48 protein-coding genes and 1 riboswitch (1 of these 49 only partly in view) are annotated in these 57,671 nt (G+C 71.4%); of the genes, 31 read left to right on the top strand and 17 right to left on the bottom strand.

The genetic code is table 11. The annotated features are described in order from the left end of the window. Nucleotides 1-703, bottom strand: the 5' portion of a protein-coding gene (gene thiO, locus E6R60_RS22025) for a glycine oxidase ThiO (protein ID WP_136328345.1). It extends 476 nt beyond the left edge of the window; 703 of the gene's 1,179 nt are visible here — the first part of the coding sequence; the start codon lies at nucleotides 701-703; the stop codon falls past the left edge of the window. Continuing rightward, a riboswitch (TPP riboswitch) is annotated at nucleotides 701-813 on the bottom strand. It overlaps the preceding gene by 3 nt. A gap of 213 nt (nucleotides 814-1,026) precedes the next feature. On the opposite strand from thiO, the gene E6R60_RS22020 reads away from it, so the two are divergent. The 5 genes from E6R60_RS22020 to E6R60_RS22000 all read left to right on the top strand — a co-directional run bounded on the left by E6R60_RS22020 (nucleotide 1,027) and on the right by E6R60_RS22000 (nucleotide 5,497). Beyond that, nucleotides 1,027-2,199, top strand: a complete 1,173-nt coding sequence (locus tag E6R60_RS22020) for an FAD-dependent oxidoreductase (RefSeq protein WP_136328413.1) — start codon at nucleotides 1,027-1,029, stop codon at nucleotides 2,197-2,199. A 69-nt stretch (nucleotides 2,200-2,268) separates the two neighbouring features. Then, nucleotides 2,269-2,634, top strand: a complete 366-nt coding sequence (locus E6R60_RS22015; protein ID WP_136328344.1) for an Rv2175c family DNA-binding protein — start codon at nucleotides 2,269-2,271, stop codon at nucleotides 2,632-2,634. Between the two features lie 121 nt (nucleotides 2,635-2,755). Continuing rightward, the gene (thiE, locus tag E6R60_RS22010; protein ID WP_136328343.1) at nucleotides 2,756-3,409 is read left to right on the top strand and encodes a thiamine phosphate synthase; all 654 of its coding nucleotides are present in this window, start codon (nucleotides 2,756-2,758) and stop codon (nucleotides 3,407-3,409) included. Nucleotides 3,410-3,594: 185 nt separating this feature from the next. Then, complete coding sequence (gene metF, locus E6R60_RS22005) at nucleotides 3,595-4,512, top strand: methylenetetrahydrofolate reductase [NAD(P)H] (protein WP_136328342.1); 918 nt, start codon at nucleotides 3,595-3,597, stop codon at nucleotides 4,510-4,512. Between the two features lie 49 nt (nucleotides 4,513-4,561). After that, nucleotides 4,562-5,497 carry a hypothetical protein gene (locus E6R60_RS22000; protein ID WP_136328341.1) on the top strand — a complete coding sequence of 312 codons (936 nt, stop codon included), beginning with the start codon at nucleotides 4,562-4,564 and terminating at the stop codon, nucleotides 5,495-5,497. A 58-nt stretch (nucleotides 5,498-5,555) separates the two neighbouring features. On the opposite strand, the gene E6R60_RS21995 is transcribed toward E6R60_RS22000, so the two are convergent. The 5 genes from E6R60_RS21995 to E6R60_RS21975 all read right to left on the bottom strand — a co-directional run bounded on the left by E6R60_RS21995 (nucleotide 5,556) and on the right by E6R60_RS21975 (nucleotide 11,681). Then, nucleotides 5,556-7,073 (bottom strand): NAD(P)/FAD-dependent oxidoreductase, encoded by a 1,518-nt coding sequence (locus E6R60_RS21995; RefSeq protein ID WP_168713660.1) that lies wholly within the window; start codon nucleotides 7,071-7,073, stop codon nucleotides 5,556-5,558. A gap of 31 nt (nucleotides 7,074-7,104) precedes the next feature. Then, nucleotides 7,105-7,722, bottom strand: coding sequence for a DUF4126 domain-containing protein (locus E6R60_RS21990; RefSeq protein WP_136328340.1), 618 nt, complete (start codon nucleotides 7,720-7,722; stop codon nucleotides 7,105-7,107). 359 nt (nucleotides 7,723-8,081) lie between these two features. Further along, complete coding sequence (locus tag E6R60_RS21985; protein ID WP_136328339.1) at nucleotides 8,082-8,693, bottom strand: TetR/AcrR family transcriptional regulator; 612 nt, start codon at nucleotides 8,691-8,693, stop codon at nucleotides 8,082-8,084. 29 nt (nucleotides 8,694-8,722) lie between these two features. Continuing rightward, on the bottom strand, nucleotides 8,723-10,810 hold the full coding sequence (locus tag E6R60_RS21980) for a YhgE/Pip domain-containing protein (RefSeq protein ID WP_136328338.1): 2,088 nt from the start codon (nucleotides 10,808-10,810) through the stop codon (nucleotides 8,723-8,725). Continuing rightward, on the bottom strand, nucleotides 10,782-11,681 hold the full coding sequence (locus E6R60_RS21975; RefSeq protein WP_136328411.1) for an ATP-binding cassette domain-containing protein: 900 nt from the start codon (nucleotides 11,679-11,681) through the stop codon (nucleotides 10,782-10,784). The genes E6R60_RS21980 and E6R60_RS21975 overlap by 29 nt, the downstream gene beginning before the upstream one ends. A gap of 194 nt (nucleotides 11,682-11,875) precedes the next feature. Here E6R60_RS21975 and E6R60_RS21970 point away from each other — a divergent pair, with 194 nt between their 5' ends. The 3 genes from E6R60_RS21970 (at nucleotide 11,876) to E6R60_RS21960 (ending at nucleotide 13,945) form a co-directional block, all read left to right on the top strand. After that, entirely contained in the window at nucleotides 11,876-12,403 is a 528-nt protein-coding gene (locus E6R60_RS21970) for an SAV_6107 family HEPN domain-containing protein (protein ID WP_136328337.1), read from the top strand. Nucleotides 12,404-12,503: 100 nt separating this feature from the next. After that, nucleotides 12,504-13,262: a methyltransferase gene (locus E6R60_RS21965; RefSeq protein ID WP_136328336.1), complete on the top strand. Its 759-nt coding sequence runs from the start codon at nucleotides 12,504-12,506 to the stop codon at nucleotides 13,260-13,262. A gap of 284 nt (nucleotides 13,263-13,546) precedes the next feature. Further along, nucleotides 13,547-13,945, top strand: a complete 399-nt coding sequence (locus E6R60_RS21960; protein WP_136328335.1) for a DUF3040 domain-containing protein — start codon at nucleotides 13,547-13,549, stop codon at nucleotides 13,943-13,945. A gap of 447 nt (nucleotides 13,946-14,392) precedes the next feature. Here the strand turns inward: E6R60_RS21960 and E6R60_RS21955 are convergent, their stop codons facing one another. The 4 genes from E6R60_RS21955 to E6R60_RS21940 form a co-directional block, all read right to left on the bottom strand. Next, a complete protein-coding gene (locus E6R60_RS21955; protein ID WP_136328334.1) occupies nucleotides 14,393-16,804 on the bottom strand; it encodes a DUF3488 and transglutaminase-like domain-containing protein in 2,412 nt (803 codons plus the stop codon). 10 nt (nucleotides 16,805-16,814) lie between these two features. Beyond that, nucleotides 16,815-18,194, bottom strand: a complete 1,380-nt coding sequence (locus E6R60_RS21950) for a DUF58 domain-containing protein (protein WP_136328333.1) — start codon at nucleotides 18,192-18,194, stop codon at nucleotides 16,815-16,817. Next, nucleotides 18,194-19,243 carry a MoxR family ATPase gene (locus tag E6R60_RS21945; RefSeq protein ID WP_136328332.1) on the bottom strand — a complete coding sequence of 350 codons (1,050 nt, stop codon included), beginning with the start codon at nucleotides 19,241-19,243 and terminating at the stop codon, nucleotides 18,194-18,196. The genes E6R60_RS21950 and E6R60_RS21945 overlap by 1 nt, the downstream gene beginning before the upstream one ends. Before the next feature lie 258 nt (nucleotides 19,244-19,501). Then, nucleotides 19,502-20,065, bottom strand: coding sequence for a carbonic anhydrase (locus tag E6R60_RS21940; RefSeq protein ID WP_136328331.1), 564 nt, complete (start codon nucleotides 20,063-20,065; stop codon nucleotides 19,502-19,504). Between the two features lie 380 nt (nucleotides 20,066-20,445). On the opposite strand from E6R60_RS21940, the gene rsmH reads away from it, so the two are divergent. The 16 genes from rsmH to E6R60_RS21860 all read left to right on the top strand — a co-directional run bounded on the left by rsmH (nucleotide 20,446) and on the right by E6R60_RS21860 (nucleotide 38,408). Further along, the gene (rsmH, locus tag E6R60_RS21935) at nucleotides 20,446-21,411 is read left to right on the top strand and encodes a 16S rRNA (cytosine(1402)-N(4))-methyltransferase RsmH (RefSeq protein ID WP_136328330.1); all 966 of its coding nucleotides are present in this window, start codon (nucleotides 20,446-20,448) and stop codon (nucleotides 21,409-21,411) included. Nucleotides 21,412-21,463: 52 nt separating this feature from the next. After that, nucleotides 21,464-22,021 (top strand): hypothetical protein, encoded by a 558-nt coding sequence (locus E6R60_RS36780; protein ID WP_168713659.1) that lies wholly within the window; start codon nucleotides 21,464-21,466, stop codon nucleotides 22,019-22,021. Nucleotides 22,022-22,025: 4 nt separating this feature from the next. After that, nucleotides 22,026-24,026: a penicillin-binding protein 2 gene (locus E6R60_RS21930; RefSeq protein ID WP_136328329.1), complete on the top strand. Its 2,001-nt coding sequence runs from the start codon at nucleotides 22,026-22,028 to the stop codon at nucleotides 24,024-24,026. Nucleotides 24,027-24,043: 17 nt separating this feature from the next. After that, a complete protein-coding gene (locus tag E6R60_RS21925) occupies nucleotides 24,044-25,762 on the top strand; it encodes a UDP-N-acetylmuramoyl-L-alanyl-D-glutamate--2,6-diaminopimelate ligase (RefSeq protein ID WP_136328328.1) in 1,719 nt (572 codons plus the stop codon). A 4-nt stretch (nucleotides 25,763-25,766) separates the two neighbouring features. Beyond that, nucleotides 25,767-27,170, top strand: coding sequence for a UDP-N-acetylmuramoyl-tripeptide--D-alanyl-D-alanine ligase (murF, locus tag E6R60_RS21920; protein WP_136328327.1), 1,404 nt, complete (start codon nucleotides 25,767-25,769; stop codon nucleotides 27,168-27,170). Beyond that, complete coding sequence (gene mraY / locus E6R60_RS21915; RefSeq protein ID WP_136328326.1) at nucleotides 27,167-28,237, top strand: phospho-N-acetylmuramoyl-pentapeptide-transferase; 1,071 nt, start codon at nucleotides 27,167-27,169, stop codon at nucleotides 28,235-28,237. The genes murF and mraY overlap by 4 nt, the downstream gene beginning before the upstream one ends. Continuing rightward, nucleotides 28,219-29,652 (top strand): UDP-N-acetylmuramoyl-L-alanine--D-glutamate ligase, encoded by a 1,434-nt coding sequence (murD, locus tag E6R60_RS21910; protein ID WP_206309482.1) that lies wholly within the window; start codon nucleotides 28,219-28,221, stop codon nucleotides 29,650-29,652. Before mraY ends, murD begins: the two co-directional genes overlap by 19 nt. A 112-nt stretch (nucleotides 29,653-29,764) precedes the next feature. Then, nucleotides 29,765-31,207, top strand: a complete 1,443-nt coding sequence (gene ftsW, locus E6R60_RS21905; protein ID WP_240802649.1) for a putative lipid II flippase FtsW — start codon at nucleotides 29,765-29,767, stop codon at nucleotides 31,205-31,207. Between the two features lie 6 nt (nucleotides 31,208-31,213). Then, nucleotides 31,214-32,308: an undecaprenyldiphospho-muramoylpentapeptide beta-N-acetylglucosaminyltransferase gene (gene murG / locus E6R60_RS21900; protein WP_136328325.1), complete on the top strand. Its 1,095-nt coding sequence runs from the start codon at nucleotides 31,214-31,216 to the stop codon at nucleotides 32,306-32,308. A 50-nt stretch (nucleotides 32,309-32,358) separates the two neighbouring features. After that, on the top strand, nucleotides 32,359-33,153 hold the full coding sequence (locus E6R60_RS21895; protein WP_136328324.1) for an FtsQ-type POTRA domain-containing protein: 795 nt from the start codon (nucleotides 32,359-32,361) through the stop codon (nucleotides 33,151-33,153). 276 nt (nucleotides 33,154-33,429) lie between these two features. After that, nucleotides 33,430-34,644 carry a cell division protein FtsZ gene (ftsZ, locus tag E6R60_RS21885; RefSeq protein WP_136328322.1) on the top strand — a complete coding sequence of 405 codons (1,215 nt, stop codon included), beginning with the start codon at nucleotides 33,430-33,432 and terminating at the stop codon, nucleotides 34,642-34,644. Next, a complete protein-coding gene (pgeF, locus tag E6R60_RS21880; protein WP_136328321.1) occupies nucleotides 34,641-35,402 on the top strand; it encodes a peptidoglycan editing factor PgeF in 762 nt (253 codons plus the stop codon). The genes ftsZ and pgeF overlap by 4 nt, the downstream gene beginning before the upstream one ends. Before the next feature lie 3 nt (nucleotides 35,403-35,405). Next, the gene (locus tag E6R60_RS21875; protein WP_136328320.1) at nucleotides 35,406-36,125 is read left to right on the top strand and encodes a YggS family pyridoxal phosphate-dependent enzyme; all 720 of its coding nucleotides are present in this window, start codon (nucleotides 35,406-35,408) and stop codon (nucleotides 36,123-36,125) included. 125 nt (nucleotides 36,126-36,250) lie between these two features. Continuing rightward, complete coding sequence (gene sepF, locus E6R60_RS21870) at nucleotides 36,251-36,862, top strand: cell division protein SepF (protein WP_136328319.1); 612 nt, start codon at nucleotides 36,251-36,253, stop codon at nucleotides 36,860-36,862. Between the two features lie 72 nt (nucleotides 36,863-36,934). After that, complete coding sequence (locus E6R60_RS21865; protein WP_136328318.1) at nucleotides 36,935-37,219, top strand: YggT family protein; 285 nt, start codon at nucleotides 36,935-36,937, stop codon at nucleotides 37,217-37,219. 49 nt (nucleotides 37,220-37,268) lie between these two features. Continuing rightward, entirely contained in the window at nucleotides 37,269-38,408 is a 1,140-nt protein-coding gene (locus E6R60_RS21860; protein WP_136328317.1) for a DivIVA domain-containing protein, read from the top strand. A gap of 449 nt (nucleotides 38,409-38,857) precedes the next feature. Here E6R60_RS21860 and ileS read toward each other — a convergent pair whose 3' ends face one another. Next, nucleotides 38,858-42,007 carry an isoleucine--tRNA ligase gene (ileS, locus tag E6R60_RS21850; RefSeq protein ID WP_136328316.1) on the bottom strand — a complete coding sequence of 1,050 codons (3,150 nt, stop codon included), beginning with the start codon at nucleotides 42,005-42,007 and terminating at the stop codon, nucleotides 38,858-38,860. Nucleotides 42,008-42,580: 573 nt separating this feature from the next. On the opposite strand from ileS, the gene E6R60_RS21840 reads away from it, so the two are divergent. From E6R60_RS21840 to E6R60_RS21820, 5 genes are all read left to right on the top strand, one after another. Further along, nucleotides 42,581-43,408 carry a TraR/DksA C4-type zinc finger protein gene (locus E6R60_RS21840; RefSeq protein ID WP_240802648.1) on the top strand — a complete coding sequence of 276 codons (828 nt, stop codon included), beginning with the start codon at nucleotides 42,581-42,583 and terminating at the stop codon, nucleotides 43,406-43,408. Between the two features lie 57 nt (nucleotides 43,409-43,465). Next, nucleotides 43,466-44,119, top strand: a complete 654-nt coding sequence (gene lspA, locus E6R60_RS21835) for a signal peptidase II (protein ID WP_136328314.1) — start codon at nucleotides 43,466-43,468, stop codon at nucleotides 44,117-44,119. A gap of 41 nt (nucleotides 44,120-44,160) precedes the next feature. Continuing rightward, nucleotides 44,161-45,102, top strand: a complete 942-nt coding sequence (locus E6R60_RS21830) for an RluA family pseudouridine synthase (RefSeq protein ID WP_136328313.1) — start codon at nucleotides 44,161-44,163, stop codon at nucleotides 45,100-45,102. Further along, on the top strand, nucleotides 45,099-45,569 hold the full coding sequence (locus tag E6R60_RS21825; RefSeq protein WP_136328312.1) for a GNAT family N-acetyltransferase: 471 nt from the start codon (nucleotides 45,099-45,101) through the stop codon (nucleotides 45,567-45,569). The genes E6R60_RS21830 and E6R60_RS21825 overlap by 4 nt, the downstream gene beginning before the upstream one ends. Nucleotides 45,570-45,801: 232 nt before the next feature. Continuing rightward, the gene (locus E6R60_RS21820) at nucleotides 45,802-47,388 is read left to right on the top strand and encodes a Na+/H+ antiporter (protein ID WP_136328311.1); all 1,587 of its coding nucleotides are present in this window, start codon (nucleotides 45,802-45,804) and stop codon (nucleotides 47,386-47,388) included. Between the two features lie 72 nt (nucleotides 47,389-47,460). Here E6R60_RS21820 and E6R60_RS21815 read toward each other — a convergent pair whose 3' ends face one another. Beyond that, nucleotides 47,461-48,582: a mechanosensitive ion channel domain-containing protein gene (locus E6R60_RS21815; RefSeq protein ID WP_136328407.1), complete on the bottom strand. Its 1,122-nt coding sequence runs from the start codon at nucleotides 48,580-48,582 to the stop codon at nucleotides 47,461-47,463. A 37-nt stretch (nucleotides 48,583-48,619) separates the two neighbouring features. Here E6R60_RS21815 and E6R60_RS21810 point away from each other — a divergent pair, with 37 nt between their 5' ends. Beyond that, a complete protein-coding gene (locus tag E6R60_RS21810) occupies nucleotides 48,620-49,198 on the top strand; it encodes a dienelactone hydrolase family protein (RefSeq protein WP_136328408.1) in 579 nt (192 codons plus the stop codon). 61 nt (nucleotides 49,199-49,259) lie between these two features. Here the strand turns inward: E6R60_RS21810 and E6R60_RS21805 are convergent, their stop codons facing one another. The 4 genes from E6R60_RS21805 to E6R60_RS21790 form a co-directional block, all read right to left on the bottom strand. Next, entirely contained in the window at nucleotides 49,260-50,216 is a 957-nt protein-coding gene (locus E6R60_RS21805; RefSeq protein WP_136328310.1) for a zinc metalloprotease, read from the bottom strand. A gap of 401 nt (nucleotides 50,217-50,617) precedes the next feature. Next, the gene (locus E6R60_RS21800) at nucleotides 50,618-51,433 is read right to left on the bottom strand and encodes a DsbA family protein (RefSeq protein WP_136328309.1); all 816 of its coding nucleotides are present in this window, start codon (nucleotides 51,431-51,433) and stop codon (nucleotides 50,618-50,620) included. Between the two features lie 49 nt (nucleotides 51,434-51,482). After that, nucleotides 51,483-52,214 (bottom strand): hypothetical protein, encoded by a 732-nt coding sequence (locus E6R60_RS21795; protein WP_136328308.1) that lies wholly within the window; start codon nucleotides 52,212-52,214, stop codon nucleotides 51,483-51,485. A 92-nt stretch (nucleotides 52,215-52,306) separates the two neighbouring features. Continuing rightward, on the bottom strand, nucleotides 52,307-53,632 hold the full coding sequence (locus tag E6R60_RS21790) for a DUF2252 domain-containing protein (RefSeq protein ID WP_136328307.1): 1,326 nt from the start codon (nucleotides 53,630-53,632) through the stop codon (nucleotides 52,307-52,309). A 181-nt stretch (nucleotides 53,633-53,813) separates the two neighbouring features. Between E6R60_RS21790 and dnaE the strand changes: the two genes are divergently transcribed. Continuing rightward, nucleotides 53,814-57,350 (top strand): DNA polymerase III subunit alpha, encoded by a 3,537-nt coding sequence (dnaE, locus tag E6R60_RS21785; RefSeq protein ID WP_136328306.1) that lies wholly within the window; start codon nucleotides 53,814-53,816, stop codon nucleotides 57,348-57,350. A gap of 96 nt (nucleotides 57,351-57,446) precedes the next feature. Here the strand turns inward: dnaE and E6R60_RS21780 are convergent, their stop codons facing one another. Then, nucleotides 57,447-57,626: a hypothetical protein gene (locus tag E6R60_RS21780; protein WP_136328305.1), complete on the bottom strand. Its 180-nt coding sequence runs from the start codon at nucleotides 57,624-57,626 to the stop codon at nucleotides 57,447-57,449. Between the last annotated feature and the right edge of the window lie 45 nt (nucleotides 57,627-57,671).

The raw sequence follows: 57,671 nt of genomic DNA, 5'->3' as shown, positions 1-57,671 counted from the left end.
CCTTCACCGGGCGGACCGGGGGCATGACGTGCTCGGGCACCCCGGCGAGCCGGCCGCTGAGGCTGCCCGCGGCGAGCACCACCTGATCGGCGGCCGGCTGCGTACCGTCGGCCAGTACGGCTCCGGTGGCGCGGCCGCCCGTGACCGAGAGCCGGTCGGCCCGTTGGCGGTGGAAGACGACCCCGGCCCGTTCGCACGCCGTCAGCAGCGCGGCGGCCAGCCGCCGCGGGTCGACCTGGTGGTCGCCGTCGACCCGCAGCCCGCCCCGGACGCCCGGTGCGAGCATCGGCTCCAGGCGGCGGCACTCCCGGCCGGTGAGCCACTCGGACTCAAGACCCGAGCGGCGGTGCAGGGCGTGGAGTTCGCGCAGATGGGCGCGGTCGTCGGCGTCGAGCGCGACGGCCAGGGTGCCGCAGGCGCGGAAGCCGACGTCCTGTCCGCTCGCCGCCTCCAGTTCGGCCGCGAACGCCGGATAGCGGGCGGCGGAGGCGAGGTTGAGGCCGAGCAGCGTCTCCTCGCCGTAGTGGAGCTCGGTGACGGCGGCCAGCATCCCGGCCGCGACCCGGGCGGCGCCGCCGCCCGGTGCGGGATCGGCGACCTCGGTGGCCAGACCGCGCTGAGCGGCCCGCCAGGCGGTGACCAGGCCGATGATCCCGCCCCCGATGACGAGGACGTCGGACCCGTTCGTACGGTGCGTGCGCATGGGCGTCCAGCCCCTCCCTTCGCCGGCATGACCCGGATCAGGTTCGTACGGTCGGAGGCCGTCCAGCCTCCCTCTCAGCCCGGTGCGTCCGGGCTCCCGCGAGTGATGTGCACGGCCACCCTAGACCGTTGCCCCGCGCCCCGGGCAAGGGAGCCGCAGGTGCGGGGGAGGCGTGCGGAGGCGAGGCGATCCGGGGGCGGGGATGCGGGAGCCCCTTACCTGACGAAGCGTCAGGTGCTTAAGGTGGAGGAGTGGACGAGCAGACCGGACAGCAGGAGACAGAGCCGCGGCACCGCCGCCGCGTCGTGATCGCCGGAGCGGGCATGGCGGGCGTGCAGACCGCCGTCGCCCTGCGGGAACAGGGCTTCACCGGCCCCGTCACGCTGATCGGGGCCGAACCGCATCAGCCGTACGACCGGCCGCCGCTGTCGAAGGCGGTCCTCCTGGGGAACGCCGAGCATTCGGCCTTCGACGTCGACTTCGAGGCCCTGGACATCACCCTGCGGCTCGGCCTCGACGTGACCGGGCTGCGCGCGGCCGACCATGAACTGGACACCCCGGACGGGCCCGTGCCCTACGACGTCCTGGTCGTCGCCACGGGAGCCGAACCCCTGGCGCTGCCCGGCTCCGAGGGCGTCCCGGGAGTCCATCTCCTGCGGACCCTGGACGACGCCGCCCGGCTGCGTCCGGTCCTCGAACAGCGGCACGACGTCGTGGTCGTCGGCGCGGGCTGGATCGGCGCGGAGTTCGCCACCGCCGCCCGCGCGGCCGGCTGCGCGGTCACGGTCGTGGAGGCCGCCGGCCGCCCGCTCGCCGGCGTCCTGCCCGCCGAGGTCGCCGCCCCCATGGCCGGCTGGTACGCCGAGGGCGGCGCCGGCCTCCTCACCGGCGCTCGGGTGGCCCGCGTCGAACCCGGCCGCGTGGTCCTGGCCGACGGCCGCGCGCTCCCGGCGGACGCGGTCGTCGTCGGCATCGGCGCACGGCCCGCCACCCGCTGGCTCGCCGGATCGGGGATCGAGCTCGGCCCGGACGGGTCGGTGACCGCCGACGCCTCGCTGCGCTCCTCGCTCCCCGACGTCTACGCGGTCGGCGACTGCGCGTCCTTCCCCTCGGCCCGGTACGGCGAACGGCTGCTCGTCCACCACTGGGACAACGCGCTCCAGGGGCCCCGCACCGTCGCCGCCGCCCTCACCGCCCGGGAGGGCGACGGGCTGCCGGTCTACGACCCCGTGCCCTACTTCTGGTCGGAGCAGTTCGGCCGCTTCGTCCAGTACGCGGGCCACCACGCGGGGGCCGACGCCCTGGTGTGGCGCGGTGATCCGGCCGAGCCGTCGTGGACGGTGTGCTGGCTGCGTGCCGGCGCGCTCGTCGCCGTACTGGCGGTCGGCCGTCCGCGCGATCTCGCGCAGGGGCGCAAACTCATCGAATCAGGGGTGGAACTCGCCCCCGAGCGGGTCGCCGACCCGTCCGTGCCCCTGAAATCGGCCGCCCTCTGACGGCCTGTCCGGCCCCCGTACGGTCGGCCCGGGTACCGACTGTCGGTCCGGGATGGCAGGCTTGTCCCCGTGACCGAGATTGACGCAAAGATCGATGCTCTCGTCCCCGCCTGGCTCCACCTCCCCGACATCGCCGAAATGCTCGATGTCGAGGTGACGCGCGTGCGCCAGCTGGTCAAGGAGGGCCAGCTCATCGCCGTACGACGTGGGGAGAACCGGGCGCTCCAGGTGCCTGCCGCCTTCATCGACGGCGACAAGGTGGTCAAGGGCCTTTCGGGGACCCTGACGCTCCTGAGGGACGACGGCTACTCCGACGCGGAGATGCTGGAATGGCTCTTCACGCCCGACCCGAGCCTGCCGGGCACGCCCGCGCAGGCGCTGAGTGAGAACCGCGGCACGGAGGTGAAGCGCCGCGCCCAGGCGCTCGCCGTCTGAGAGGCCGCCCGCCGGCCTCAGAACCGAAGCCGCACCGGGATGCGGGCCGCACGCCGCGGCCCGCGTCCCGCGCGGCGCCACCGCACCGACGCCGCCGTCTTCCCCGGGGGGAAACCGCACCATGTACACGCCTCGCGCGCTGCTGTCCGATGCCCGGCTCTACCTCTGCACGGACGCCCGCCGGCGCCAGGGCGACCTCCCCGCCTTCCTCGACGCGGTCCTCTCCGGCGGTGTGGACGTCATCCAGCTGCGCGACAAGGGCATGGAGGCGGCCGAGGAACTCGAACACCTCGCGCTTTTCGCCGACGCCTGCAAGCGCCACGGCAAGCTCCTCGCGGTCAACGACCGGGCCGACGTCGCCCACGCCATCGGCTCCGACGTGCTGCATCTGGGCCAGGGCGACCTGCCGGTCCCGGCCGCCCGCGCGATCATCGGCCCGGACGTGGTCATCGGCCGCTCCACGCACGCCGAGGCAGAGGTCGACGCGGCCCTCGCCGAGCCCGGCGTGGACTACTTCTGCACGGGCCCCTGCTGGCCCACCCCGACGAAGCCCGGCCGCCACGCCCCCGGCCTGGACCTCGTCCGCTATACCGCCTCGCTCGCCCCCACCCGCCCGTGGTTCGCCATCGGCGGGATCGACGCGGGCAACCTCGACGAGGTCCTGGACGCGGGAGCGCGCCGGATCGTCGTCGTCCGGGCCGTCACCGAGGCCTCCGATCCGGGCGCTGCCGCCGCTGCGCTCGCGGGAAGGATCCGGGACCGCGCCGACGGATGAGCGGGACGGACGGCGGCACGGTGCGCCACCGGCGTGTCCGAGGGGCGGCCCCGCTCGTGCGCGACCGGTGCGACCGGGCCGTCTTCGGGACGGAAGTGTCCGAAGCGTGGACAAAGAATCGCGTATTCGAGACAAATCCCCCCGCTTCGGTGGGGGCCCGCCCCCTCCCTGGTTAACCTGCGGGTATGGCTCTCGGTACACCCTCCACCCGGACAGATCACGCGCGCACCGTGCGTGAGATGCTCGCGACCGGCAAGACCTCGTACTCCTTCGAGTTCTGGGCGCCCAAGACCGAGAAGGGCGAGCGGAACCTCTGGAACGCGCTGCGCCGGGTCGAGGCGGTGGGGCCCAGCTTCGTCTCCGTGACGTACGGAGCCGGCGGATCCACCCGGGCCGGGACGGTGAAGGCCACCCAGGACATCGCGGCCGAGTCCACGCTCACCCCGGTCGCGCACCTCACGGCGGTCAACCACTCCATCGCCGAACTGCGCAACATGGTCGGCCAGTACGCGGACGCCGGCATCAGGAACATCCTCGCCGTGCGCGGCGACCCGCCGGGCGACCCGATGGCGGAGTGGGTCGAGCATCCGGAGGGTGTGCGGTACGCGGCGGACCTCGTCCGGCTGATCAAGGAAGCAGGCGACTTCTGTGTCGGCGTCGCGGCCTTCCCGGAACGGCATCCGCGCTCGCCCGACTGGGACACCGACATCAGGCATTTCGTGGACAAGTGCCGTGCCGGGGCGGACTACGCGATCACGCAGATGTTCTTCGATCCGGAGAGTTATCTCCGGATGCGTGACCGGGTGGTCGCTGCCGGTTGCGAAACCCCCATCATCCCCGAGGTGATGCCCCTGACGAGCGTCCGGCAATTGGAACGATTCGCGCAGCTCAGCAACGCGACCCTGCCCGAGGACCTGAAAGACAGCATCCTCGCCGCCAAGGACGATGCCGCCGCTGTACGCTCCATTGGCATCGACTTCGCAACGCGGTTCTGCGCGAAGCTGCTTTCCGAGGGTGTCCCCGGGCTGCACTTCATCACGTTGAACAACTCGACGGCGACGCTCGAAATCTACGAGAATCTCGGACTGCACAAGCAGTCGTGACCGGCCGTACCCGCCGCTACCCCGGGCGGTGGCCGTAGAAGGGGCGGGCATGGGCTGGACGGTCCTCTACATCGCGTTCGGCATCGTTGCGCTGTGGCTGCTCGGTGAGGTGCTGCTGCAGTACAAGGCACGCCTGCGCTGGCGCCTGCTCGCCTTCACCGGTTTCGTCGGTGTCGTCATCGGCGTCCTGCTGCCGTCGGTGTTCGTCATCGCCGTCGGCGCGATCGCCTTCGCGACCGGCCAGACGTACGTCACCCTCTCCTTCCGTCGCGGTTTCTCGACGGGCTGGGCCATAGGGGGCAGCCCCGGAGCGAGCAGGCGCCGCCGCGGCGGCGCCGTTGACCGCGAGCCCACGCTCCAGGTCTCGGACCTGGAGGTGGAGCACGACGCCCGGACACCGGCACGGCCGGAGGCAGGCCCGCACTCCGAGCCGGCCGCTGTCTACGCTCCCGAACCCCTGCCGGACGACACCGGGCAGTACGGCGTCTACACCGACTCCGGCCGGCAGGAGCAGCACCAGGAGTCCCGGCAGCCTGAAGGCCAGCCGCAGTACGCCGCGTACGACCCGTACACCGACTACCCCGCCTACCCGGCGCAGGGTCAGGACACCTACGGCGGTCAGGACGCGTACGACGGCCAGGATGCCTACGCGGGCGCCGGACCGTACGACTACGGCACGGACCAGCAGCAGTACGCCGCGTACTCCGACCCGTACGTCGGCACCACCGGGAGCACCCCGCAGTACGGCACGTACGGAAACGACGGAACCGGCGACGGCTACGACGCCTACGGCAGCGGCGGGCAGTTCGCCGACCCGTACGCCCAGCCCCAGGCGTACTTCTCCGAGACCCCGCCGGGCGGCGTCTGGGTGCCGCAGCAGCGCGAGGGCGAGCAGTACCCGCCGGTTCCTCAGGAGGAGCCCGTCCAGCCGGCCCCGTACCCGAACGGCTACGACGCGGGCTACAACGAGCAGTACCGCTACTGAGTCCGGGGCGGTCGAGCCCGGCGCGGGGACACCGGTGACCCGGCCCCGCCGGCGGACCTCACTGCGACCCGCGGAACCCGTCCCCCTCGACGATCAGCCCCGCGACCAGCGCTCCGGACATTCCCGCGTGGGCCGGACCGCCGCCCGGATGCGACCAGCCGCCGGCCAGATACAGCCCCGGCAGCCGGGTGCGGTTGCCCGTATGGAGCCAGCCGCCTCCGCCGCCCGCCAGCGCGGGCGCGGGAACCGCACCGCCCGGTGCACCGGTCTCGGCGGCGGACTCCGCGGGCGTCCGGACCTCCGCGTGCAGCATCCGGTCCCGCAGGCCCGGCACGGCCGCGCTCGCGATGTCGATGAGGGTGTCCGCGTACCGCGCCCGCACCACCTCGTCCGTCCAGTCCACCGGGCCGTGCGGGGCGACGGTCGCCGTCAGCGTCACCGCCTCGTGTGCCTCGTCGGGACGGGTCGACGGGTCGTCGGGGCGCAGCACCGTCACTGTGGGGTGCCCGGCGAGCCGGCCGCCGAACACCGCCGCCCGCTCGGCCGCGCCGTCCGCCGGATGCACCAGCGTCCGGTGCACGGCGTCCGCGGGCCGGGCCCCGCGCAGCGACAGCAGGACCAGGAACCGTCCCGTCGGGGCGGAACCCTCCGGCCGGGGCTGAACCGTCACATCGCCGTCCCGCCAGAGCTCCTGAGCGGGCATCAGCCCCGGATGCGGGCGGGCCCCCAGCACCACGTGGGCCGCCTCCGCGACCGTGCCGTCCGTCAGTTCCACGCCTGCCGCCCGGCCGTCCTTCTCCAGGACCCGGGCCACCTCGGCGCCGAAGACGAACTCCACCTTCCGGGCCAGACACCGCTCGTACACCGCCCGGGCGAGCGCCCGCATGCCCCCGGAGACGTACCAGCTGCCGAAGGTCTCCTCCATGTACGGCAGCAGAGCCGTGCTCGCCGGGGCGCGCAGCGGATCGAGGCCGTACGCCAGCGCGTACCCGTCCAGCAGGGCGGCCAGCCGGGGGTCCGCCAGCTCCCAGGCGCCGACCTCGCTCACCGTGCCGGCCCGGCGAGCGGGGCGCAGCAGCCGTCGCCGGACGGGCGCCGGATACGGATCGCGTGACAGGACCTGCCAGTCGGGGCGCAGGGGCTCCTCCAGCAGCGGCCGCCGGGACCGGTCCCACGCCTCCCGGGCCCGGTCGAGGAACGCCCCCCAGCTCCCGCCCGCGCCGTCGCCGAGCGCGGCGTCCAGGGCCGCGACGACACCGGCCCGCGAGGCGTTCGGCAGGGACACGTCGGTGCCGTCCGCGAAGAGGTGACGGCTCGCCGGGTCGACCTGGGTCAGGGTGACGCACCGCTCCAGCGGTTCCTTGCCGGTCTTCACGAACAGATCGCGGTAGACGGCGGGCAGGTGGAGGAGACCGGGGCCGGTGTCGAAGGCGAAGCCGTCCCGGGCATGGCGGCCGAGCGAGCCGCCGAACGTCTCCGACCGCTCGTACACCGTCACCCGGTGGCCTGCCACAGCCAGCCGGGCCGCCGCCGACATCGCGCCCAACCCGGCGCCGATCACCGCAATACGTGCCATGCCAGCGACTTTAACGGCCGCCTCCGACCGCTCAGCCGTCAGGCCATGAGGAGCCGGCGCCGGCCAGGCGCTTCTCCTCGCGCCGCTGTGCCCTGCGGCGCAGGAACCGGCGGATCCGCGAGGCCAGGAAGACCAGTATCACCAGGCCGAGCAGCAGCAGGGTCGCGGCGATGCCCGCCGCGATCCACGGATGGAACAGGGCGAAGGTGACGACTCCGGCGACGCCCAGGTCCTCGGCGATGCTCACCGCGATATTGCTGAAGGGCTCGGGGGAGGTGTTGACCGCCATCCTGGTGCCGGCCTTCACCAGATGGCTCATCAGCGCGGTGGATCCGCCGATGGCTCCCGCGGCGAGTTCCGGCAGGGACCCGCTCTCGCCGGCCAGCAGCGCCGCGAGGACCGCCCCGGCGACCGGCCTGATGACGGTGTGTGCCGTGTCCCAGACGGAGTCCACGTACGGGATCTTGTCCGCCACCACCTCGCACAGGAAGAGCACACCGGCCACGAGGAGGACATCGGTGCGCTGCAGCGAGGCGGGCACCTCGTCGGTGACACCGGTCGCGCCGAAGACGCCGAGGAGGAGGACCACCGCGTAGGCGTTGATCCCGCTCGCCCAGCCACTTGTGAACACCAGGGGGAGTACGGACACGGGGGTGATCGTAACCAGGCCGTCTACCGGTGCGGGAGGGGGCGGCTACACAGGTCTGAGTACCCGTACCCAGGCCCTGAGATGAGTACGGGGGCGGATGGGGTGCGACCTGCGGGGACGGCAGAGTGGGGACCACGGAAGGGGCGCCGCGCCGGTACCGCCGGCACGGGGCGGCGGAACGGGCGCGGCTCTCCTGACCGAACGGGGGTGCGCGGCGGAGGACTCGGGACCACGGGGGACCACGGGGTCACGGGGGAAGGTCCTCCGGCAGCACGGAAGGCGCCGGTCGGGCGAGGCTCGGGGGGATCGAGCCCCGTCGGACCGGCGCCTTCGTGTGCCCGGTGGGTCCCGGGCCGGGGTCAGCGGCCGCTGACCCGCCCGTGCAGCAGCAGGGACAGCGCGGAGTGCACGTCGTCGATCGACCGCTCCGGCTGGAACGCCTGCCAGTCCAGCGCCGCCACCAGCACCATGCCGACCAGGGCGGCCGCCGTCAGCGGGATGTCGATCTCCTCGCTGAGCTCGCCTCCCGCGACGCCCTCCTTGAGGACGCCCTCGACCACGGCCACGGCCTCCTGGCGCACCACCAGCAACGTGCCCTGCCAGGTGCGGTTGGTGCGCCACAGCTCGGCCACGTACAGCTGGGTGAAGGCCGGGTAGCGGTCGATGAAGACCAGGCCCGCCCTGATCATGGCGTCCAGCGCCTCGACCCGGCTGCCGCCGCGCGCGTCGGTCTCCTCCGCCGCCGAGCGGAGCGAGGAGGTGAGCAGCCCGACCCCGTGGCGCAACAGCTCCTCGAACAGCTCGCTCTTGCTCTTGAAGTTGTAGTACACCGTGCCCTTGGCCACCCCGGCGCGCTCGGCGATCTCGTCCACCGTGGTCGCCGAGAACCCCTTCTCGGCGATGAGGGTCACGGCCGCTTCGTAGAGCTTCTGCCGGGTGGCCTGGCGGCGTGTGGCGCTACTGCTTTCCATGCTCCTGATTCTCACAGGTCCGGGAGCGCTCACAGACTCAGCTCCGGATGCAGCCGGTCCAGCGTCCACACCTGCTTGCGGCGCGCGGACAGGGCCGTCAGCGCGAGCGCCCCCGCGGTGAACGCCAGGAGCACCGCACTGCCCTGCCAGACCGGGCCCAGTCCACCGCCCGTGATCAGCCGGCGAAGGCCCTCGACGATGTAGCTCATCGGCAGGTACGGATGGATCGCGTTGAAGAAGCCGGGACTCGTCTGTACGGGGTACGTGCCGCCCGCCGAGGTCAGCTGGAGCATCAGCGCCGCGAGGACGAGAATGCGGCCCGCCGCCCCGAAGCGGGCGTTCAGCCACTGCACGATCGCACCGAAACAGCAGCTGACCAGGGCCAGGAAGCCGATGGTCCCGGCGGCGTGTGCCATCTGCAGGCCGAGCCCCCAGTGCAGTACGGACATCAGCGCGGCCACCTGGAGCAGACCGATCGCGGCCACCGGCAGCCAGCCCGCGAAGGCGATCCGCCAGGCCGGCGCCCCGGCGGCCAGGGCGCGCCGGTTGAGGGGCTGGATCAGCATGTACGCCACCATCGCGCCGACCCAGAGGGAGAGCGGGATGAAGTAGGGGGCGAAACCGGTGCCGTAGTTGGGGGCCGCGTGCAGGGACTTCGATGCCAGCTGTACGGGGTCGGCCATGACACCCGTACGGGCGTCGCGGTCCTTCTTGTCGTAGTCCGGGATCTTGCCGGCCCCGTCGTCGAGTCCCTTGGCGAGCGTGGCCGATCCGTCGCCGAGCCGGATCATGCCGCTGTCCAGGCGCGTCGCGCCCTTCTTGAGGTCGCCGACCCCGGTGTTCAGCTCGGCGGAACCGGACTTGGCCGTGCCCAGGCCGGTGTGCAGCCGGTCCGCGCCCCTGGCGACCTTGTGGGCGCCGCTGTTGAGTGCGTTGACCTTCTTGACGGCGCTCTCCAGGTCCTCGTCCAGGTGGGGCGAGCGCTCGGCGAGGGCGTCGGCCTGCTTCTGCAGGGTGGCCAGTCGGCTCCGGAGCTGCTTGAGGTCCCCGTTCTGGTTCTTGACCAGGACGTTCACGTCGTCGGCCACGGCGGCGACGTCGGCCGCCGCCGTCACGGCCCGCTTCAGCGGCGCGCAGACGCCGGGATCGGGGAGGGGCTGCTCCTCGCACCGGGTGCGGTGGATCTCGGTGAGGTCGTCGGAGGCCGTGTGGGCGGCCGTCGCGGCGGTGGGCGCCGCCTTCACCAGCAGGTCGAGGTTGTCCCGTACGGTCTGCGAGGAGTCGGAGACGAGCCGGGCGGTGTCGCCGATCGCCTTGCCGTTGTCCTTCAGGAACGGGCGGACGTCGGCGGCCACCCCGTTGACCTTGTCGGCGAGGAGCTGGGTGCCGTCCGCGACCTGGCGCGATCCGGTTTCCAGGTCTCCCGCGCCCTTGTCCAGCCTGGCGATGCCGGTGGCGAGGCTGCTGCTGCCGGCCTTCGCGTCCTTCAGCCCGTCCGCGAGGTCCTTCGAGCCCTTCTTCGCCTTGCCGATCCCGCCCTCGAGGTCGGCGGCGCCCTTGGCCGCCTTGGCCGTCGCGTCGTGGAGATCGGAGAAGTTGATGAAGATCCGGTCCAGGAAGCCCCGGGAGGCGTTGGCGGACGCGGCGGTGCGCACCTCGGAGAAGACCGTGCGGGAGATCTGGCCGACGATGTAGTTGTTCGCGTCGTTGGTGCGCACCTGGAGGGCGCTCGTCTCGGGGGAGTCACCGGAGCTGGACGCGATGCGCCGGCTGAAGTCCGCGGGCATGGTCAGCGAGAGGTAGTACGTCCCGTCCTCGAGGCCCCTGCCGGCCTCGGTGGCACTCACCTCGTGCCACTCGAAGACCTTGGAGTCGAGCAGCTTGCCGGTGATCTCGTCCCCGGCCGCGATGTGCTTGCCCGCGGCGGTGGCGCCCTTGTCGTCGTTGACCAACGCGACGGGGATGCGGTCCAGGCGCCCGTAGGGGTCCCAGAAGGACCACAGGTACAGGGCGCCGTAGAGCAGCGGCAGCAGCAGGAGCGCGGCCAGCGCGGCGCGCGGCAGCCTTCCCCTGCCGAAGCGCCGGAGCTCAAGCGCGGCCAGTCTCGGCGAACGCATCGGCCGTCCCTTCGTCGTGTTCGGGGGTCGTCGGCGAGACGGGCTCACCGGTGGTGCGGTCGGGGTCCGCGGCCGCGGACGCGTCCGTGGCGGGTGCCGGGTTCGTCGATTCGGTTGCGGCGGTGGTGTCCGTCGCTCCGGTTGGGCCGGTGTCGTCCGCCCGGTCCGCAGCTTCCCTTGCGCCGGTGCGTACGGTCACGGCGTCGTCGGGAGCCTCGCGGCAGACGGCCAGCACGGTCGTGCCGTCGGCGGCGAGGCGACGCAGGAGCGCCCAGGCCTCGGCGCGTTCGCCGTCGGAGAGCTTGAGGTCGATGTCGTCCACCGCGAGCAGCCGCGGCCGGCCGATCAGCGCGAGGGCGACGGAGAGGCGCAGCGCCTCCAGCCGCTCCAGATCCCGTACGGAGGTCCGCTCCCCCTTGGGGAGGGTGGCGGGGTCGAGTCCGGCCGCCTCCAGGGCGGTATCGATCCGCCCCCGGGCGGTGGCGACGCGCTCGCGGCGGGGTCGCAGCAGGGCGCGCAGCGAGCCGTCGAAGCGGCGCTGCAGCAGGACGCGTTCCCGCAGGTGCTCGGCGACCGTGAACGCGGGGTCGAGCTCGCTGACGCCGGGTACCGGGCCCAGGGCCGCGATGCGGCGTACGGCGGCGGCCCGGCTCGGAAGGCGCAGGCCACCGGTCGCGGCCTCGCCTTCGGTGGGGCGCATCCGGCCGGTGAGGGCGAGCAGAAGGCAGGTGCGGCCCGAGCCGGACGGGCCCTCGATCGCGATCAGGGACCCGGGGGCGGCGTCGAGCGTCACGCCCCGGAACGCCCAGCCGCGCGGCCCTTTGAGGCCGAGGCCGTCGGCGGTGACAGCCGCTCCGTGCGGGCTGTCCAGGCTGTCCGCCTTGTCGGCGCTGTCCACAGACCCTCCCCTTCTCGTCTGTACTGACCGGTCAGTACAAAAGGTAGCCCGAACGGGCGGTCGAAGCAAAAGGCCAGGCCAGAGAGGGGTCGGGGTGGATTGTCAGTGGGGGCCGTCACGATGGATACAGACGGCCACGAAGCCGTTACGAGACAGGAGGTTCTGTCATGGCCCACTCGTCCGCAGCAGCCGCCCCGCGACGCCGCGCAGACGGCCCTGCCCCCTCACCGACCGGCCCGGCGCACGACATCCACCCCGTACTCCGGCGCACCACCGCGCCGCCCGCCGCTCTCGATCTCCTCGCCCAGGCCCGCGCCGGCCTGGAAGAGGCAGCTGTTCTCGACGTGCCGAACGAGCGCTATGCCACCGCCCATCTCGCCGCACTGCGCACCGCGGCCGCGGTGCTCGCGGTCCGGGGGCGCCCCGAGACCTCCCGGCGGCGCCGCGAGCGGATCCGCAGCGCCTGGGAGGTCCTGCCGGAAATCGCCCCCGAGCTCACCGAGTGGAGCGCGCTGTTCGCCTCCGGCGCCCGCCGCCGGGCCCGCGCGGAGGCGGGTATACCGGGCGCGGCCGGCCGGCGCGACGCGGACGACCTGCTGCGCGACGCGGCGATGTTCCTTCGCCTGGTGGAGCGGCTCCTGGTGCTCCAGCCGGTCCTCCCGCAGCCCCGCGCGGACCGGTCCGACGCGGGATGAGGGCGACGGCGGCGCGAGGCAATAGGGTGGACGGGACCTATCACCTGCGCTGTTCACGCTCCGCCCTCAGCGGCGGCACCGTGCCGAGGAGTCAACTGCCGTGTCGGACCAGCTGCGCCCCCGCGCCTCCCTCCGTACCGCCGTGGTCTGGGAGGTCCTCAAGGACGCTCTCGACCGCCAGGTCAAGGCGACCGGCAGGGACGCCCTGGACGTACTGGACACCGGCGGCGGTACGGGGAACTTCGCCGTGCCCGTCGCGCGCCTGGGGCACCGGGTCACCGTCGTCGACCCCAGCCCGAACGCTCTGTTCGCCCTGGAGCGCCGTGCCGCCGAGGCCGGGGTGGCCGACCGGGTCAACGGGGTCCAGGGCGACATCCTGGGCCTCTTCGAGGTGGTGGAACGCGGTGGCTACGACGCCGTGCTCTGCCACGGAGTCCTGGAGTACGTGGACGATCCCGCCGAGGGCGTGCGGCACGCGGTGGCGGCGCTCCGTCCGTCCGGTGCGCTCAGCCTGCTCGCCGCGGGGCTCGGCGGGGCCGTGCTGGCCCGGGCGCTCGCGGGCCACTTCACCGAGGCCCGCCACGCGCTCAGCGATCCGGCCGGCCGCTGGGGCGAGGGCGACCCGGTGCCCCGGCGGTACACGGCGGAGCAGCTCACCGGACTCGTCGAGGGGGCGGACGTCGAGGTGGGCGCCGTCCACGGTGTACGCGTCTTCGCCGACCTGGTGCCCGGTGTCCTCGTGGACACCGAACCCGGTGCGATGGAGGCCCTGCTCAAGCTGGAGGCGGCGGCCGCCGAGCTGCCCGCGTTCCACTCGGTGGCGACCCAGTTGCACGTTCTGGGCACCAGGCGGCCCTGAGCCCCCGGCCGGATCGCGACAGCAGCGTGGCTGATCAGCAACGCAGCTGCAGACGGAGTACGCCCCAGCAGCCCCGATCGGGGGCTCGGCCCCGTATGATCGGGGGACACCATCCGGCATGACGGATCGGAGGTTGGGGAATCAACGCCTCAGCAGCTGAGCCGTCGTGGCGGCCCGGACTGGCTGATTGGCAATGAGGGCGGGTTTCACGGGGGCGATTCCCTGCCTATCCTGGAAGGGCCGCATACCGGCCGCCCCCCGCGGCCGACGACGAGGAGGACTCCGTGCCGCTCTCGGAGCACGAGCAGCGAATGCTCGAGCAAATGGAGCGAGCGCTGTACGCCGAAGATCCCAAGTTCGCGACAGCGCTCGAGGGAAGTGGGCTGCGTACATACACCCGGCGACGGGTCTACCAGGCAGTTGCTGGCTTCCTGGTGGGAATCGCGCTCCTCATGGCCGGAATGGTCGCTCAGCAGATCTGGATCAGCGTGGTGGGATTCCTCGTCATGCTGGGTTGTGCGGTGCTCGCGGTGACGGGGTGGCGCAAGGCGCCGAAACCGGGCGAGCAGCAGGCGGTCCGCGCCGGTGGTGCGGAGCCGCGACGACAGCCCAGACAACGCCGGTCCGTGATGAACCGGATCGAACAGCGGTGGCAGCGCCGCCGCGATGAGCAGGGTCAGTAAGCGCTCAGAACACTTATGGGTGAGGGGCGGTCGCATTTCTGCGACCGCCCCTCACGCGTGCCCCGACTCGGCGAAGCGTCCGGCCCGGGGCCCGGCCCTCCGGACCGCCGCGCTCCGGGCCGGCCCTTCCGGGTTGCCCTGCGCGGAGCCCGGCCTTCCGTCCTCCCCTCGGGCCCGGACGGGCCCTTCGCGGCGCGCGTCCGCCCCGGGCTTCCGGCCTGCCCCGGGCCCGGCCTTCGCGGCCCGCCTGCCCCAGGCCGGACCATTCCACAGGGAGCAGGAGCAGGAGCAGGAGCAGGAGCAGGAGCAGGAGCAAGGAGCAGGGAGCCGCCCCTCCTGTGCGCGCAGGGCCGCTCGCCGGGTGGGGCCGTCGACCACCTCCGGCGGGGCCGAGGTCCTCTGGGCGGGCCTCCCTCAGCCCGGAGGGAAGCCCGCCCAGGAACGCCGTCAGCCCTCCTGGCGGGACGGGCGGCGCAGCCACGCCGGTCGCCGCGGCGCCCGCCACCGGCCGGTCAGGGCCGCCCGGCGTTCCGATGCCGCCCATACCACCCGTACGGCCGATCGCGGCGCCACCACCGCACGGAACCGGGTGAACCGGTCGGCGGAGGCCCGCAGGCCCGCCCGTACCGCCCGGGCATCCTCCACGAGCCCGGACACCGGCCGCGGTTCCGGCGCGTAGAGCACCTGCTCCACCGCGCCCGCCACCCGGTGCACCGCCTCGGCCACCTCCGTGTCCAGCTCTCCCACCCGCACCACCCGGGCCGCCGCCTTCCGCGGGGTCAGCGACTCGTCCGGCTCGATGCCGTGGTCCCACGCGGTGTCGGTGATCTCCTGCCAGGCGGCCAGCGTGCGCGCGGTCGCGTCCGCAGGGGTGCGCCCGGTGGAGGAGCCCAGCCGCCTGGCCCGTACCCGCATGCGCCAGAACATGGGCAGCAGCGGGAGCAGCAGGACGAGCACGGCCCCCAGGACGATCCCGAGCACGGTGCCCGCCGGCGTCCCCGTGTCCCCGGAGGCCGCGGCGTCCGGCAGCGCCGAACTGCCGCACTCGCCCTGCCGGCGCATCTGCGCCGGGCAGCTGTCCGAGGCCGACGGCGCCACCGGTACCGCTGCCGAGGCCGAGGCCTCCGGCTGCGCGGGATCGGCGGAGTCGCCGGAAGGCGCGTCGGGCAGGGTGTACGGGGGCGCCGAACCACGCGTCGGCGTGGGCTCGAAGCGGGTCCACCCCACGCCCTCGAAGTACAGCTCCGGCCAGGCGTGCGCGTCGCGCAGCCCCACCGACACCGAACCGTCCGACTGGGCCGTGCCCGGCGTGAAGCCCACGGCTACCCGGGCCGGGATGCCCAGCGTCCGGGCCATCGCGGCCATCGTGAAGGAGAAGTGGACGCAGAAGCCCCGCCTGTCCTTCAGGAACCGGCCGATGGCCGCGCTGCCGGTACCCGAACTCACCGAGGTGTCGTAGGTGAAGCCGCCCTCGGAAGCGAAGTAGTTCTGGAGTCCGACCGCCCGCTGGTAGGCGTTCTCGGAGCCCCGCGTCACCTCTTCGGCCGTCTCCCTGACCACCTTGGGCAGCGAGCCGGGCACCTGGGTGTACTCGCGGAGCAGGGCCGTCGGCGCCGCGCCCGCGCGCGCCAGCTGGGCGGCCGTCGGCTGCACGACCAGGCTGGAGACCCCGTACTGCGCCCCGCCGGTGGTCTCCCCGTCGTCCCCGACGAGGGTGCGGCCCTCGGGCTCGAACCGCCACCGCCCGTCGACCCTGACCTCGGTCGCCGGGTAGGGGAGCGGCAGGTAGGTCTGGCGGTAGGAGTTGGACGCGGAGATGTTCGTGCTGATCTCCGTCACGGCGACGTCCGGCGACAGACCGGCCGGGTTCGGGAGCCGCTTCGGTACGTCCTTCAGCCGGCGGGTCGAGGCCCGCCACTCGTTCCCGTTGAACTGGTCCAGGGCCAGTATGCGGAGGTAGATGTCCTGCACACCGGTCGCGTTGGTGCGGTACGACATCACCTCCCGGTTCTCGGGCTGGTTGAGGTTGTTCTGCAGCGAGACGAGCGGGTTGACGGCGGAGATGGTGCCGCCGCCGGATCCCTTGCCGTTGCCGCCTCCCGTACCGGCCAGCAGTCCGCTGTCGAGCGCGGGCAGGGCCGCGGGCACGACCAGCGCGATCCCCAGGGCCAGCGCGCCGATGCGCCGTCCGGTGCGTACCGGGGCGAGCGCCCCGCCGCCCGAGGCGCCGATGCCGGAGGACGGACCGCCCCGGGGCCCGGCGGCCCCGGCGAAGACACGCCCCCACTGGGAGAGCCGGTCACGCCCCTCGGCCAGCAGGAGGAGCAGATAGCCGCAGGCGGCCAGCAGGAACCACAGCCAGTCGGCGCCGCCGTCGGAGAGACCGGCCGCGACGGAGTAGAGGGCCAGCAGGGGCAGCCCGGCCGGTGCGGCGCTGCGGAACGTGACCGCCAGCGCGTCCACCGCGAGCCCTATCAGCAGGACCCCGCCCACCAGCATCAGCCGGATGCCGTCCGTGTCCGGAGCCGGGATCGCGTACTGCCCGACATCGTCGGCGCCCGCCGCCAGCAGATCCACGAGCCGCTGCACCGACTGGGGGCCGGGCACGAAGCCCGCCAGCGCCTGCTCCCGGGCGAAGGCCGCGGTCAGCAGCACCACCAGGACCAGCGCCTGCGCGGCGACGGTCACCAGCCGGGGCAGCGGCACCCGCCGGCCGAGAGCACCCGCACCGCACTGGACGGCCAGCAGGAACGAGGCCTCCAGGATCCAGGTGACGGGGTCGACCAGCGGCAGCATCGAACAAGCCGCCATCAGCGTCGCCGCGAAGGCGCACAGCGCCAGCCGACCACGACCGCTCATGAACGTCCTCTCATGACCAACCACCGGAGAATCCCGTCGTCCCGCCCGTCGTGCCGCCCACCGCGGCGGACTGCGTCAGCGAACCCTGATGGCTCGCCTGCTGCCACAGCCGCGCCAGATCCGTGCCCGGCCGGACCGGCACCGCCGTCCACCCCGCCTCGCGCAGCAGCTGGAGCCGTCGCTCGCAGGCCGCGTCGGAGGCGGGCGTCCGGCCGTGCACCCAGGCGGCGCTGTCCAGGACGAAGGCGACCGCCCCGCCGCTGCGCTGCCGCATCCGGGCCGTCACCGCGGCCTGTTCGTCGTCCAGTTCGCCGAGGAAGGCGATCAGCAGCCCCTCGTTGCCGCCGCGGAGCACGTCGTAGGCGCGGGCGAGTCCGCCGCCCTCCGAGTGGTCGACCACGGCGAGGGTGTCCATCATCAGCCCGGCCGACTCCGCCGTGTCCTGGGTGGAGCCGGCGAACCCGCCCTCGCCCGGCACCGACGTGCCGTCGTCCGTCAGCAGCCGGACCGCGAAGCCCCGCTCCAGCATGTGCACCAGGGCGGACGCCGCACCGGACACGGCCCACTCGAACGCCGAGTCGGGCCCCGTGCCCTGGTAGCCGATCCGCCGGGTGTCCAGCAGCACCGTGCATCTGGCGCGTTGCGGCTGCTCCTCGCGGCGCACCATCAGTTCGCCGTAGCGCGCGGTGGAGCGCCAGTGGACACGGCGCAGATCGTCGCCGTGCCGGTAGCCGCGGGGGATGACGTCGTCCTCACCCGCCAGCGCGAGCGACCGCTGCCGCCCCTCGCCGTAGCCGGAGGCCTCCCCGGCCAGCCGCACGGGGGGCAGCGGTTCGGTCCGCGGGATGACGACGAGCGTGTCGTACGCGCTGAACGAACGCGTCAGCTCGCACATCCCGAACGGATCGCTCAGCCGCAGCTGAAGGGGACCGAGGGGATAGCGCCCGCGCAGGTCCGACCGCACCCGGTAGGACACCTCGCGCCGGCCGCCCGCCTCCACCCGGTCCAGGACGAACCGGGGCCTCGGCCCCAGCACGTACGGGACCCGGTCCTGGAGCATGAGCAGACCGGTGGGCAGCCGCGCGACGTTGTCCATCCGCAGATGGACCCGCGCCTCGGCGCCGGCGGGCACCCGGGACGGCGAGAGCCGCCGGGTCCCGGCGACCCGGTAGCGGGTCCGGAAGAGCACCGTCACACAGACCAGCGGCAGCACGGCGAGCAGCAGGCCGACCCGCAGCAGATCCCCCTGGCCCAGCACATAGGCGCAGACCGCGGCGGCCACACCGGCCGCCAGGAAGGACCGTCCGCGCGTGGTCAGGCCGCCGAGGGCGGCCCGCAGACCGCCCTTGTCGTCCCGGTCGTCCATGGCGGGCGGCCCCCCGGCGGCCATCAGAGCCGCCGTGTGCCGGGCTGCTGCCGGCCGCCGTACACAGCACCCGGCTGGTGCGGGGGCACCGGGACGGCAGCGCCGCCCGCCGCCGTGGGCACGGGGGTCTGCTGAAGGATCTCCAGCACCACCTGTTCGGCGGTGCGGCGGTTGAGCTGCGCCTGCGCGGTGGGCAGCAGTCGGTGGGCGAGCACGGCGACGACGAGGGCCTGCACGTCGTCCGGCAGGCAGTAGTCCCGGCCGCTCAGTGCGGCGGAGGCCTTGGCGGCGCGCACCAGGTGCAGCGTCGCACGGGGCGAGGCGCCGAGCCGGAGGTCGGGGTGGCTGCGGGTGGCCCCGACGAGCTGCACCGCGTACCGCCGGACGGCGTCGGCGACATGGACGGAGCGCACCGCGTCGATCAGCTTGACGATGTCGTGGGCGTGCGCCACCGGCTGGAGGTCGTCGAGCGGGGAGACGCCGCCGTGCACGTCGAGCATCTGCAGCTCGGCCTCCGCGCTGGGATAGCCGATCGACACCCTGGCCATGAACCGGTCGCGCTGGGCCTCGGGCAGCGGATACGTGCCCTCCATCTCCACCGGGTTCTGGGTGGCCACGACCATGAAGGGGTCGGGCAGCTCGTAGCTGTGCCCGTCGATGGTGACCTGGCGCTCCTCCATCGACTCCAGGAGCGCGGACTGCGTCTTGGGCGAGGCCCGGTTGATCTCGTCGCCGATCACGATCTGCGCGAAGATCGCGCCCGGTTTGAACTCGAACTCGCGGCGCTGCTGATCGAAGATGGACACACCGGTGATGTCCGAGGGCAGCAGGTCCGGTGTGAACTGGATGCGCCGCACCGAACAGTCGATGGACCGTGCCAGCGCCTTGGCCAGCATGGTCTTGCCGACTCCGGGGACGTCCTCGATCAGGAGATGGCCCTCCGCGAGCAGCACGGTCAGCGCAAGGCGTACGACCTCGGGCTTGCCCTCGATCACACCTTCCACCGACCTGCGGACGCGCTCCGCTGTGGTGGTCAGATCTGTGAGGCTCGCTCGATCGTCATAGGTCGTCACCCGGCCCTCCTCGGCCCTGCCCCACGCTCACGAGGAGCACGGGAATCCCCAGTCACGGGCCGGCGGCGTCGTGCGGCCCGGCCCACCCCGAATACGGACACCGCGCCGGACGGGGTCCGGCGGGGTGTCACACCCGCATTCTTGTTGCCGTTACCGCTTCGTGTCACTTGCCTGTGGACAACCGGGGTCGTTATGCCGGGTTGAGGAGGATTCTTCCTGTCGGAACGCGCCCGTCCGGTGTCCTTGGTGCAGAAAAGGTCAGGAGACCGGAAGGATCTCGCGCAGCAGACCGGTGGTCACGTCGAAGACGAAACCGCGCACGTCGTCGGTGTGGAGAAGGAACGGGGAGGTACGGACCCGCTGCATCGACTGCCGCACGTCCTGGTCCGCGTCGGTGTAGGCCTCCACCGCCCAGGCCGGCCGCTGGCCGACCTCCATCTCCAGCTCCCGGCGGAACTCCTCGGTGATCGACTCCATGCCGCAGTTGGTGTGGTGGATCAGCACCACGCTGCGCGTGCCGAGGGCCCGCTGGCTGATCGACAGCGAGCGGATCACGTCGTCGGTGACCACGCCGCCCGCGTTGCGGATGGTGTGGCAGTCGCCGAGCGCCAGACCGAGCGCCTTGTGCAGGTCGAGCCGGGCGTCCATGCAGGCGACGACGGCGACGCGCAGTACGGGCTTCGCGTCCATGCCGGGATCGCTGAACTCGGAGGCGTACGCGGTGTTCGCCTCGACCAGGCGGTCGGTGACGGTGCCGGCGGTGCGGGCCTGGCCGGCGGGGGGAGCGGAGGGCTCGGCAGGAGAGTGCGCGGAAGTCGACATGGAACAAGACGTTAGCTCTCGTCGGCCGCGCGGGTGTGGTGTCGAAGCGGACAAAAAACGTCAACGGCGCTTGTTGTGAGGTAACCCACAACCCTCACAGTCGGTCACCCGGCCGAGTGAACAACGCGAGGGCCGACGCGCTGTCGGGTTGATTGATCGGGAATCGATCGAATGGCAGGGTGGACTAAGGTGACGGGAAGTTATCGACACCCTGCACATTCCGATGTTTCCCCGTGTGCGCGGCGTACGTACGGCCCGGCCCTCTCCCGCTCGCCGGTCGGCTGACGCCCCTTCCCCGGCGCCGGCGGACCTCCCCTTCGCGAGCGGGCGGGGACCAGGCCGTACGTGCGGCGCCCCGGGACCTGAGCCTGAGAGGGCGCATGAGCCAGACCCGACACGTCCCGGTGATGCTCCAGCGGTGCCTGGACCTGTTGGCCCCGGCTCTGGAGGCTTCGGGCCCGCAGCCGCCCGTGGTCGTCGACTGCACCCTGGGCCTCGGCGGGCACAGCGAGGCGCTGCTCGCCGCCTTTCCCGCCGCGCGGCTGATCGCGCTCGACCGGGACAAGGAGGCGCTGCGGCTCTCCGGCGAGCGGCTCGCCCCCTACGGCGACCGTGCCACGCTGGTGCACGCCGTCTACGACGAACTGCCCGAGGTGCTCGCCCGGCTGGGCGTCCCCAAGGTCCAGGGCATCCTGTTCGACCTCGGCGTCTCCTCCATGCAGCTGGACGAGGCCGACCGCGGGTTCGCGTACGCCCAGGACGCCCCGCTCGACATGCGCATGGACCAGACGACCGGCATCGGCGCGGCCGAGGTCCTCAACACCTACCCGCCGGGCGAACTGGTCAGGATCCTGCGCGCGTACGGCGAGGAGAAGCAGGCCAAGCGGATCGTCTCCGCCGTCGTGCGCGAACGCGAGAAGGAACCCTTCACCAACAGCGCCCGGCTCGTCGAGCTGATCCGCGACTCGCTGCCGCAGGCCGCCAAGCGCACCGGCGGGAACCCCGCCAAGCGCACCTTCCAGGCGCTGCGCATCGAGGTGAACGGCGAGCTCACCGTGCTGGAGCGGGCGATCCCGGCAGCCGTGGCGAGCCTGGACGTCGGCGGACGCATCGCCGTCCTGTCGTACCACTCGCTGGAAGACCGCCTCGTCAAGCAGGTGTTCGCGGCGGGTGCTGCCAACACCGCCCCGCCCGGCCTGCCGGTCGTCCCCGAGCGCTACCAGCCGCGGCTCAAGCTGCTGACCCGCGGGGCCGAGCTGCCCACCGAGGAGGAGGTCGCCGAGAACCGGCGAGCCGCCCCCGCCCGGCTGCGCGGAGCGCAGCGGATCCGCGAGGAGGAGCGATGAGCAGCCGGCGCCCGGAGAACCCGCGGACGCGGCCCGGGGACGGAGCGGCGCGGTGAGCGAGGCGGCCGGCGGGCTGAAGGGACGCGCCGCGCGGCTCAGCCGGCTGATGCCGGCCGGGCCGAGCAACGCCGCCCGCACCCCCTTCGTCCTCCTGGTCGTCCTGCTCCTGGGCGGCGGCCTGATCTCCCTGCTGCTGCTGAACTCGGCGCTCAACGAAGGATCGTTCCGGCTGAGCGAGCTGAAGAAGCGGACCACTGAGCTCACCGACGATCAGCAGGCCCTCCAGCGCGACGTCGACAGCGCCTCCGAACCCGACGCCCTGGCGCGGCGCGCCCGGGAGCTGGGCATGGTCCCCGGCGGCAGCCCCGCCTTCCTCGGGCCGGACGGCAAGGTCCGCGGCGTCCCCTCCACCGCCAGCGCCGCACCGGTCACCGCCGCGCCGAAGCCCGAGGTCCCCCCACCGCCCCCCGTGGCCCCGCCGGTCGCGGCCCCGGCCGGTTCCACCTCCGCGCTCACCGGGCCGGGCGCGTCCACGCCCCAGCCCACCGCGACCGCCCCGGCGCAGGCGCGTACCCCGGCAGAACAGTCCTCCACGAGCCCCGGCAGGTGACGCAGTGCCCTCCCAGGAACCACCGCGCCGCCGGGTACCCGGCCCCGCCCGGCCGCGTACCGCGGCGGGCCGCCCCGGCCGTCCCCGGCCCGCCGCCCGCCCCGAACAGCGACGACGGCCCTCGTCCGCGGCGCCGCGCGGACGGGCCCCCCGCGGCCGCTCCCGCCGGCCCCTGCGCCTCGGCAGCCCGCGGCCCCGGCTGCGGCTGGTCAGCCTGGCCCTGACCCTCGTCATGATCGCGTTCGTCGTGCGGCTCCTCCAGGTGCAGGCCGTCGACGCCAACGCCTACGCGGCCAAGGCCGAGAAGAACCGCTACCTCAGCTACACCGTCGCCGCCGAGCGCGGTGAGATCACCGACCGCGGTGGCATCGCGCTGGCCACCAGCGTCGACGCGTACGACATCACCGCCGACCCCAAGATGTTCACCCCGCAGGACAGCAAGGCGCCCGACGCGCCCCAGCAGGCCGCAGCCCTCCTCGCGCCCATCCTCGGCGTCGACGCGGCCGTACTGACCAAGAAGCTGTCGAAGCCCAGGAGCCGGTACGCGGTACTGGCGCGCAGGCAGACCCCGCAGGTCTGGACGCAGATCAAGGACCTCAAGTCCGTCTTCGCCGAGAAGGCCGCGAAGGACAAGGCGGCGGGCGGTCCCGGGGCCAACGTGCTGGCCGGGGTCTTCCAGGAGCCCACCACCAAGCGCGTGTACCCCAACGGCGGGCTCGCCGCCGGGATACTGGGTTACGTCAACGCCGAGGGCAAGGGCGCGGGCGGCCTCGAATCGCAGCTGGACAAGGAGCTCGCGGGCGAGGACGGCACGATCAAGTACGCCCAGTCGGGCGGCCGGCGGGTGCCCACCGCGGGCACCAAGGAGGTCCCCGCCGTCGCCGGCTCCGACATCGAGCTGACCATCGACCGCGACATCCAGTGGGCCGCCCAGAAGGCCATCTCCGACCAGGTCGGCAAGTCCAAGGCCGACCGCGGTTACGTCGTCGTGCAGAACACCCGCACCGGCGAGGTCCTCGCCATGGCCAACGCGCCGGGCTTCGACCCCAACGACCTCTCGCAGGCCGACGCCACCGCCCTCGGCAACGCGGCCCTCCAGGACGTCTACGAGCCCGGTTCCACCAGCAAGGTCATGTCGATGGCCGCGGTGCTGGAGGAGGGGGTCGCCAAGCCCGGCACCCATGTCACGGTCCCCAACCGCCTGCACCGGGGCGACCGGCTCTTCAAGGACGACATCGACCACAAGACCTGGCACCTGACGCTCAACGGCGTACTCGCCAAGTCCAGCAACATCGGCACCATCCTGGCCACCGGGCAGCTCGGGAAGACCCAGGCCCAGGCCAACAAGGTGCTCTACAGCTACCTCCGCAAATTCGGCATCGGCTCACCGACCGGACTCGGCTACCCGGGTGAGACCGCGGGCATCCTCGCCAAGCCGCAGGACTGGTCGACCTCGCAGCAGTACACGATCCCGTTCGGCCAGGGACTCTCCCTCAACGCCATGCAGGCCGCCTCGATCTACTCGACGATCGCCAACGGCGGGGTCCGGATCCAGCCGAGCCTGGTCCGCGGCACGAAGGGCGCCGACGGCCGCTTCACCCCGGCCCCGGCGCCCGCGCAGACACGCGTGGTCAGCGAGAAGACCGCCAAGACGCTCGCCACCATGCTGGAGTCCGTCGTCGACGACCGGGAGGGCACCGGGACGAAGGCCCAGATCCCCGGCTACCGGGTCGCGGGCAAGACCGGTACGGCCAACCGGGTCGATCCGGTACGCGGCGGCTACCACGGCTACACCGCCTCGTTCGCCGGCTTCGCCCCCGCCGACAACCCCCAGATCACCGTCTACTGCGCCATCCAGAACCCCACCAAGGGCCTCTACTTCGGCGGCCAGATCTGCGGGCCCATCTACAAACAGGTCATGGAATTCGCGCTGAAGACGCTTCAGACCGCACCCTCCGGCAGTGAGCCGGCCCGGCTGCCGGTGTTCTTCGGACCCGGCGAGTGAACTCGGGGAGACCCTCAGTGACAACCATCACCCCCGATCCGGGGAACCGGAACGGGAACCCCCGCACCCCCGCCCCCTCACTTCGCGAGAGGCCGGGTGCGCCCGGTACGCTCACCGCCGTGCCCCACGCTGAACACTCCCGAACCACCCAGAAGGACGCCCCTGTGAACTACCCGGGAGCGCCCCGCCCGGATCGGCTGCGGCCGACCTCCCTGGTGACGCTGGCAGCCCGGCTGGGAGTCGAACCGCCGGGCGACGGCGAAGTCACCGGCATCACCCACGACTCCCGGGCGGTACGCCCCGGGGACGTGTACGCGGCGCTGCCGGGCGCCCGGCTGCACGGTGCCGACTTCACCGTCCAGGCGGCCGGTCTCGGCGCCACCGCCATCCTCACCGACCCGGCGGGCGCCGAACGAGCCGCCGCCACCGGCCTCCCGGTGCTGGTCACCGAGGACCCGCGCGGCCGGATGGGTGAACTCGCCGCCGAGATCTACGGCCACCCCGGCACCGGTCTGCTCCAGATCGGCATCACCGGCACCTCCGGCAAGACGACGACCGCCTACCTCGTCGAGGGCGGCTTCCGCGGCGCCGGACGCGCCACGGGCCTCATCGGCACCGTGGAGATGCGGATCGGCGACGAGCGCATCAAGTCCGAGCGGACCACCCCCGAAGCGACCGATCTCCAGGCCCTGTTCGCCGTCATGCGCGAACGCGGCGTGGACGCGGTCACGATGGAGGTCTCCAGCCACGCCCTGGTCCTCGGCCGGGTCGACGGCTGCGTCTTCGACGTCGCCGTCTTCAACAACCTCAGTCCGGAACACATGGAGTTCCACTCGGACATGGAGGACTACTTCCAGGCCAAGGCGCGGCTGTTCACCCCGCAGCGCAGCAGGCTGGGCGTCCTCAACTACGACGACGAGTACGGCCGCAGGCTGGTCACCGAGGCATCCGTGCCCGTCACCACCTTCTCCGCCGAGGGCCACCCGGACGCCGACTGGCGGGCCGAGGACGTCGAGGTGGGCCAGCTCGGCTCCACCTTCACCGTCGTCGGGCCCAAGGGCGAGCGCGCCGCGGCGCGGGCCCCGCTGCCCGGCCCGTTCAACGTCGCCAACACCCTCGCCGCGATCGTCACCCTCGCCGTCGCCGGGATCGACCCGCAGACCGCGGCCGACGGCGTCGCCGCCGTGCCCGGCGTGCCCGGCCGGCTGGAACGGGTCGACGCCGGACAGCCGTACCTCGCGCTCGTCGACTACGCGCACAAGACCGATGCCGTCGAGTCGGTGCTGCGCTCCCTGCAGAAGGTCACCGAGGGCAAGCTGCACATCGTCCTCGGCTGCGGCGGCGACCGCGACACCACCAAACGCGGCCCGATGGGCGCCGCCGCGGCCAGGCTCGCCGACACCGCCGTGCTGACCTCCGACAACCCCCGCTCCGAGGACCCGCTCGGCATCCTCGCCGCGATGCTCGCGGGCGCCGCCGAAGTGCCCGTGCACGAACGCGGTGACGTCCTGGTCGACGCCGACCGGGCCGCCGCCATCGCGGCCGCCGTCGGCCGCGCCGGACCCGGCGACACCGTGCTGATCGCCGGCAAGGGCCACGAACAGGGCCAGGACGTCCACGGAGTGGTGCGCCCCTTCGACGACCGCGTGGTCCTGCGCACGGCCATCGAGCGGTCCCTGGCACGCGAGAACTCCACCCACCGTGCGCCCACCCACGAGAACAACAGTCAGGGATGACCAAGTGATCGCCCTTTCCCTTGCCGAGATCACCGAAATCGTCGGCGGGCAGTCGTACGACATACCGGATCCGGCCGTAACCGTCAGCGGGCCCGTCGTCATCGACTCCCGGCAGGTGAAGCAAGGCAGCCTCTTCGTCGCGTTCGCCGGTGAGCGGGTCGACGGCCACGACTACGCGCAGCGCGCCGTCGAGGCGGGCGCGGCCGTCGTGCTGGCCGCCCGCCCCGTCGGCGTTCCGGCGATCGTCGTCGACGACGTGGTGGCGGCGCTCGGCGCGCTCGCCCGTGCCGTCGTCGGACGGCTCGGCACCACCGTCGTCGCCCTCACCGGATCCGCCGGCAAGACCTCCACCAAGGACCTGATCGCCCAGCTCCTGGAGCGCAAGGGCCCGACCGTCTACCCGGCCGGGAACCTCAACAACGAGATCGGCCTCCCGCTCACGGCGTTGCGCGCCACCGAGGAGACCCAGCACCTGGTCCTCGAAATGGGTGCCCGCTACATCGGCGACATCCGTTACCTCACCGGGCTCGTCCCGCCCCGGATCGGCCTCGTCCTCAACGTCGGCACCGCGCACATCGGCGAGTTCGGCGGCCGGCAGCAGATCGCCCAGGCCAAGGGCGAGATGGTCGAGTCCCTCCCCGAGGACGGCGTCGCCGTCCTCAACGCCGACGACCCCCTCGTGCGCGCCATGACCTCCCGGACCAAGGCCCGGGTGCTGCTCTTCGGGGAAGCCGCGGATGCGGACGTACGGGGTGAGAACGTCCACCTCACCGAGGACGGACGCCCCGCGTTCAGGCTTCACACACCCACCGGGTGCAGTGATGTGACCATGCGCCTGTACGGTGAGCACCACGTGTCGAACGCGCTCGCCGCGGCCGCCGTCGCCCATGAGCTGGGCCTGTCCGCAGACGAGATCGCCGTGGCGCTCTCCGAGTCGGGCACCCTCTCCCGCTGGCGCATGGAGGTCACCGAGCGTCCGGACGGCGTGACGTTCGTCAATGACGCCTACAACGCCAACCCCGAATCCATGAAGGCCGCGCTGCGCGCGCTGGCCGCCATGGGGAAGGGGCGTCGTACGTGGGCGGTGCTCGGCCAGATGGCCGAGCTCGGCGACGCCTCGCTCACCGAGCACGACGCGGTCGGACGGCTTGTCGTCCGGCTCAACGTCAACAAGCTCGTCGCGGTCGGGGGGAGAGAAGCCTCCTGGCTGCAACTGGGCGCATACAACGAGGGTTCGTGGGGTGAGGAGTCGGTGCATGTGTCCGACGCACAGGCTGCCGTCGACCTGTTGCGCAGTGAACTGCGCCCGGGAGACGTCGTGCTGGTGAAGGCGTCCCGGTCGGTCGGCCTGGAGCAGGTCGTGAGCGCGCTGCTGGAGACGTCCGAGGGCGAGGTCGCCGGCCGATGAGGCAGATCCTCTTCGCGGGGGCCATCGGGCTCTTCCTGACCCTGGTCGGTACCCCGCTGCTCATCAAGCTGCTGGCCCGCAAGGGATACGGGCAGTTCATCCGGGACGACGGCCCCCGCAGCCACGGATCGAAGAAGGGCACGCCCACCATGGGCGGCATCGCCTTCATCCTGGCGACGGTCATCGCGTACGTCCTGGCCAAGGTGATCACCGGCGAGGAGATGCGCTTCTCCGGTGTGCTGGTCCTCTTCCTGATGGCCGGTATGGGGCTCGTCGGCTTCCTCGACGACTACATCAAGATCGTCAAGCAGCGTTCACTGGGTCTGCGGGCCAAGGCGAAGATGGCCGGCCAGCTGATCGTCGGCATCGCCTTCGCGGTGCTCTCGCTCCAGTTCGCCGACGCCCGCGGCAACACCCCCGCCTCCGACAAGCTCTCGTTCGTCGAGGACTTCGGCTGGTCGATCGGCCCGGTGCTCTTCGTGCTCTGGGCGCTCTTCATGATTCTCGCCATGTCCAACGGCGTGAACCTGACGGACGGTCTGGACGGTCTGGCCACCGGTGCGTCGGTGATGGTCTTCGGCGCGTACACCTTCATCGGGCTCTGGCAGTTCCAGGAGTCCTGCGCCAACGCGGCCACCCTCACCAACCCGAGCGCCTGTTTCGAGGTCCGGGATCCGCTCGACCTCGCGGTCGTGGCCTCCGCACTCATGGGTTCCTGCTTCGGCTTCCTGTGGTGGAACACCTCGCCCGCCAAGATCTTCATGGGCGACACCGGTTCGCTCGCCCTCGGCGGCGCACTCGCCGGACTGGCGATCTGCTCCCGCACCGAGTTCCTGATGGCGGTGCTCGGCGGCCTCTTCGTGATGATCACGATGTCCGTCGTCATCCAGGTCGGCTCGTTCAAGATGACCGGCAAGCGCGTCTTCCGGATGGCACCGCTCCAGCACCACTTCGAACTCAAGGGGTGGTCCGAAGTCCTTGTCGTGGTCCGCTTCTGGATCATCCAGGGCATGTGCGTGATCGTCGGCCTCGGCCTCTTCTACGCAGGATGGGCAGCCAAGAAGTGAGCAACGTGGACTGGCAGGGCAAGCACGTCACGGTCGCCGGACTCGGAGTCTCCGGGATCCCGGCGGCCCGGGTGCTGCACGGCCTCGGCGCCGTCGTCACCGTCGTCAACGACGGGGACGACGAGCGCTCGCGCGGCCAGGCCGCGGAGCTGGAGGCGCAGGGCATCACCGTGCGCCTCGGCGACGGGGCCACCCTGCCGAAGTCCACCGAGCTCATCGTCACCACCCCGGGCTGGAAGCCCGGCAAGCCGCTCTTCGCCGCGGCCGCCGAGGCGGGCGTCCCCGTCTGGGGCGACGTCGAACTCGCCTGGCGGCTGCGCGGACCCGGGGCCGCGCCCTGGCTCGCGGTCACCGGCACCAACGGCAAGACCACGACGGTACGGATGCTCGCCTCGATCCTGGAGGCCGCCGGACTGCGCACCGCCGCCGTCGGCAACATCGGCGTCTCGCTCCTGGACGCGGTCCTCGGCGACGAGACGTACGACGTCCTGGCCGTCGAGCTCTCCAGCTACCAGCTGCACTGGTCGTCGTCGCTGCGCGCCCACTCCGCGGCCGTCCTCAACCTGGCCCCCGACCACCTCGACTGGCACGGCTCCATGGAGGCGTACGCCGCCGACAAGGGCCGGATCTACGAGGGCAACACGGTCGCCTGCGTCTACAACGTGGCGGACGCCGCCACCGAGGACCTGGTGCGCGAGGCGGACGTCGAGGAGGGCTGCCGGGCGATCGGCTTCACCCTCGGCGCCCCCGGACCCTCCCAGCTCGGGGTCGTCGACGGCATCCTCGTCGACCGCGCCTTCGTGACGAACCGGCAGAAGCAGGCCCAGGAGCTCGCCGAGGTCGCGGACGTGAACCCGCCCGCCCCGCACAACATCGCCAACGCCCTCGCGGCCGCGGCGCTGGCCCGCGCCTTCGGCGTGGAGCCCGCCGCCGTACGGGACGGGCTGCGGGCCTTCCGACCCGACCCGCACCGCATCGAGCACGTCGCGGACGTCGCCGGGGTGGCCTACGTCGACGACTCCAAGGCCACCAACACCCACGCCGCCGAGGCGTCCCTGGCCGCCTACGACCCGATCGTCTGGATCGCCGGAGGACTCGCCAAGGGCGCCACCTTCGACGAGCTGGTGACCGGGTGCGCGGGACGCCTGCGGGGCGTCGTGCTGATGGGCGCCGACCGGGCGCTCATCCGCGAAGCCCTCGCGCGACACGCGCCCGAGGTCCCGGTCACCGAGCTCGACCGGACCGACACTGGGGCGATGTCCGAGGCGGTCCGCGAGGCGGCACGGCTCGCCCGGCCGGGAGACACCGTACTGATGGCCCCGGCCTGCGCCTCGATGGACATGTTCGTCAATTACAACAAGCGGGGCGAGGCCTTCGCGGACGCCGTCCGCACACTGGCCGCCGAGAACGCCTGACGGGCGCGGCCTCCGCGCCGTACCGTCCCGGAGCACCCGGGTGCGTACGGCCGTGCCGGGCGGGCCCTCGGCACAGCGGCCCCGGGCACGAGCAGTGGAGGGGACAGGGACCATGCCGGCCGAAGAGAGCTCTGCCGCACGCGGCAGGGACCGCTCACGGGCGACCTCGGCGATCAGCCGGGCGCTCCATCCGCCCCTCCTCGCGACAGGAGGCGCTCCGCTGCCCGCCGGCCTCGCCCTGCGCGTGCGGCCCCCCGCGGGCGCCCCGCGGCCCGCTGTGGCCCGCTCCAGGACCTCCGGGGGCCCCCGCTCCCCCCGGGGCGGCGGGGCGCGGCGGCTGTACGAGCAGGCGCGCCGGGCGTGGGACCGCCCGCTGACCGCTTACTACCTGATCCTGGGCGCCGGACTGCTCATCACCGTGCTCGGCCTCGTGATGGTCTACTCCGCCTCGATGATCAAGGCGTTGGAACTCGGCAAGCCGGGCACGTACTTCTTCCGCAAGCAGTTCCTCGCCGCCGTCATCGGAGCGGGGCTGATGGCGGCCGCCGCCCGGATGCCCGTGAAACTGCACCGGGCCCTGTCCTACCCCCTGCTGATGGGCGCCGTCTTCCTGATGGTGCTGGTCCAGGTGCCGGGGATAGGGATGTCGGTCAACGGAAACCGCAACTGGCTCTACCTGGGCGGCCCCTTCCAGCTCCAGCCCAGTGAGTTCGGCAAACTGGCCCTCGTCCTGTGGGGGGCCGACCTGCTCGCCCGCAAACAGGACAAACGGCTGCTGACCCAGTGGAAGCACATGCTCGTGCCCCTGGTCCCGGTCGCCTTCATGCTGCTGGGGCTGATCATGCTCGGCGGTGACATGGGCACTGCGATCATTCTCACTGCCATCCTGTTCGGACTGCTCTGGCTGGCCGGAGCGCCGACCCGGCTGTTCGCCGGAGTGCTCGGCTCCGCGGGGCTGATCGCCTTCCTGCTGATCAAGACCAGTCCCAACCGGATGTCCCGGCTCGACTGCATGGGGGCCAGTGAGCCCGGGCCCGGCGGCTCGTGCTGGCAGGCGGTGCACGGCATCTACGCCCTGGCGTCCGGTGGATGGTTCGGATCCGGGCTCGGTGCAAGTGTGGAAAAATGGGGCCAACTACCCGAACCACACACGGACTTCATCTTCGCCATCACCGGGGAGGAACTGGGGTTGGCGGGGACGCTGTCGGTACTCGCCCTCTTCGCGGCCCTAGGCTATGCGGGTATCCGCGTGGCCGGACGCACGGAGGACCCCTTCGTGAGGTACGCAGCGGGAGGTGTGACCACCTGGATCACGGCCCAGGCCGTGATCAACATCGGTGCGGTGCTCGGCCTGCTGCCGATCGCCGGTGTCCCGCTCCCGCTGTTCTCCTACGGGGGGTCGGCCCTGCTGCCGACCATGTTCGCCGTCGGGCTGCTGATCGCGTTCGCGCGAGCGGATCCCGCCGCGAAGGCCGCCCTGGCCATGCGGAGGCCCGGGGTGAGATGGAAGACGATGAGACGGCGCGTCAAGAAGCGTCCGTCCGGAGAGCGGTGAATTTCGGTGCATGTCGTACTCGCCGGTGGGGGGACCGCCGGCCACATCGAGCCCGCGCTTGCCCTCGCGGACGCACTGCGCAGGCAGGACCCGAGCGTGGGAATCACCGCTCTCGGCACGGAGCGCGGACTCGAGACCAGGCTCGTACCCGAGCGGGGGTACGAACTCGCCCTGATCCCGGCCGTACCGCTGCCGCGCAAGCCCACCCCCGAACTCATCACCGTCCCGGGCAGGCTGCGCGGCACCATCAAGGCCGCCGAGCAGATCCTGGAGCGCACCAGGGCCGACTGCGTGGTCGGCTTCGGCGGCTACGTGGCGCTGCCCGGCTACCTCGCCGCCAAGCGCGCCGGAGTCCCGATCGTGGTGCACGAGGCCAACGCCCGGCCGGGCCTGGCCAACAAGATCGGTTCGCGGTACGCGCACGGGGTCGCCGTCTCCACCCCCGACAGCAAGCTGCGCGGCGCCCGCTACATCGGCATCCCGCTGCGCCGCACCATCGCCACCCTGGACCGGGCCCGCGTCCGCCCCGAGGCGCGAGCCGCCTTCGGGCTCGACCCCAACCTGCCCACGCTGCTGGTCTCCGGCGGCTCGCAGGGCGCCCGCCACCTCAACGAGGTGGTCCAGCGGGTCGCACCGCTGCTCCAGCGGTCGGGGATCCAGATCCTTCACGTGGTCGGCCCGAAGAACGAAATGCCGCGCGTCGACAACATGCCCGGGATGCCGCCCTACATCCCGGTACCGTACGTGGACCGGATGGACCTCGCGTACGCCGCGGCCGACATGATGCTCTGCCGCGCGGGCGCGATGACCGTCGCCGAACTCTCCGCCGTCGGGCTGCCCGCCGCCTACGTCCCGTTGCCGATCGGCAACGGCGAACAGCGGCTGAACGCCCAGCCGGTGGTCAACGCCGGCGGCGGACTGCTGGTGGACGACGCGGCGCTCACCCCCGAGTGGGTGCAGGGCAACGTGCTCCCGGTGCTGACGGATCCGCACCAGCTGTACGAAATGTCCCGCGCGGCCGCCGAGTTCGGCCGCCGGGACGCCGACGATCTGCTGGTCGGCATGGTGTACGAGGCGATCGCCGCACGCCGAGGCGCGTGAGGCGGACGGGTCCGGGGGCGGCGCCCCCGGACCCGGCATAAGGAGCGAGCGTGGCCGGACCGACGACCGCCCAGCGCGGCACAGGGCAGCAGAAGGACAACCGGGACCGCCCGCCGCGCCCGCGTGCGGAGGGCCGCCGGATGTCCCGGCGCACTCTCCTGATCGTGATCGCCGCGGCCGTGCTGCTGCTCGGCTCCGGCGCCGTCTGGGCGCTCTACGGCTCCTCCTGGCTCCGTGCCGAACAGGTCCGGATCACCGGGGTCGACGTGCTGGCACCGGCCGAGGTGGAGGCCGCGGCGGCGGTGCCGATGGGCGCCCCGCTGATCTCCGTCGACACGGACGCCGTGGCCGCGAGGTTGCGCCAGAAGCTGCCTCGTATCGACTCGGTGGATGTCGTACGGTCATGGCCGCACGGCATCGGACTTAAAGTGACCGAACGACAGCCGGTCCTGCTGATGAAAAAGGGTGCGAAGTTCACCGAGGTCGACGACGAAGGCGTGCGTTTCGCCACGGTGGACAAAGCCCCCGGGCGGGTGCCCCTGCTGGAACTCGCACCGGGTCAGTCCGCGAGCAAGCGGCGGTTCGGGGGCGACCGCCTGGTGCGGGAAGCGGTCCGGGTGGCGGGCGACCTTCCGGACGCGGTCGCCAGGGAGACGCGGGTCGTGCGGGTCGTCTCGTACGATGCGGTCTCGCTGGGCCTCACCGGGGACCGCACGGTGATCTGGGGGAGCAGCGAAGAAGGCGTGGTGAAGGCGAAAGTCCTCACCGCTCTCATGAAAGCCTCTCCCAAAGCAGGACACTTCGACGTGAGCGCGCCCACCGCTCCTGCGGTGTCGGGTAGTTGACGCACATTTGGCCTGGCCAGCACCCTGGTTGGTCAGCGCTACGGGTGATCACATAGGGTGAAAAGAAAAACGGGAGGTTCGGCGTGTTCATTGAACGTGCGCCACTTGTCGACTTAGTGTCCTGTTCGGAAGAGTCCATGAAGCAGACACACTGGTAACCCTAAACTTCAACGTTAGGGTTTGGGTCGGCGTTCGGACCGTCCCAATCGGCATCCGTCGTCGCGGCGGGACTACCGCCAAGCGACGACACGTAACTCGAGGCGAGAGGCCTTCGACGTGGCAGCACCGCAGAACTACCTCGCAGTCATCAAGGTCATCGGTGTCGGCGGCGGTGGTGTCAATGCCATCAACCGAATGATCGAGGTCGGTCTCAAGGGCGTCGAGTTCATCGCGATCAACACGGATGCGCAAGCCCTGTTGATGAGCGACGCCGACGTCAAGCTCGACGTCGGTCGTGAACTCACCCGCGGCCTCGGCGCCGGGGCGAACCCGGCCGTCGGTCGCAAGGCGGCAGAGGACCACCGTGAAGAGATCGAGGAGGTCCTCAAGGGGGCCGACATGGTCTTCGTCACCGCAGGAGAAGGCGGGGGCACCGGCACCGGTGGCGCACCCGTCGTCGCCAATATCGCGCGTTCGCTGGGCGCCCTGACGATCGGTGTGGTCACCCGCCCGTTCACCTTCGAGGGCCGGCGTCGCGCGAACCAGGCGGAGGACGGCATCGCCGAACTCCGCGAAGAGGTCGACACCCTCATCGTCATTCCCAACGACCGGCTGCTGTCCATCTCGGACCGCCAGGTCAGCGTGCTCGACGCGTTCAAGTCGGCCGACCAGGTCCTGCTCTCGGGCGTCCAGGGCATCACCGACCTCATCACCACCCCGGGCCTGATCAACCTCGACTTCGCCGACGTCAAGTCGGTCATGTCGGAAGCCGGATCGGCGCTCATGGGCATCGGATCGGCCCGCGGCGACGACCGCGCGGTGGCCGCCGCGGAGATGGCGATCTCCTCGCCGCTCCTGGAGGCGTCCATCGACGGCGCCCGCGGTGTCCTGCTCTCCATCTCCGGCGGCAGCGACCTCGGTCTCTTCGAGATCAACGAGGCCGCCCAGCTGGTGAGCGAGGCGGCGCACCCCGAGGCGAACATCATCTTCGGTGCGGTCATCGACGACGCGCTGGGCGACGAGGTCCGGGTCACCGTGATCGCGGCGGGCTTCGACGGCGGACAGCCGCCGGCCCGCCGGGAGAACGTCCTGGGGGCGAACTCCACCAAGCGCGAGGAGCCCGCTCCGCCGGTCCGGGCCGCCGAGCCGGTGCGCCAGACGAGCGGACTGGGTTCCGTGCCTCCCCGCGAGGAGCCGCCGGTCCAGGCCGAGCCGGTTCCGGTGGCGCATGAGAGCCACGTTCCGCCGGCCGCGCCGCCGCACGTCCCGCCGGCCCGTCCCTACCAGGACTCCCAGGCCGAAGAGCTGGACGTACCGGACTTCTTGAAGTGATAGATCCGCACCATTCAGTGAGCAAGAAGGATTCTGTTTCCTCGGACGGCGGCGCTCACTTCTCCTTCACCGACAGGTGGGGCGGGGTGAGCGCCGCTCCGTACGCGGAGCTCAACCTCGGCGGCGCGGTCGGTGACGACCCCGCCGCCGTCCTGGCCAACCGGGAGCGGGCCGCCCTGGCCCGCGGATTCGATCCGGCGCGGGTCGTCTGGATGAACCAGGTCCACGGGCGGGACGTCGCCGTGGTCGACGGCCCCTGGGGCGATGCCCGCGAGATTCCCGCCGTGGACGCGGTCGTGACCGCCCGGCGCGGACTCCCGCTCGCGGTCCTCACCGCCGACTGCACCCCCGTACTGCTCGCCGACCCGGTCGCCGGAGTCGTCGCGGCGGCCCACGCGGGCCGTCCCGGCCTGGTGGCCGGAGTCGTCCCCGCCGCGGTCGGGGCCATGGTCCGGCTCGGCGCGGACCCCTCCCGGATCATCGCCCGCACGGGGCCGGCCGTCTGCGGCCGGTGCTACGAAGTGCCGGCCGCCATGCGGGACGAGGTCGCGGCGGTCGTCCCCGCCTCGTGGTCCGAGACCAGCTGGGGCACCCCGGCGGTGGACGTCACCGCCGGAGTCCACGCGCAACTGGCGGACCTCGGCGTCACCGACCGGCTGGCGTCGCCTTTCTGCACCCTCGAATCGGGCGACCACTTCTCGTACCGACGCGACCGCACCACCGGGCGGCTCGCCGGATATGTCTGGCTGGAGGGATAGGGCATGACGGATCGTAAGACGCAACTCGCCGCAAATCTGGCACGGGTGGAGGAACGCATTGCTTCCGCCTGTGCCGCCGCCGGCCGCAAGCGGGAGGAGGTGACCCTCATCGTGGTCACCAAGACCTACCCCGCGAGCGATGTGCGGATCCTGCATGAACTCGGTGTGCGCCATGTCGCGGAGAATCGTGACCAGGACGCGGCCCCCAAGGCCACCGCATGTACGGATCTGTCCCTCACATGGCACTTTGTCGGTCAATTGCAGACGAACAAGGTCCGTTCCGTGGCGAGTTATGCCGATGTCGTGCAGTCCGTGGACCGTACGAAGCTGGTGACCGCCCTCTCCGCCGCGGCCGGCCGCGGCGGGCGTGAACTCGGGTGCCTCATCCAGGTCGCGCTCGACGCGGAGAGCGGCGAGCGGGGGGAGCGCGGCGGTGTCGCGCCCGACGGGATCGAGGAGTTGGCTGACGCGGTCGCGTCCGCGCCCGGCTTGCGGCTGGACGGCCTGATGACCGTCGCGCCGCTCGCCGGACCGTTCGCGGGAAGGCAACGTGCCGCGTTCGACCGGCTGATGGAATTCTCATCCCGGCTGCGCGGGAACCATCCGGCTGCGAACATGGTCTCCGCAGGGATGAGTGCGGACCTCGAGGACGCGGTTGCGGCCGGTGCGACACATGTGCGCGTCGGTACTGCGGTACTCGGAGTCCGACCCGGGCTCGGGTAACGTCGCCAAGCAAGTCGGACCACAGCAGAAAATATGGTCATTACCGCCTATGGCGGGCAGGCCACCGTGGATCGCGGGCACTTGGTGACAGATGCCGATCCACCACAGAGCGGAGGACTCAGAGCATGGCCGGCGCGATGCGCAAGATGGCGGTCTACCTCGGCCTCGTGGAGGACGATGGGTACGACGGTCCGGGGTTCGACCCCGACGACGAATTCGAACCCGAGCCGGAGCCCGAGCGCGACCGGCGCCGGCATCAGCCCGCGCATCAGGTGGAGCGGGAGCGGGACGAACCGGTACGAGTGGTACAGCCTCCGGCCCAGCGGGAGCCGGTTCAGATCCCGGCGGAGCGAGAGCGACCCGCCCGGATCGCCCCCGTGGCATCCATCACACCTGAACGCCCGAACATGGAGAAGAACGCACCGGTGATCATGCCCAAGGTCGTGTCCGAGCGGGAGCCGTACCGCATCACCACACTGCACCCCAGGACCTACAACGAGGCCCGTACCATCGGGGAACACTTCCGTGAGGGCACTCCGGTGATCATGAATCTCACGGAGATGGACGATACGGACGCGAAGCGACTTGTCGACTTTGCCGCAGGACTCGTCTTCGGCCTCCATGGCAGCATTGAACGTGTGACGCAGAAGGTGTTCCTGTTGTCGCCTGCTAACGTCGATGTCACGGCGGAGGACAAGGCCCGCATCGCAGAGGGCGGATTCTTCAACCAGAGCTGAGAACACGACACCGGGAACGACCCGGCCGCGAGGCCGGAGCTACGAGAGCCAGGGGAGAGGGAAGCGCGAAGGATGGGCGTCGCACAAAGTGTTGTCTACATCGCGTTGATGTGTTTCCTCATCGTGCTGATCTTCCGGCTGGTCATGGACTACGTCTTCCAGTTCGCACGTTCATGGCAGCCGGGCAAGCCGATGGTGGTGGTCCTGGAGGCGACCTACACGGTCACCGATCCACCGCTCAAGCTCCTGCGGCGGTTCATCCCGCCGCTGCGTCTCGGGGGCGTGGCACTCGACCTGTCCTTCTTCGTTCTGATGATCATCGTTTCCATCCTGATCAGCATCGTGACCAGGCTGTGAGCGATACGGTCCTGCCGACTGCCGACGACTACGTAGAGGTGAAGAAGAGATGCCGCTGACCCCCGAGGACGTGCGGAACAAGCAGTTCACGACGGTCCGCCTCCGAGAAGGCTATGACGAGGACGAGGTTGACGCCTTCCTCGACGAGGTCGAGTCCGAGCTGACCCGCCTGCTCCGTGAGAACGAGGACCTGCGCGCCAAGCTGGCCGCCGCCACGCGTGCCGCCGCGCAGAACCAGCAGCAGCAAGGCATGCGCAAGCCGGAGCCGCAGGACCGTCCCGGTGCACCTGTGCCCGCCGCCATATCTGGTCCGCCGGTCCAGCAGCAGCCCCCGCAGATGGGTCCCCCCCAGCTGCCCGGTGGAGCTCCTCAGCTGCCGGCCGGTCCCAGTGGCCACGGACCCCAGGGTCCGCACGGCCCCGGTCCGCAGGGCCCGCACGGCCCCGGCCCGATGCAGGGCGGTCCCATGGGCGGCCCGATGGGCGGCCCCATGGGTCACAACCCGCAGCAGCAGCAGATGCAGCAGATGCAGCAGCAGCAGCCGCCGCAGATGCAGCAGCAGGGCCCCGGCGGCGACAGCGCCGCCCGTGTCCTGTCCCTGGCGCAGCAGACCGCCGACCAGGCGATCGCGGAGGCCCGTTCCGAGGCCAACAAGATCGTCGGCGAGGCGCGCAGCCGTGCCGAGGGCCTGGAGCGCGACGCGCGTGCCAAGGCTGACGCGCTGGAGCGGGACGCGCAGGAGAAGCACCGCGTGGCGATGGGCTCGCTGGAGTCCGCCCGCGCGACGCTGGAGCGCAAGGTCGAGGACCTGCGCGGCTTCGAGCGCGAGTACCGGACCCGTCTGAAGTCCTACCTGGAGAGCCAGCTGCGTCAGCTGGAGACCCAGGCCGACGACTCGCTGGCTCCGCCGCGGACGCCGGCTGCCGCCTCGCTGCCGCCGTCGCCCTCGCTGGCCCCGGCCGGCGCCGGCGCCATGGGTCACACCATGGGCGGCAACCACGGCGGTCACGGCAACCAGCAGATGGGCGGCAACCCGTCCATGGGCGGTGGGCCCTCCTACGGTGGCCAGCAGCAGATGTCACCGGCGATGACCCAGCCGATGGCGCCGGTGCGGCCGCAGGCGCCGCAGCCGATGCAGCAGGCGCCGTCGCCGATGCGCGGGTTCCTGATCGACGAGGACGACAACTGAGCGGTGCGCGCTCGCTGAGCGCGTAGCCGTCGGCAGGCAAAGGGCCGGGCCCCGGGGATTCCCCGGGGCCCGGCCCTTTGCCGTGGCCCGGGGGCCGGAGGCCGGTCCTTTGCCGTGGGCCGTGGGCCGTGGGCCGTGGGCCGTGGGCCGTGGGCCGTGGGCCGTGGGCCATGGGCCGCTGCGCGGGGCCTCGTTCCCCTACCCGCCCCTTCCCGTAACCGGGGCTCCGCCCCGGACCCCGCTCCTCAATCGCCGGAGGGGCTGGATCGGCGCCCTTGCCGGAGGGGCTGGGACGGCGCCCTCGCCGGGGGCTGGAAGGGCAGGGCGTGATCGTGCGGGGGCTGGAAGGGAGCCCGCGTCGGAGGGGCTGGAGCGGCAGGCTTGATGGTGCGGGGGAACAGCCAAGGGCCCGGCCGGAGCGTGTCCGGCCGGGCCCTCGTGTGCTGCGGTTACCGCTCCGTCTTGCGGAGGCGGAACGTCAGGGACAGGCCCTCGTCCTCGAAGGGCTCTCCGAAGGAGGCGTCCGCCTCGCCCTGCGCGTAGTCCACGGCGAGGACCTCGTCCGCGATCAGCGAGGCGTGCTCGGTGAGGGCCTCGGCCGTCGCGGGGGAGGTGGTGGTCCAGCGGACGGCGATGCGGTCGGCCACGTCCAGGCCGCTGTTCTTGCGCGCCTCCTGGATCAGGCGGATCGCGTCACGGGCCAGGCCCGCCCGCCGGAGCTCCGGGGTGATCTCCAGGTCCAGGGCGACCGTCGCGCCGGAGTCGGACGCGACCGACCAGCCCTCGCGCGGCGTCTCCGTGATGATGACCTCGTCGGGGCCCAGGGTGACCTGTTCCCCGTCGACCTCGACCGACGCCGTGCCCTCGCGCAGGGCCAGCGAGAGCGCCGCCGCGTCCGCGTTCGCGACGGCCTTCGCCACCGCCTGGACGCCCTTGCCGAAGCGCTTGCCCAGCGCCCGGAAGTTCGCCTTCGCCGTCGTGTCGACCAGCGAACCGCCCACCTCGGACAGGGAGGCCAGGGAGGAGACGTTCAGTTCCTCCGTGATCTGGCCGTGCAGCTCGGGGGAGAGGGACTCGAAACCCGAGACCGCGACCAGGGCGCGGGACAGCGGCTGGCGGGTCTTGACGCCCGACTCGGCACGCGTGGCGCGCCCCAGCTCGACCAGGCGGCGGACCAGGGCCATCTGCGTGGAGAGGGCCGGGTCGATCGCCGACAGGTCGGCCTTCGGCCACGAGGCGAGGTGGACCGACTCGGGGGCGTCCGGGGTGACCGGCGTGACCAGGTCCTGCCAGACCCGCTCGGTGATGAACGGGGTCAGCGGGGCCATCAGCCGGGTGACCGTCTCGACGACGTCGTGCAGGGTGCGCAGCGCCGCCTTGTCGCCCTGCCAGAAGCGGCGGCGGGAGCGGCGGACGTACCAGTTGGACAGGTCGTCGACGAACGAGGACAGCAGCTTGCCGGCGCGCTGGGTGTCGTAGCCCTCCAGCGCCTGGGTGACCTGGTCCACCAGGGCGTTCAGCTCGCTCAGCAGCCAGCGGTCCAGCACCGTGCGGTCGGCCGGCGCCGGGTCGGCGGCCGAGGGCGCCCAGTTCGACGTACGGGCGTACAGGGCCTGGAAGGCGACCGTGTTCCAGTACGTGAGGAGCGTCTTGCGGACGACCTCCTGGATCGTGCCGTGGCCGACGCGGCGCGCCGCCCACGGCGAGCCGCCCGCCGCCATGAACCAGCGGACCGCGTCGGCCCCGTGCTGGTCCATCAGCGGGATCGGGTCGAGCGTGTTGCCCAGGTGCTTGGACATCTTGCGGCCGTCCTCGGCGAGGATGTGGCCCAGGCACACCACGTTCTCGTAACTCGACTTGTCGAAGACGAGCGTGCCGACCGCCATCAGCGTGTAGAACCACCCGCGCGTCTGGTCGATGGCCTCCGAGATGAACTGCGCCGGGTAGCGGCTCTCGAAGACTTCCTTGTTCTTGTACGGGTAGCCCCACTGCGCGAACGGCATCGAGCCCGAGTCGTACCAGGCGTCGATGACCTCGGGGACGCGGTACGCCTCCAGCTGGCAGTTCTCGTGCGAGCAGGTGAACGTGATCTCGTCGATGAAGGGCCGGTGCGGGTCGAGCCCGGACAGGTCGGTGCCGGTGAGCTCGGTCAGCTCGGCGCGCGAGCCGACGCAGGTGAGGTGGTCGTCCTCGCAGCGCCAGATCGGCAGCGGCGTGCCCCAGTAGCGGTTGCGGGACAGGGCCCAGTCGATGTTGTTGTCCAGCCAGTCGCCGTACCGGCCGTTCTTGACCGAGTCCGGGAACCAGTTGGTCTTCTCGTTCTCCTCCAGGAGCCGGTCCTTGACCGCGGTGGTGCGGATGTACCAGGACGGCTGCGCGTAGTAGAGCAGCGCGGTGTGGCAGCGCCAGCAGTGCGGGTAGCTGTGCTCGTACGGGACGTGCCGGAAGAGCTTGCCGCGGGCGGCCAGGCCCTCGGTGAGCGCCTCGTCGGCCTTCTTGAAGAAGACGCCGCCGACCAGCGGCACATCCTCCTCGAAGGTGCCGTCGGGGCGGACCGGGTTGACCACCGGGAGACCGTACGCCTTGCAGACCAGGAGGTCTTCGGCGCCGAAGGCGGGGGACTGGTGGACCAGACCCGTACCGTCCTCGGTCGTCACGTACGCGGCGTTGACGACGTAGTGCGCCTCGGCCGGGAAGTCGATCAGCGTGAACGGGCGCTCGTAGGTCCAGCGCTCCATCTCGCTGCCGGTGAAGGACTGCCCGGTGAGCTCCCAGCCCTCGCCGAGCGCCTTCTCGACGAGCGGCCGGGCGACGACGAGCTTCTCCTCGCCGTTCGTCGCGACGACGTACTCGACCTCGGGGTGCGCGGCGACGGCGGTGTTGGAGACGAGGGTCCAGGGGGTCGTCGTCCAGACCAGGAGGGCCGCCTCGCCGGCCAGCGGACCGGAGGTCAACGGGAAGCGTACGAAGACGGAGGGGTCGACGACCGTCTCGTACCCCTGCGCCAGCTCGTGGTCGGAGAGGCCGGTGCCGCAGCGCGGGCACCAGGGGGCGACGCGGTGGTCCTGGGTGAGCAGGCCCTTGTTGAAGATCTCCTTCAGCGACCACCAGACGGACTCGACGTACTCCGGGTCCATCGTGCGGTACGCGTCGTCGAGGTCGACCCAGTAGCCCATCCGGGTCGTGAGCTCGCTGAAGGCGTCGGTGTGCCGGGTCACGGACTCGCGGCACTTGGCGTTGAACTCGGCGATGCCGTACGCCTCGATGTCCTTCTTGCCGTTGAAGCCCAGCTCCTTCTCGACCGCGAGCTCGACCGGCAGACCGTGACAGTCCCAGCCGGCCTTGCGGCCGACGTGGTAGCCCTGCATGGTGCGGAAGCGCGGGAAGACGTCCTTGAAGACGCGGGCCTCGATGTGGTGGGCGCCCGGCATGCCGTTGGCGGTCGGCGGGCCTTCGTAGAAGACCCACTCGGGGCGGCCCTCGGACTGTTCGAGGCTCCGGTCGAAGACCTTGTTCTCGCGCCAGAAGTCGAGCACGGCGTGCTCGAGCGCGGGCAGGTCGACCTGGGCGGGTACCTGGCGGTACTGCGGCGATGTCATGCGGGCTTCCTCCGGCGGACGTCTTCCACTTCCGTCGGAGGGACGAGAACCGATGCCGGCTCCCGCGGTACCACCCTCCTTGGCCCCGGACGTGCCGCCCGCGGCCCCCTCATTGGGGTGCGATGCCGGTTCTACTGGCCCGGGGTCCGTGGGCGGTGCCCACGGTCCAAGGCGTTCTTCCGGCGGCTCCGGGGTGATCTTCACGACGCGCTCGCCCCCGGGCTTCCACCGTCCCCGGGTCGCTCTGGGCTGCGTACGACGCTACTCGTCCCATCCATGCCTCTCGCTGAGGCCAGTGTACGGGCCCGCGGCGGCGGTGGCCGACCGGATTTCCGGCGGCCCGGCGTGACCCGAATGGCCAGACGGGGCGTTCCGGATCCCGGCGCCGCCCGGCGGGCCGCCGGAAGGCGGATTACCGGGCGGGGAGCTGGGCACAACGGTTTCAGGCGAGCGGTGATCCGGACACGGGGAGGGGCGATGCGGCGGCGTGCCCCGTTGCCGCGGGGCTGGGGTCGATTTATCGTCCCAGCACGACTCGCGTGCAAGATCACAATGCGTGAAGGGGCCGCGGCCATGGTGGCGAAGAAGACCGCCGCAGAGAAGACGGCGTCAGCCGCATCCACGGGCGCGGCAGCCGCGGAGACGACGGGAGAGACCGGTCGGGACGGCGGATCCGAGGCGGACGCGCGGACCGGTCCGGAGCACGCGGCCGTGACGACCGCCGCTGCCGCCACGACCACGAGGAAGGCCGCCCCGAAAACGGCGGCCAAGAAGACGGCGACCAAGAAGGCCGCGAAGAAGACCGCGGCGAAGAAGAGCGCGGCCGGGCAGACCACGGCCGGGAAGCCTTCGAAGAAGGCCGCCGACGCGGCCACAGGGGCGGCCGAGGCCGCCGAGGAGACGGGAGCCCACACGGTGGTAGCCAAGAAGAGCGCGGCCAGGACCCGGACGGCCGGCCGGAGCACGGCGCCCGTGCCTCCGGCGCGGGCCGCCGCGACAGTCCCCGGGGAACTGGCCGTACGGCCGGGAGAGGACCCCTGGACGCCGGAGGAGGTCGCCGCCGCCCACACCGAGCTGACCGGCGAGATCACGCGGCTGCGCAACGAGCTGGAGGCGTCGGGCCTGGCGCTGGCCGGGCTGATGCGCGACTCCGGCGACGGGGCGGGTGACGACGAGGCGGACACCGGCACCAAGAACATCACCCGCGAACACGAGATGTCGCTCGCCGCCAACGCCCAGGAGATGCTGGAGCAGACCGAACGGGCGCTGGCCCGGCTCGACGCGGGCACCTACGGACTCTGCGAGATCTGCGGCAACCCGATCGGCAAGGCGCGCATGCAGGCGTTCCCCCGGGCCACCCTCTGCGTCGAGGACAAACAGAAGCAGGAGCGACGCGGCTGATCCCTGGTGGTGTGTCGTACCCTCGTCCTCAGTCGGGAACTAGGTTGAGGGACTCACGTGGCAGAGGCGGAGCGCATCATCGGTACGCCGGACATCCCCGAGGCCGAGGGACACGAGGGGGCCGGGCACGAGAAGCCGGCGGAGAGCGGCTCCCCCGAGTCCGTCGAGCCGGACGGCCGGGACGCCGGGGACGGGGAGAGCACGGTCGACCGGTCGCCGGCCACGCGCCGTCGCCGGATCGTCCTGCTCTTCTGCGTCGCCGTCCTCGCCTACCTGCTCGACCTCGGCAGCAAGATGCTCGTGGTCGCGAAGCTGGAGCACCACGAGCCGATCGAGATCTTCGGCGACTGGCTCCGGCTCGACGCGATCCGCAACGCGGGAGCCGCCTTCGGCCTCGGTGAGGCCTTCACGATCATCTTCACCATCATCGCGGCGACCGTCATCGTGGTCATCGCCCGGCTCGCACGCAAGCTGTACAGCCTGCCGTGGGCGATCGCGCTCGGCCTGCTGCTCGGCGGCGCCCTCGGCAACCTCACCGACCGCGTCTTCCGCTCACCGGGTGTGTTCGAGGGCGCGGTGGTGGACTTCATCGCCCCGGCGCACTTCGCCGTCTTCAACCTGGCGGACTCCGCGATCGTCTGCGGCGGCATCCTGATCGTGCTGCTCTCCTTCAAGGGCCTCGATCCCGACGGCACCGTCCACAAGGACTGAGGCCGGTCAGGCCCCCGGCCGCGACAAGGCATACTCGACAGGTGAGTACGCAACCCGAGGTCCGCACCCTGCCCGTCCCCGATGGCCTGGAAGGCGAGCGCGTCGACGCCGCCATCTCCCGCATGTTCGGCTTCTCCCGCACCAAGGCCGCAGAGCTGGCCGCCGCCGGGAAGGTGCAGGTGGACGGTTCGGTGGTCGGGAAGTCCGAGCGGGTCCGGGGCGGTGCCTGGCTGGAAGTGGAGATGCCGCAGGCTCCCGCTCCGGTGCAGATCGTCGCCGAGCCCGTCGAGGGCATGGAGATCGTCCACGACGACGACGACATCGTCGTGATCATGAAGCCGGTCGGTGTCGCCGCGCACCCGAGCCCGGGCTGGACCGGCACCACCGTCATCGGCGGTCTCGCCGCGGCCGGGTACCGGATCTCCACCTCGGGCGCCGCCGAGCGCCAGGGCATCGTGCACCGGCTCGACGTCGGCACCTCCGGGCTGATGGTCGTCGCCAAGTCCGAGCGCGCCTACACCCTGCTGAAGGCCCAGTTCCGCGACCGGGTCGTCGACAAGAAGTACCACGCGCTGGTCCAGGGCCACCCGGACCCGATGAGCGGCACCATCGACGCCCCCATCGGGCGCCACCCCACCCACGACTACAAGTGGGCCGTCGTCGCCGAGGGCAAGCCCTCCGTGACGCACTACGACCTCATCGAGGCCTACCGCGCCGCCAGCCTCCTGGACATCAAGCTGGAGACGGGCCGCACCCACCAGATCCGGGTCCACATGTCCGCCCACCGCCACCCCTGCGTCGGTGACCTGACCTACGGCGCCGACCCGACGATGGCCAAGCGCCTCGGCCTGACCCGGCAGTGGCTGCACGCGGTCCGGCTCGGCTTCGAGCACCCGTCGGACGGCAGCTGGGTGGAGTTCTCCAGCACCTACCCCGACGACCTCCAGCAGGCCCTCGACCGGATCGCGGCAGAGAGCGAATGACCTCCTACACCACCCGCACGGTCACCGGTGAGCAGGACCGTGCCGCCTGCTTCCGGATCCGCAGGGACGTCTTCGTCGGCGAGCAGAACGTGCCGGAGGAGATCGAGTACGACGCCTACGACGCGGACGCGGTCCACGTCATCGCCGTCGCGGAGGACGGCACGGCGCTCGGCACCGGGCGGCTGCTGCACGGCCCGGCCGTGGCGGCGAAGACCGGCGGCGATCCCGGCGTCGGCTCGCTCGGCCGGCTCGCCGTGGCCAAGGAGGCACGCGGCCTCGGCGTCGGCGCGGCCCTGGTGCGGGCCCTCGAGGACGCCGCCCGCGGACTCGGCCTGTCCGCCGTCGACCTGCACGCCCAGACGCACGCCCTCGGCTTCTACGAGCGGCTCGGCTACGCGGCCTACGGCCCCGAATTCCCGGACGCGGGCATCCCGCACCGGGCGATGCGCCGGTCCGTAGAGGCGTAGGGCCTCCCTCGTGCCGGTCCGTGGACGCGTCGGGCCTCCCTCGCGCCGGTCCCTTGACGCGTAAGGCCTCCCGCGCGCCGGGCCGCTGACGCGTAGAACCTTCCGTTCCGCTCGGGACTCGGTCAGGCCGGGTCAGGGGGCGTCGTCCGGCTGTCCGGGGCCTGCGTGGCAGGCTTGGTGCCCATGCCGGCCGGTCACCGGGGCCGGCTCGGACCGTTGCGGAAGGCACCCCGTGGACCAGATGGCACTGCTGCTCCTGCTGTTGCTCGGAGCCGTGGTCACCGTGCCGCTCGGGGACCGGCTGGGGCTTCCCGCGCCGGTGCTGATGACGCTCGCGGGCGTCGCGATGGCCTTCGTCAGCTTCGTACCGAACGTGGACATCCCGCCCGAGATCATTCTCCCCGCGCTGCTGCCGCCGCTGCTCTACGCCTCCGTGCAGCGCACCTCCTGGCGCCAGTTCACCGCCAACAAGCGGCCGATCTTCCTGCTGGCCGTGGCGCTGGTCTTCGTCACCACGGCGGCCGTCGCCGCGGTGGCCCACGCCGTGGTCCCCGGGCTGCCCCTCGCCGCGGCGGTCGCGCTGGGCGCGCTCGTCGCCCCGCCCGACCCGGTCGCGGCGACCGCCGTCGCCGGATCGGTCGGACTGCCCCGCAGGCTCATCTCCATCCTGGAGGGCGAGGGGCTGTTCAACGACGTGACCGCGATCGTGCTCTACCACGTGGCGATCGCCGCGGCCGTCAGCGGCACCTTCTCGCTGCCCGAGGCGTTCGGGCTGCTCGTCCTGTCCGCCGTCGTCGCCGTGGCGGTCGGGGTCGCGCTCGGCTGGCTCACCATCAAGCTCATGGCCCTGCTCGGCGATGCCACCCTCCAGGTCGGCCTGACCCTGCTGGTGCCCTTCGTCAGCTACGTCCTCGCCGAGGAACTGATGGGCTCCGGGGTGCTCGCCGTCCTGACCACCGCTCTCTTCCTCGCCGAGCACACCGCCGACGCCGACGACGTCCTCGGCCGGCTCACCGGCCGCACCTTCTGGGAGATCGTCGACACCCTCGTCACCGGTGTCGCCTTCGGGCTGATCGGCCTCGAACTGCACAACGTCTTCGGGACCGCCGACGGACGTGCGCTGCGGATGGCCGGCTGGGCCCTGGCGGTCGTCGCCGTCGTCATCGGCGTACGCCTGCTCTATCTGCTCCCCGCGGCCTGGCTGACCAAGCGGCTGCACAGCCGCCGTGACGTGAGCGAGGAGATCCCGGCCGGCTGGCGGGAGACCGTGATCATGTGGTGGGCCGGGATGCGCGGTGTGGCCTCCGTGGCCCTCGCTCTCGCCATCCCGCTGGAGACGGACGACGGTAAGCCGTTCCCCGGCCGTGACGAGATCGTCTTCATCGCCTTCGCCGTGATCATGGTCACCCTGGTCTTCCAGGGACTCACCCTGCCCTGGCTGGTGCGCCGCCTGGGGGTGCGCGCCGACACGGACGCCGAGGCCGCGCTGGAGCGGGACCTCGCGATCCGCGCCACGAAGGCGGCCAAGCGGCGGCTGAAGGAGATCCAGGAGACCGAGGAGTTCCCCGAGGACGTGGCGGAGCGCCTCCAACGGCTGGCCTACGACATGGGCGCGCGGATCAGCCCCGCCATGGTCGACAGCGAACGGCGCGAGGCGTACGCCCAGCGCGCCCAGCGGTACAAGGAGGTCGGCCGCGTCCAGCGCGAGATGATGTCGGCCGCCCGCCACGCGGTGCTCTCCGCGCGCAACGAGGCCGGCTCGGATCCCGAGGTGGTCGACCGGGTGCTGCGGCAACTGGACGTGCGCAGCCTCCGCTGACCGCGCACCCTGCGCCCGGCGAGCGGCCGGCCTCCGGAACCAGCCGGCCCGCCCTGACCGCGCCCCCCGCGCTCAGCCGCGTCCGGTACGCGGCGCCTTGGCCCAGCCCGCCGGCTTCTCGTCCACGGTGTGCACCATGGGCCACGCGTCGCCGGGCGGCAGCGTCGCGGGAGCGGTGGCGAGCCGCGGCAGCGCGTACGGATGGTGGTCGCGCAGCCAGCCGATCAGCTGTTCCCGCACCGTGCAGCGCACCGTCCAGACGTCGTCCGCGTCCTTCGCCGTGACCACCGCGCGCACCTGGATCGTCGAGGGCGTCGTGTCGGTGACCGCGAGCGACCAGTCCCGGCCGTCCCAGGCGGCGCACTCCCCGAGGATGTCCCGCAGCCGGTCGCGCATCGCGGCGATCGGCGCCGAGTGGTCGAGGTGGAAGAAGACCGAGCCGGTCATCTGGACACCGCCGCGCGACCAGTTCTCGAAGGGGTTGCTGGTGAAGTACGAGACCGGCATCGTGATCCGCCGCTCGTCCCAGGTCCGGACCGTGAGGAAGGTCAGCGTGATCTCCTCGATCGTGCCCCACTCGCCGTCCACCACCACGGTGTCGCCTATGCGCACCATGTCGCCGAAGGCGATCTGCAGGCCGGCGAAGAGATTGCCGAGCGTGGACTGGGCCGCGACGCCCGCGACGATGCCGAGGACACCGGCCGAGGCCAGCATCGAGGTGCCGACGGTCTGCATGGCGGGGAAGGTCAGGAGCATCGCGGCGACGGCGACGGTCGTCACGATCGCGACGACCACCCGCTGGATCAGCGTCACCTGTGTCCGCACCCGGCGCACCCGCGCCGGGTCCCGGGTGCTCGCCGCGTAGCGCGCGTACACGGAGTCCACCACGGCGACGGCGATCCGCACGACCAGCCAGGCCGACGCCCCGATCAGGACCAGGCTGAGCACCTGCCCGATGCCGGCCCGGTGGTCGCCGACCACGCCGAGCGCGGTGTGGGTGTACGTGGCCCGCAGCAGCGCCGTCCCCAGGGTCAGCTGGAACGGCACCCGGCAGCGCCGCAGCAGACCCCACAGCGGCGTCTCGTGGTGCCGGCCGTCGGCGCGTCTCAGCAGCAGGTCGAGGAGCCAGGCCACCACGACCGTGATCAGCGCCGAACCGCCCAGCACGACCAGCGGGCGCAGTACGTTCTCCATGCTGTCGCTCTCCATGCTCTCGACCGTAACTGGCACCATGGGCCTCATGAACATCATGCTTTTCCACTCGACGTACGGTCTCCGCCCGGCGGTGCACGCGGCCGCCGACCGGTTGCGCGCCGCCGGGCACGAGGTGCACGTGCCCGATCTCTTCGGGGGGCACACCTTCGAAACCGTCGAGGAGGGGCTGGCCTTCAAGGAGGAGACGGGCAAGGAGGAGCTGCTGAAGCGGGCCGTGCTGGCCGCGGCGCCCTACTCCGACCGCGGGCTGGTCTACGTGGGCTTCTCGCTCGGGGCCTCCGTCGCCCAGACGCTGGCGCTCGGGGACGCGAAGGCGCGCGGGCTGCTGCTGTTCCACGGCACCTCGGACATCGCCGAGAACGCCTCCGTGGACGAGCTGCCCGTACAGCTGCACGTCGCCGACCCGGACCCGTTCGAGACGCACGACTGGCTGAACTCCTGGTACCTGCAGATGCAGCGGACCGGAGCCGATGTCGAGGTCTACCGCTACCCCGGCGCCGGGCATCTGTTCACCGATCCCGAGCTGCCGGACTTCGACCAGGCGTCGGCCGAGCTGGCCTGGAAGGTCGCGATCGGGTTCCTCGCCACGCTGTGAGCACGGGAGGGGCCCCGCGCACGGTGACGGCGCGGGGCCCCTCGGGTGTGGCGGAGCGGGATCAGCCGCGGTACGCGGTCCAGCTGTCGCTCATCCGCTGCACCTGGCCCGCGGTGAACTGGTACATGCAGGAGTCGTACGTGTAGTCCATGAAGTTGTGGATCGGGTCGACGCCCGTCTTGCTGGTGCAGGTGTCGCGCCCGGTCGGGCACTCGAACGCGGCGCTCTTCTCGGCGGGGGTGTCGGAGACGTAGTCGCCGTTGCCGTTACAGCCGCCCTGGAAGGTGTGGTACAGCCCCATCCAGTGGCCGACCTCGTGCGTCGCGGTGTCGCCCTCGTCGTAGTTGGAGGCCGAGCCGCCCGGCAGCGAGGCGTCCAGGATCACGACGCCGTCCATGGACGGGCTGGAGTTGTAGGAGCTGGGGAACGTCGCCCAGCCGAGCAGTCCGCCGCCGAGGTTGGCGGTGTAGATGTTGAGCGCGTTCTTGCCGCCCTTGCGCAGGGCCGTCTTCATGGCCTTCTCGGCCGTCGAGCCCGAGGAGAGGTTGTACCAGGAGGCGTTGTCCGTGTAGTCGGTGCCCGCCAGGGAGAACTGGAAGCCGGTGGGGGTGTTGCCGGTGCCCTGGCCGCTGTACGCGGAGTTCAGCACGCTCATCTGGCTGCTGATGTCGCCCGAGGTGAGCTTGCCCGTGGTGCCCGAGTGGATGACGTGGAAGTAGACGGGGACGGTCGCGCCGGCGGCGAGCGTGGAGCCGGTGAGCCGGCGCTCGGCGACTCTCTGCTTCAGCTGCTTGTCGATGGCCGCGGCCTGGGCGGTGGTGAGCTCGTTGGGTTCCGCCGCGTGCCGCGGGCCCGAGGGGCGGGACTGGCGCGCGGCGGCGCCGGCCGGGGAGTCGGCGCAGGCGTCGGCCGAGGCGGTGGTCCTGGCGGAGGCGGCGGTGGCGCCGGAGGAGACGGTGAGGGGCGCCAGGGCCAGGGTTCCGGCCAGGACGGCGGTGCCGATCGCACGGTGACGCATGCGCGGTGATATACGAGCAAGAGTGCGCACAGGGACTCCTCGCGGATGTGTGGGGGAGGGATTTCCTCACCCGCCGCCGGGAGATTACGTGCGCATGTCATGCCTGGGGGAGAATCGATCCGGCCCAATCATCCAGGGTGCAGATCGGTACAACGGGAAGAAAATCTTCTGCCCGTTCCGAAGTTTGAGACACGAACGACATGTGCCAGCCGTTCCGATGGCCGGTGTGTCCGCATTGGATCCGTCCCGAACACCGCCCTGAACGCCGGCCGAAGCAACGCCGTCATCCGCCCTCAACATGGCCACATTGGCTGGATCTGGACGGTCCGCGCGCCCGGCGTACGCGAACGGGCAGGTGAGCCCAGTGGGTTCACCTGCCCGTTCGTCCGGGGCCGGGCGGATCAGCCCTTCAGCGCGGCCGTGATCGCGGTGTTGAAGTCCGCCACGGTCATCGGGGCGTTCTTCTTGTCCGAACCGGTGAGCGTCTTGCCGTCCATCTTCAGCGTCGGGGTGCCCTGGACACCGCTCTTGTCGAAGGTGGCGGACATCTTCATCGCCCAGGCGTCGTACGTGCCGTCCTTGACCTTCTTCTGGAAGGCGGCGTTGCCCTTGAGCGCGTCCACCGTGTCGGCGACCTTGATCAGGTAGGCGTCGTCCTTGAACTTGTCGTCCGTCTCCTGCGGGTGGTACTTCGCGGAGTACAGGGCGTACTTGTAGTCGAGGAAGGCCTCGGGGCTGACGTCGAGCGCCGCTCCCAGCGCACTCAGGGCGTTCTTCGACCCCTCGCCGTTGTCGCTGTTGTCGATGAACGTGGCGCCGATGTACTTGACCTTGTACTTGCCGGCGTCGACGTCCTTGTGGACGGTCTCGCCGACGGTCTGCTCGAACGTGGCGCAGATCGGGCAGCGGGAGTCCTCGTACAGCTCCAGCGTCTTCTTGGCGGTCGACTTGCCGACCACGACGGTCGTGCCGTTCTCGCCCGAGGTGTTCTTCGGCGCGGTGATGTTCTTCGAGTCCTTCGCCGCTTCCCAGTGGCCGGGCTTGTTCAGCTGCATCACGCCGTAGGCGCCGCCGCCGATGACCGCCAGGGCGGCGACGACCGAGACGCCGACGACGACCTGCCGGCGGGTGCGGTCCTTCTTGGCCTGGCGCTCGCGCTCGACGCGCAGCCGCTCGCGGGCGGCGGACTTGTTGGCCTGGCTGTTGCGCTTGCTCATGATCGGTTCTCCGTGGGGTGCGTGGTCGTGGGCGGTGGGGACTTCGTGCTCAGGCGTGGGCGCAGGCCGAGCGCGGTGGTCCCCTCCGTCCCACGGAGTGCACCAGCAGACGGGCGTGGACGAGCAGGTGGGGGCCGGGCCGGGCGGTGCGGACCTTCAGGCGCACCGAGCGGCGGACCGCCCCCGCCACGGCCACCGCGATCAGCAGCGGCCGGAACGCCAGCAGGGCGCACGCGCCCAGCAGCCCGGCGAGCGCTCGCTCGCCGCGGTGCAGCCAGGCGGCGGCCAGCAGCCCGACCGTCACATGTGCGGCCAGCAGCAGCCACGGCACCAGGGGGCCGGGGGAGGCCAGCAGCGCGGCCGCGCCGTGACCACCCGCGGTCACCGAGGCCAGCGGGGTGCCCACCTCGCCGACGCTGCCGAGCCCCCTGGCGCCCGGCCCGACGTCACCGCCGCCGCACAGCGCGTCGATGCCGACCGACCGCAGGGGACCCGCGATCGGGCCGCCCGCCGCGCCGTAGCAGAGGTGCTGGCCGGTGGTGAAGACGGTGTCGGCGGCCAGCTCCAGCGGTACGAGGAGTCCGGCGATGGCCCCGTAGCCGCGCTCCCGGCCGGCCAGCGCGTAGGCCAGCGCGAAGACGGCGCCGGCCAGCACGGCGACGAGGGTCAGCGGCAGCGCCACCTGCGAGAGCAGCACATGGGAGGCAGCGGAGAGCGTCACGACGAGCGCCGTGAAGAGCGCCGCGCGTACGACCCTGAGCTGCGTCCCGGAGATATCCATCGTCAGGGAGTGTCGCACGGGAACCTGTAGGGCCGCCCTCAAGGGCGAGGGCCCTGTGGGAAGGCTTACACAGGGCCCTCGCGCGCTCCTTCCTACAGCCCCGGGATGCGGCCGTTGCGGAACAGGTCCACGAAGATCTGGTGGTCCGCCCGCGCCCGGGCCCCGTAACTGTGCGCGAAGTCCACCAGCAGGTCCCCGAAGCCCTCCTCGTCCGCCGCGATCGCCGCGTCGATCGCCCGCTCCGTGGAGAACGGCACCAGCGAGTGGCCGCTCTCGTCGTCGGCCGCCGAGTGCATCGACGCCGTCGCCCGGCCGAGGTCCGCGACGACCGCGGCGATCTCCTCGGGCTCGTCGATGTCCGACCAGTTCAGATCGACCGCGTACGGCGACACCTCGGCGACCAGCTGCCCGGCCCCGTCCAGCTCGGTCCAGCCCAGCCACGGGTCGGCGTGCGCCTGGAGGGCCCGCTGCGAGATCACCGTGCGGTGTCCCTCGTGCTGGAAGTACTCCCGCACCGCCGAATCCGTGATGTGCCGGGAGACGGCGGGGGTCTGCGCCTGCTTGAGATAGATCACGACATCGTTCTCCAGGGCGTCGCTGTTGCCCTCCAGAAGGATGTTGTACGAGGGCAGCCCGGCCGATCCGATGCCGATCCCGCGCCGGCCGACGACGTCCTTGACCCGGTAGGAGTCCGGACGGGTCAGGCTCGACTCCGGCAGGGTCTCCAGATAGCCGTCGAAGGCGGCCAGGACCTTGTAGCGCGTCGCCGCGTCGAGGTCGATCGAGCCGCCGCCCTCCGCGAACCTGCGCTCGAACTCACGGATCTCGGTCATCGAGTCCAGCAGCGAGAACCGGGTCAGCGAGCGGGCGTCCCGCAGGGCGTCCAGGAGCGGTCCCTCGGCGGTGTCCAGCGTGAACGGCGGCACCTCGTCGTTCTTCGCGCCCGTCGCCAGCGCGTGGATGCGCTCGCGGTACGCCGCCGCGTAGACCCGGACGAGCTCGGTGATCTGGTCGTCGCCCAGCGCCTTCGCGTAGCCGATCAGGGCGACGGAGGCGGCGAAGCGCTTGAGGTCCCACGTGAAAGGGCCCACATAGGCTTCGTCGAAGTCGTTCACATTGAAGATCAGGCGCCCGTTGGCGTCCATGTACGTGCCGAAGTTCTCCGCGTGCAGATCGCCGTGGATCCACACCCGGCCGGTGCGCTCGTCGAGGTACGGGCCGCCGTGCCGCTCCCCCTCCAGGTCGTGGTAGAAGAGGCAGGCCGTGCCCCGGTAGAAGGCGAAGGCGGAGCCCGCCATCTTGCGGAACTTCACCCGGAAGGCAGCCGGATCGGCGGCCAGCAGCTCACCGAAAGCGGTGTCGAAGATCTCGAGGATCTGCTCCCCGCGCCGCGCTGCGCCGGTCTGCGTTTCCGACATCTCTGGGTGCCTCCTGGTACCTGGCCTGCATGACGACGTACATGACAAAAAGGGCGGGTGTCCTCGCCCTTCCAACGCGCGACCGTATCGCGGAGTGCCCGTCACTCGTGACCCGGGAGACGTAGACTTCCACGCTGTCCCCCCCAGTCGACATCCGCCGTTCCCCCGGAGGCACAGCGCCGTGACCAAGCCGCCTTTCACGCACCTTCACGTCCACACCCAGTACTCGCTGTTGGACGGTGCCGCGCGGCTCAAGGACATGTTCGAGGCCTGCAACGAGATGGGCATGTCCCATATCGCCATGACGGACCACGGCAACCTGCACGGGGCGTACGACTTCTTCCACTCCGCCCAGAAGGCGAACGTGACGCCGATCATCGGGATCGAGGCGTACGTCGCTCCCGAGTCGCGCAAGCACAAGCGGAAGATCCAGTGGGGCCAGCCGCACCAGAAGCGGGACGACGTCTCCGGTTCGGGCGGTTACACCCACAAGACGATCTGGGCGTCGAACGCCAAGGGGCTGCACAACCTCTTCAAGCTGTCCTCGGACGCCTACGCCGAGGGCTGGCTGCAGAAGTGGCCGCGCATGGACAAGGAGACCATCTCCCAGTGGTCCGAGGGCCTGATCGCGTCCACCGGCTGCCCCTCGGGCGAGGTGCAGACCCGGCTGCGGCTCGGACAGTTCGACGAGGCGGTCCAGGCGGCCTCCGACTACAAGGACATCTTCGGCGAGGGCAAGTACTTCCTGGAGCTGATGGACCACGGCATCGAGATCGAGCGCCGGGTCCGTGACGGGCTCCTCGAAATCGGCAAGAAGCTGAACATCCCGCCGCTCGTGACCAACGACTCGCACTACACGTACGCCAGCGAGGCCGCCGCACACGACGCGCTGCTCTGCATCCAGACCGGCAAGAACCTCTCCGACCCGGACCGCTTCCGCTTCGACGGCACCGGCTACTACCTCAAGACGACGGACGAGATGTACGGCGTCGACTCCTCGGACGCCTGGCAGGAGGGCTGCGCCAACACCCTGCTGGTCGCGCAGCAGATCGACACCACCGGGATGTTCGAGAAGCGCGACCTGATGCCGAAGTTCGACATCCCGGAGGGGTACACGGAGATCACCTGGTTCCAGGAGGAGGTCCGCGCCGGGATGAACCGCCGTTTCCCGGGCGGGGTCCCCGAGGACCGGCAGAAGCAGGTCGAGTACGAGATGGACATCATCATCCAGATGGGGTTCCCCGGGTACTTCCTGGTCGTCGCCGACTTCATCATGTGGGCCAAGAACAACGGCATCGCGGTCGGCCCCGGCCGAGGCTCCGCCGCCGGCTCGATCGTCTCGTACGCGATGGGCATCACCGACCTCGACCCGATCGAGCACGGACTGATCTTCGAGCGCTTCCTCAACCCCGAGCGCGTCTCCATGCCCGACGTCGACATCGACTTCGACGAGCGCAGGCGCGTCGAGGTGATCCGGTACGTGACGGAGAAGTACGGCGCCGACAAGGTCGCCATGATCGGCACCTACGGCAAGATCAAGGCCAAGAACGCGATCAAGGACTCGGCCCGCGTCCTCGGCTATCCGTACGCGATGGGCGACCGCCTCACCAAGGCCATGCCCGCCGACGTCCTCGGCAAGGGCATCGACCTCAACGGCATCACCGACCCCAAGCACCCCCGCTACAGCGAGGCCGGCGAGATCCGGTCGATGTACGAGAACGAGCCGGACGTCCGCAAGGTCATCGACACGGCGAAGGGCGTGGAGGGACTGGTCCGGCAGATGGGCGTGCACGCGGCCGGCGTGATCATGTCCAGCGAGCCGATCGTCGACCACGCGCCGATCTGGGTGCGGCACACCGACGGCGTGACGATCACGCAGTGGGACTACCCCCAGTGCGAGTCGCTCGGCCTCCTCAAGATGGACTTCCTGGGTCTTCGCAACCTGACGATCATGGACGACGCCATCAAGATGGTGAAGGCCAACAAGGGCATCGACCTGGAGATGCTGTCGCTGCCGCTGGACGACCCCAAGACGTACGAACTGCTCTGCCGCGGTGACACGCTCGGGGTGTTCCAGTTCGACGGCGGGCCGATGCGCTCCCTGCTGCGCCAGATGCAGCCCGACAACTTCGAGGACATCTCCGCCGTCTCGGCCCTGTACCGGCCGGGCCCGATGGGCATGAACTCGCACACGAACTACGCCGAGCGCAAGAACGGCCGCCAGGAGATCACCCCGATCCACCCGGAGCTGGAGGAGCCGCTCAAGGAGGTCCTCGGCCTCACCTACGGCCTGATCGTGTACCAGGAGCAGGTGCAGAAGGCCGCCCAGATCGTCGCCGGGTACTCGCTCGGCGAGGCCGACATCCTGCGCCGCGTGATGGGCAAGAAGAAGGCCGACGAGCTCGCGAAGAACTTCGTCCTCTTCGAGGCGGGCGCCAAGAAGAACGGCTTCTCCGACGCCGCGATCAAGGCGCTGTGGGACGTGCTGGTCCCGTTCGCCGGATACGCCTTCAACAAGGCCCACTCCTCCGCGTACGGCCTGGTCACCTACTGGACCGGATACCTCAAGGCGAACTACCCCGCCGAGTACATGGCGGCGCTGCTCACCTCGGTCAAGGACGACAAGGACAAGTCGGCGGTCTACCTCAACGAGTGCCGGCGCATGGGCATCAAGGTGCTCCCGCCGAACGTCAACGAGTCGGAGTCGAACTTCGCCGCGCAGGGTGACGACGTCATCCTCTTCGGACTGACGGCCATCCGTAACGTCGGCCAGAACGTCGTCGACTCGATCATCCGGTGCCGCAAGACGAAGGGGAAGTACAGCAGCTTCCCCGACTTCCTCGACAAGGTCGAGGCGGTCGTCTGCAACAAGCGGACCGTGGAGTCGCTCATCAAGGCCGGCGCCTTCGACGAGATGGGCCACACCCGCAAGGGCCTCGTGGCCCACCACGAGCCGATGATCGACAACGTGGTGCAGGTCAAGCGCAAGGAGGCCGAGGGGCAGTTCGACCTCTTCGGCGGCGGTGAGGAGGACAGCGACGAGCCGGGCTTCGGGCTCGACGTGGAGTTCTCCGACGTCGAGTGGGAGAAGTCCTACCTGCTGGCCCAGGAGCGCGAGATGCTCGGGCTCTACGTCTCCGACCACCCGCTCTTCGGCATCGAGCACGTGCTGAGCGACAAGTCCGACGCGGCGATCTCGCAGCTCACCGGCGGCGAGCACAGCGACGGCGCGATCGTCACCATCGGCGGCATCATCTCCGGCCTCCAGCGCAAGATGACCAAGCAGGGCAACGCCTGGGCCATCGCCACGGTCGAGGACCTGGCCGGTTCGATCGAGTGCATGTTCTTCCCGGCCACCTACCAGCTGGTCTCCACCCAGCTCGTCGAGGACACCGTCGTCTTCGTCAAGGGCCGGCTCGACAAGCGCGAGGACGTGCCCCGGCTGGTCGCCATGGAGATGCAGGTTCCGGACATCTCGAACGCCGGCACCAACGCCCCCGTGGTCCTGACCATCCCCACCGTCAAGATCACCCCGCCCATGGTCAGCCGGCTCGGCGAGGTGCTCAACAGCCACCGGGGTGACACCGAGGTGCGGATCAGGCTCCAGGGCCCCCGCAAGACGACGGTGCTCCGGCTCGACCGGCACCGTGTGAAGGCGGACCCGGCGCTCTTCGGCGACCTGAAGGTGCTCCTCGGCCCGTCCTGCCTGGCCGGCTGAGCGACCGCCCGCACGCACACGCACGAGAGGGGCGCCCCGCGAAAGCGGGTGCGCCCCTCTCGGCTACCGGCCTGTGGCCGTACCGGAGAAGTCCGGTCAGTTGTGGCCGAAGCGCCGCTGATGCTTACGCGCAACATCGGCAGGGCTGCCCTGGGCCTGCGCCTGGGACTGGTTCTGCGACTCGAAAGCCGTGGACCGTGCCTCCTGCGCACCGCGCTCCGACTCGGACGCGCGGTCCTGCTGGCTGCCCTGCTTGCGGTTCTTGTTCTTGGCCATGGTGTTCCTCCTAGGGGGACTCTCGGGGCCAGGACCGCTGTCAGA

Source organism: Streptomyces sp. A0642 (genome assembly GCF_004795105.1).
GTDB lineage: Bacteria > Actinomycetota > Actinomycetes > Streptomycetales > Streptomycetaceae > Streptomyces.
This window is presented reverse-complemented; position numbering and strand designations above follow the sequence as displayed.

Excerpts from the sequence above, each read along its gene's own strand:
- ileS (WP_136328316.1), bottom strand. The coding sequence starts at position 42,007 with ATGACATCGCCGCAGTACCGCCAGGTACCCGCCCAGGTCGACCTGCCC.
- E6R60_RS21825 (WP_136328312.1), top strand. The coding sequence starts at position 45,099 with ATGACCTCCTACACCACCCGCACGGTCACCGGTGAGCAGGACCGTGCC.
- E6R60_RS21815 (WP_136328407.1), bottom strand. The coding sequence starts at position 48,582 with ATGGAGAACGTACTGCGCCCGCTGGTCGTGCTGGGCGGTTCGGCGCTG.
- metF (WP_136328342.1), top strand. The coding sequence starts at position 3,595 with ATGGCTCTCGGTACACCCTCCACCCGGACAGATCACGCGCGCACCGTG.
- E6R60_RS21950 (WP_136328333.1), bottom strand. The coding sequence starts at position 18,194 with ATGGCCGCCGGGGGGCCGCCCGCCATGGACGACCGGGACGACAAGGGC.
- E6R60_RS22020 (WP_136328413.1), top strand. The coding sequence starts at position 1,027 with ATGGCGGGCGTGCAGACCGCCGTCGCCCTGCGGGAACAGGGCTTCACC.
- E6R60_RS21810 (WP_136328408.1), top strand. The coding sequence starts at position 48,620 with ATGGGCCTCATGAACATCATGCTTTTCCACTCGACGTACGGTCTCCGC.
- E6R60_RS21800 (WP_136328309.1), bottom strand. The coding sequence starts at position 51,433 with ATGAGCAAGCGCAACAGCCAGGCCAACAAGTCCGCCGCCCGCGAGCGG.
- E6R60_RS21780 (WP_136328305.1), bottom strand. The coding sequence starts at position 57,626 with ATGGCCAAGAACAAGAACCGCAAGCAGGGCAGCCAGCAGGACCGCGCG.
- E6R60_RS22000 (WP_136328341.1), top strand. The coding sequence starts at position 4,562 with ATGGGCTGGACGGTCCTCTACATCGCGTTCGGCATCGTTGCGCTGTGG.
- E6R60_RS21875 (WP_136328320.1), top strand. The coding sequence starts at position 35,406 with ATGACGGATCGTAAGACGCAACTCGCCGCAAATCTGGCACGGGTGGAG.
- thiE (WP_136328343.1), top strand. The coding sequence starts at position 2,756 with ATGTACACGCCTCGCGCGCTGCTGTCCGATGCCCGGCTCTACCTCTGC.
- E6R60_RS21805 (WP_136328310.1), bottom strand. The coding sequence starts at position 50,216 with ATGCGTCACCGTGCGATCGGCACCGCCGTCCTGGCCGGAACCCTGGCC.
- E6R60_RS21985 (WP_136328339.1), bottom strand. The coding sequence starts at position 8,693 with ATGGAAAGCAGTAGCGCCACACGCCGCCAGGCCACCCGGCAGAAGCTC.
- E6R60_RS21795 (WP_136328308.1), bottom strand. The coding sequence starts at position 52,214 with ATGGATATCTCCGGGACGCAGCTCAGGGTCGTACGCGCGGCGCTCTTC.
- E6R60_RS21790 (WP_136328307.1), bottom strand. The coding sequence starts at position 53,632 with ATGTCGGAAACGCAGACCGGCGCAGCGCGGCGCGGGGAGCAGATCCTC.
- mraY (WP_136328326.1), top strand. The coding sequence starts at position 27,167 with ATGAGGCAGATCCTCTTCGCGGGGGCCATCGGGCTCTTCCTGACCCTG.
- E6R60_RS21995 (WP_168713660.1), bottom strand. The coding sequence starts at position 7,073 with ATGGCACGTATTGCGGTGATCGGCGCCGGGTTGGGCGCGATGTCGGCG.
- E6R60_RS21940 (WP_136328331.1), bottom strand. The coding sequence starts at position 20,065 with ATGTCGACTTCCGCGCACTCTCCTGCCGAGCCCTCCGCTCCCCCCGCC.
- E6R60_RS21980 (WP_136328338.1), bottom strand. The coding sequence starts at position 10,810 with ATGCGTTCGCCGAGACTGGCCGCGCTTGAGCTCCGGCGCTTCGGCAGG.
- E6R60_RS21860 (WP_136328317.1), top strand. The coding sequence starts at position 37,269 with ATGCCGCTGACCCCCGAGGACGTGCGGAACAAGCAGTTCACGACGGTC.
- E6R60_RS21840 (WP_240802648.1), top strand. The coding sequence starts at position 42,581 with ATGGTGGCGAAGAAGACCGCCGCAGAGAAGACGGCGTCAGCCGCATCC.
- sepF (WP_136328319.1), top strand. The coding sequence starts at position 36,251 with ATGGCCGGCGCGATGCGCAAGATGGCGGTCTACCTCGGCCTCGTGGAG.
- E6R60_RS21865 (WP_136328318.1), top strand. The coding sequence starts at position 36,935 with ATGGGCGTCGCACAAAGTGTTGTCTACATCGCGTTGATGTGTTTCCTC.
- E6R60_RS21970 (WP_136328337.1), top strand. The coding sequence starts at position 11,876 with ATGGCCCACTCGTCCGCAGCAGCCGCCCCGCGACGCCGCGCAGACGGC.
- murD (WP_206309482.1), top strand. The coding sequence starts at position 28,219 with ATGGGCAGCCAAGAAGTGAGCAACGTGGACTGGCAGGGCAAGCACGTC.
- ftsW (WP_240802649.1), top strand. The coding sequence starts at position 29,765 with ATGCCGGCCGAAGAGAGCTCTGCCGCACGCGGCAGGGACCGCTCACGG.
- rsmH (WP_136328330.1), top strand. The coding sequence starts at position 20,446 with ATGAGCCAGACCCGACACGTCCCGGTGATGCTCCAGCGGTGCCTGGAC.
- E6R60_RS21955 (WP_136328334.1), bottom strand. The coding sequence starts at position 16,804 with ATGAGCGGTCGTGGTCGGCTGGCGCTGTGCGCCTTCGCGGCGACGCTG.